This window comes from Candidatus Bathyarchaeota archaeon (genome assembly GCA_029882535.1).
Classification (GTDB): domain Archaea; phylum Thermoproteota; class Bathyarchaeia; order Bathyarchaeales; family SOJC01; genus JAOUKM01.
This window is the reverse complement of the sequence record JAOUKM010000002.1, coordinates 57672-115342: the sequence shown is the minus strand read 5'-3', so window position 1 is coordinate 115342 and position 57671 is coordinate 57672. Positions and strand designations below refer to the sequence as shown.

Here is a 57671-nt window from a genome sequence, read left to right as displayed (position 1 = left end):
TATCGAAGCTGAGAGTCTTTTCATTGATGTGGGTGCTGGCAGTAAGAAAGATGCTCAGAAGATTGGTGTAAAAGTTGGTGACGTTGTAAGCTTCGACACAAAATTCGCACAGATAAACAGAGACCTTGTTATCGGGAAAGCCTTTGACGATCGTATAGGATGCTGTCTCATGGCTGAGGTTTTGAAGCAGCTCAAGAACGTTGATTGTACTGCTTTTGCTGTTGGTACGGTGCAGGAAGAGGTAGGTTTTCGAGGCGCAACTGTGTCTGCTTTTGGGATTTATCCTGATTTGGCTTTGGCTTTCGATGTTACGGTAGCAGGTGATGTTCCTGGCGTGAAGGAGGTTGAGTCTTCGATAAAGATGAAGAAAGGTCCTGTAATTGGTGTGATGGATGCTGGTTTGATTACGCACCCGAAGGTGTTGTCGCTGCTGGTCAGTGCTGCAGAGAAGATTAAGGTTCCATACCAGCTGGAAACGGGGTTGGCGGGATCTACGGATGCTGCGCGGATAGCTCTCACTCGGGAAGGGGTGCCTTGTGGAGTTTTGTCGATTCCCACTCGCTACATTCACAGTCCAACTTCTATGCTTTCACTAGGCGACGTAAAAAACGCAACAAAACTGGCGGTTGCTGCAATCAAAGAAGCCCACAAAAACTTCTAACTACTCCCCATCTTCTTTTTTAGCCGGTCACCCGCCACTTAATGAGATTTCCACAAGTAATAGATGGACATGGCACTCGTAATTGCCAGAACTAACATTAGCTCCAGAGAAGTTGGGAACAATCTGATTAGAAGATTACTTGAGATGTAAACAAGTAAAAGTCCAGATACCAGTAGACCAAGTCTACAAGCTGATCCACGATGAGTCAAGAGTGCTAACGCAGTCGCAAAAAGAATGTGTACCCGCTAAGTTAATCCATTCGAACATGATAAGAAGCCCGACACGCCTCCGTGGATATATATACCTGTGCCTGTACCCCGTTTCATGTATCCAAAGCGCGTAAATGGCTTGGATAAAAAAGCCTTGCAAAGCGCAGTTAATTGCAACCATTTCCTCTATCCTTTCCGCGTCTTTGCTGTCTCTAGGAAAACGTGCCACTAAAAGTAGCCCAGTTCCAAAGCTGCATAGATACACGATGTTACGAACTCCGTCGTAGACATTAAAAGAGCCATAAGCATCAAAAGGAAGTAGCGTTTGCTTGTAGAGGGACATGTAGAACGTTGGAAAGGTTAGAAAAAAGATAGTCTGAACGAAGAAAACTGCTGTAATACATCGAAAGACCGTCTTTGTCGTCAGAACACCCATTAAACGAGAATTTTCTTTCAATACTGATTCACGATTTTAGTGCTTGAGATAACAGTTATTAATATTTCTCGAATGTGTGTATAATTTGAAGCTAAACAAAATTATGCAATCTTTAATCAAGTTATTTTTCAATAGCACGTATATAGCAATGAGAAAACGCGCAAAAACAAATTAACCGCACAACCATTCATAACCTTAGAGGGAAAACTTGTTGTCAGAAAGGAAAAAATTCAGGTTTCTCGAACACCGAGCAGACGCATACATCGCGGCGTACGGCAAAACCTTAGAAGAAGCCTTTGAAAATGCCGCCCTAGCAACCTTCGAAACAATGACCCAAACAAACAAAATAACACCAAAACATGAAGAAACAGTAGAAGTTGAAGGCTACGACCAAAAAGCACTACTCTACAACTGGCTAGAAACACTCCTAGTAAAATTCGACACAGCACAAACCCTCTACTCCAAATTCACGATAGACAAAATCCAAAAAACAGGCAAAGGCTACAAACTAAAAGCTGCAATGCAAGGCGAAAAATACAATCCCAAAAAACACCCACAAAAAATCGGAGTCAAAGCTGTAACATACCATCGAATGGAAATCAAGAAAACGCCCAACAAGACCACGGTAAAGTTCATCCTCGACATCTAATCACCGAACCAAAAATGTTATCTCCTCAACCAAAGTTTCTGGCACAACATTACGCTTTCCCCTTCGCTTCAGCACTAGAAGCTCCAACCGCTGCAAAGCAACAAGATCCTCATACACGTTTTTGACATCACGCTTCACTTTATGCGCCAACTCGTTTATAGACTCTACACGCGTATTGGCAAGATGATTAAGCAATTCTATGCGTTTCGGGGTCAGCAATGCCAGTTGCCCAGAGTCAAATTCTCTTATCTCTTCCACGATGTAGTCAAGTTCACCCTCCTCCTCATAACCCCTATAAGCATCAACCAAGCCTGCCCACTCAAGATAAGCACTCAACAGATGCCTCGGTTTCTTTCGTTTAAGAAATCGGTCTTCAAACTCGTCAAAAACCAAGCTATACTGTTCCTCGAACCTGCAAATTCGCCTAAAGACCTCTTCAGGCGTTAAACTGCGCACTACTCTTACAAGCAACGCTGCTCAGAACAAAGCTGACATACGCAAATAAAACTTCTTTGGCTTAGACACCATAAGAAACCACATGCGCTTTGACCCCAGCAATTCAGTTTCAATTTTGGGCTAAAAAGAGTTAAGATGCCGGACACGTAGTTTTTGGAAACTTAAATATGCAAAGCAAGACAACATGAAAGTTTATGGCTTCAATTACCGAAACGGTGATTCTCGGCATAATCCAAGGCTTGACAGAATGGCTGCCCGTGTCCAGCTCAGGACACTTAGCCGTAGCAAAAGAATTTTTCGGTTGGAAGCCGCCTATAATTTTTTATGTTCTCCTTCACGTGGGCACTCTCTTTGTAATTGTAGCTTTTTTTCGAAAAGACATTATGGAAATCTTGAAGGCACTGGCTAGACGGGATTTCAAGTCGGAAGAGGGAAAACTCGGCGCTTTTGTCGTTGTCGGCAGTATACCTACAGCGGTCATTAGCTACGTTTTTCAAGACCTTTTCGAATCTTTTTTTGACAACTTATTTGTCGTGGGTGTAGCTCTTTTGACAACTGGATTTTTGCTTTTCGTTTCAGAAAGAAGAGGAGACGATAGAACCCTAAGTTATCTGGACTCGCTGCTTATGGGCATAGCGCAAGGCGTCGCCATAATTCCCGGCGTTTCAAGAAGCGGATCCACAATTTCTACTGGGCTACTACGTAGAGTGGAGAGAGAAACAGTTTTCAAATTCTCTTTTTTGTTGTCAATCCCAGCAGTCTTAGGCGCCACTATCGCGAAGTCGGGGGATTTGGATTTGCTAATTAGCGGCGTGGACGTAATTGCAGTGGCTGTAGGTATTATAGCATCAATGGTTGTAGGCTATTTGTCACTTAAAGTTTTGCTGAAAATAGTTATAAAACAGAAGTTTCACTGGTTTGCATTTTACTGCTGGACAGCAGGCGCTCTAGTCCTAGTTTCACAGATACTTTAGAACATTATATTTAAGAGCAGTTATATTTCCGTAAAAGCATGTAGTAGACGGGAGAACAGGTAAGATGTCAAAAGGTGAAATGATAGAATTCTTCAAAGACCAGATAAAATTGGAACACCGCATCGTTGAGGCAGTCACGAACAGCCTTAAAAACGTGAGAAACCCTATAGTGAAACAAGTTTTACGTGCAATAGCTTTCGATTCTCAAAAACACGCAGGAATCTACAACGCAGCCATATCCATCACCACAGTCACCCCGGCACTAACGGACAAAGAATATATGGAACTCGAAGAAATAACTGCTAGACACATTGCGGACGAAGAAAAAGCCATCGCCGCCTTAGACAAAATTATGTCAAAAATAAAAGACAAGAAAGTCAAGTTCCTATTAGAATCTGTAGCCTCCGACGAAAGAAAACATCACGAACTTCTCCACAAAATCATGGATCTAGTCATCAAAAAAGAAGCCATAACTGAAGAAGACTGGTGGGACATCCTTTGGAAAAACGTTCCATTCCACGGTGCCCCAGGTGGGTAAGCTGCAGAAACTAAAACTTTAATAAAACGCTGCGCAACTGATTTCAACTGGATGCCCTTTGAAGGTTTACATAGACTATAATAGATGTAAAGGTGACGGTTTATGCGTCGACCTTTGCCCCGTTGATGTTTTCGAAATCAAAATCATATCGCAACAACCTAGAAAAACCAAAACAATTGTAATTAACGATGAAATATGCATCCTCTGCAGAATCTGCGAAATCAACTGTCCTAACCAAGCAATAAAAATCACGCAGTAAGGGACTACAAAACCTTCAAAAGCTCACCGCAACTGTCCCTAACTTCAACCCGCAGCCAACTGCCACTCTCAACAGTTCTGGAGGCACATTTTATACAAGGATCATAAGCCCTAATAACCATCTCAATCTTGTTAAGAAGCCCTGGCTTTATCTCAGCCCTTTTGATAAACTTCTCTGCGGCGCTCTTTACACTCACGTTAATAGCTGCGTTATTGACTTGTGTGGGAATAATGAGGCGTATGTCCTTCAATCTTCCATCTTTGTCTAAGGAGTAACGATGCAAAAGTGTACCTCTTGGGGCTTCGACTAAACCAACTCCAGCTGCTTCTCTGGTTGAAAGCGTCACCCTCAACTTAGGCTTCGTAATAGTCTTGTCCTCAAGTAGCTCTTGCGCTTTTTCACAGGCGTGAAGTAGCTCAATTAGTCTAGCATAGTCGAACAGCAAGGTTTCATGCGCTGGCGTTCCGTATGTTTTCTTGAATTCAAGAAATTCTTGTCTTGCAAGAGGAGTGTTAACGTTGTCGATAATGTTCATTCTCGCGGTGGAGCTGACTTTTACTATGCCTTGCGGCCATCCTTGCTTCTTTAGATAGGCAAACTTTGCATACGTCCACTCTAATGCTTTTTCATCCACATAATCTATGTAATCCTTCGGCAGAAACTCAGCGACAGTTTTTCCCTCAGCATCCTTCACGCGGACTTTTCCTTCGTAAAAGTTAAGATTTCCGTTCTTGGTGAGACCCATGTAATTGGTTTTTGTGACTGCAACTCGTCTAAACTCGTCCCATTTCTCTTGAAACAAGTTTTTTCCCAAGGCTAAGGCTTCTTGCGCCAATGCCACGTTGTTTTTAGCTTCTTTGAGCAGTTGGATTCTTTGACTTTCAGTGAGGGGTCGGATGACACCTCCGGGGATAACTGAGACTATGTGAATGTGTCTGCCGCCTACAGTTGTGAGAAGGCGAGTGCCGAACATCTTGAGATCTAACGCTTTCTTGCCGATTTCCGGGTCTTCCCGCATGATTTGAAAAATGTTTCTCTTCTGTGGGTTTTCTTCCTCTTTGAACCAGAAGTCGGGGAGTGTTAGGAAAAAAAAGACGAGGGAATGGTTTGTTATCACTTGAGCCATTAACAGCAGTTCTCGAATTTTTTGGGCGGTTTCAGGAATTTCGGCTTGATAGGCGTCTTCTATGGCTTTGACAGATGCCATGATGTGGGCTGTGGAGCAAACCCCGCAAATTCGCGAGATTATAAAGGGTAAACGGTCGGATTCCATCCCTCGTAGAAATTGTTCAAAACCTCTAATCTCGGTGGCGTGAAAATGGGCGTCAGACACGTTGCCAAACTTGTCAAGCAAGATAGTGACCTTGCCATGGCCTTCAATACGCGTCGTAGGTGTAATCGTTATCTGCCGCGGTGTTTCGGTCATATAACTCTCTCCTTAGCCTTGAACCGTTCTAAGGTCTTTGAGAAGATGAATGCGTGAAAAACGAAGGGATTAGCATACAACTCCGTCCTAACATCCTCAGCCGGAATTCCCGTCCTCTTTGAAGTGACGTTTACTAAGAGTTCAAACAAATCTCTAGACCGGTAGAGCAGTGGGTCTGGAGGACCACGACAGCCAAAACAGGTAAACCCGGCTCTGGGACATGGGGCACCACAGCCTCGACGCGTTAAAGAGCCTAAACAGATGAAACCTTGACTTAGGAGACAAATGTTCAGGTCTGCCTCCTTTTCGTAAGTCCCGTAAAGCCTTCCCGGCTTTACTGGGAGTATCTTTCTGGGACATTCTAAGCAGACCACTTCTTTGACTCGTTCGGGTTTTTCACCTTTAACGACACTTCTCAAAGTTTTTATGATACGATCAGGCATCGGAGGACAGCCTGGCACATAGTAGTCGACATCAACAAAAGTGCAAATGGGATACATCATGTCTTTCAAAGCTGGAAGAAACTTGGATTGAGTTTTTGGAAATTTTTGCTCGAGAAACTTCTTTAAGGACATGCGGTTGCCGAGGCTTGTTACGCCGCCGTGGGTGGCACATATGCCCAAGGCAACGAGTGTGGTGGATTTCGCTCTTATCTCTCGCAACAGCTCCTCGTCTGCCTCTGTTTTAACTCCTCCTTCAACAATTGCCAAATCAACCCTTGGAATTTCCTTCGTGTCTACGAAGGTTGGTGAATATATAACTTCAATATCTTTTGTTAAAAAGTTGTAGAGATCTTCGCCGCCGCTTAGAAAAGACAAGAAACAGCCAGCGCAACATGTGAGAGAAAGCATGCAGACTTTCAAGCAGAACAGTCTCCCTTTTCCGTCGTTAGATCTATGTAGAAGTGTAGCTGCTTTGAACCCAAGCCAAAGTCGTGTTGCACATAGCCGCATGGCTCAAAACCGCAGGCAAGGTAAAACTTGATGGCGTAGTCCATGAAAGTTCCGGTGTCCGTACGGAGTACATGAAAACCTTGTGACTTTGCATACTCTTTTGCTTTCTCAATAAGCTTTTTGCCCACGCCTTTTCTTTGATAGTTTCGGTCGACAATAATAGAATCTACCATCAACGCAAAAATTCTTCTGCCTAGTGAAATGTAGCCGATGACTTGGTCTTTCAACATTGCAACGAAGACTTTGCCTAAGCCTAGTGAAGTGTTTTTCTTGATGTTCAGTAGCTCAGTTTCTAGGAAGGGTTCGCCGAAGTTTTCTGCTTTCAGTATCAGTTCTCTAACTCGGGAAAAGTCGTTAGACAAGTATTCTCTAATTACTACTCCCACTTTTCTCAAGTCAGCCATTTCGGTTTTCCCTTAAGATACTCGGTTAAGAATTTCGCGAACTTTTGATTGTGTGAATACAATGAAAGAATTTCTTCATTAACCAGAATCTTCAGGTCCTTTGCAACTGCTTGGGAAACGAGTTCTGCAATGCCAGCATTTCTTCCTCCATCCTTCAACTTATCCCCCAACAATTCAACTACATTCGTATATTCCCGCGTTATTTCCACTACCCATCGTTTTTCTTCTATTCGAGGTCCAGATAACGTTCGTAGTGAACCAGTGTGCTTTTGAAGAAACCGTTCACATTCATTCTTCTTCTCTAAAGGTGGCCCAAGATGCTTTTTCAAAGGTGGCAGACAACGATGCTCCACTTCCAAAAGAAATACATTCAGGCTTTTTTCATCACTCCACACAGCATCACGAATAACTCTAAAGTCATACCGTTTGACAAGTTTTCGAAGCGACCTTTGAGATTTGTAAAGCTGTCCCCAAAGAATGTCAGGAACCGTCTTCACCCGCCCCAACCGTATAAACACGAGACTTGAGCCACGGTTTCTCACCGCCTGCAACAGCTCTTCGGAGTTAAAGGGCTTTGTTTCTGAAGGATAAAAAAACTCTGTGCTTGGCTTGTCTAGAAGGGCTCTTGACGCAGCAACAAATTCGTCTAGTCGTTCTTGCCTTACCGCTGAAGCGACGTTTCTTCCTTTGTCAACGGGGTCAACTATAACTAAAGGCTCCTCAAAGATTAGTTTCAATTCGCGTTCTCGCTCTTCATAATAACCTTCGAGATCAATGAGTGGTCGAGGCTTCCAGTTGCTTGCAGCCTTCAAGACTTGAAGAAAGGAGTCGTAAAAGAGTACGAGGAGTTCGCAGAGGTATCCGCTGAAGCCGCCTACCTTAATTTCAGCCCCATAAACACCAATGCCCGTCATGAACCGTTTCAACAAGCGAATTTCGCCGCAAAGTTTCTCATTCAATAAGGGTTTCATGTAGTCTGTGTGAAAGGGAGTGCGGTCGGCGGCACTTTTCCATTTACCTTTTTCTACTCGATAACATGGAACGATGTTGATTCGAGTCTCGTCTAATATCGCTTCTAGATAGGGATGTTCTGCGAAGCGCTCAATTTGCTCAGCACCTGCTGTCGCTTCTTTTGCAATGTCTAAATACAGGGTGCCAAAAGCTTTCCGTGGCACGGTTGGTGGAACCCGCATGAAAATGTCAATGTCTGGCGATTCCCTTAACCAAGTGTTTTTTGCAATTGAGCCTTCAACATGCACTTCCACGTCTACCCTAGCTTTCTGGGCAGCCGCTTCGACTTTCTGCTTAAGCTCCTTTGCCAATGCAAGAATGTGTTTTTTCTCTTCAAGACTAGGTGTAGTCTTCTTCAAAACCTTTGACAGCAGTCTTTCAAGTTTTGAGACCATTAGAGACGCCTTTTACTTCTCTCGGCAAACCTCTTTCAAGGTAGAGTATATAGGACCTTTAGGCGTTAAGACGCTTTTCTTAAGTTTCAAACAGTTAACTTTCAAAATTCCAAACTCATAGCTTGTTAACTCGTTTACACAACGAATAAGCTCCGCCTTGTTACGGCCCGTTCTTATTCTTGCAATTGTAATGTGAAGACTGAAACCCTTCTTATCAGGCCTAAACCCCAACTCTTGAAGACGGGGCTCCAACTGGTTAAAGATGTCTTCAAGCTTCTCGGCGCCTTTTTGGATGCCTGCCCAAACAACACGGGTATATTTAAGATTTGGAAAAGCACCTATTCCTCGAATCTCCACGTCGAAGGGCGTAAAAGCCACTTTTTCCATTTCGCTGTGGATTCTGTCAACCATGTTTGGCTGTATATTTCCTAGAAATCGCATCGTAATGTGGATGTTTTCCGGTTTGACCAATTTGAAGTCTGCGCCAGTTTTTACAAGCTTTTCTTGGGCTTCAGATAAGCGCTTCAAAATTTCTTCGCTGGTAATGTCAAAAGCAATAAAGCTTCGAATGGGTTCTGGCATCTTAAGTCCTTCCTCTCATAGTTTCAGTATAAACCATTTATAAGAACTTTTAACCTAAAAGATGAAGCTAGGACAGTGGGCGTATAAATTATGAAGAACAAAGTTGTTGTTGGAGTTGCAGGAATGCCGGGCTCTGGAAAAGCAACAGTAGTTGAAGTTGCTAAGAAGATGGGCTGCGGTATTGTTGTCATGGGTGATGAGGTGAGGAAAGAAACTAAACGTCGAAATTTAGAGCCGACGCCCGAAAATGTGGGTAAAGTGATGCTGAAACTGCGTCAAGAAGGCGGACCTGCAGTAGTGGCGAAACGCTGCGTCCCTAAGATTGAAAAAATGAAGAACAAAGTTGTCATTATTGATGGCATTCGCAGCATATACGAAGCAGACGAATTCAAAAAGCGTTTTTCAAGGTTCAAACTCCTAGCCATTCACTCCTCGCCTGAAACAAGGTTCAAAAGGCTCTTTAGACGTAAACGGAGCGATGATCCCGCCTGTTGGGAAACTTTTTTGGAGCGGGATTGGCGAGAGCTTCATATTGGGCTTGGCAGCGTTATTGCTTCTGCGGATGTGATGATAGTGAATGAAGGAAAAAGAGCGGAGCTTAAAAGAGAAGTGGTAAAGTTTTTGGAGAACGTGACTAAAAGTGGACGAAGTAAGCGTGCAAGTAAAAGTGGAAGTTAATCCTACTGAAGATGTGGCAAAAGTTCGACAGGCTGTAGAAAACATTTTTGGCGGTTTACCACTTGAAGAGAAGCCTCAGCGTAGAGGCTGCTTGCTCTTAGCCCGAGCTAAAGATGTGGAAGGTTTGTCCAAGTTTGGCTATCTTCTACGCAGAGAACGCATTCGAGATGCCGCACGAGGCGTCTTGTTTCAGGGCTTAAAGGAGAACACTATTTCGTTCTGTTTGAACAAACAAGTTGCCTACGCGGGGCATGTGTCCTTCTGTGACCCAGTTGCAGAAAGCCCTCTTGGACCGATAAAAGTTAAGATCAAATGCAATAACCCAGTGAAACTTATTGATTGGCTTGCACCCAGAACCGTATAAAACGGAAAGGTGTGACACTTATCTAGTAGTGAGACACCCATTATGGCTAAAGCTGACATCGGCTTGTCTATGCTGCATTGTTTAGGCGAACCGTTTTCCAGCCTTTGCCAGAGACTGCAAGAGGTTACAGTAAACTATGTGGAATTGATTGACGATGGCTGGCACAGACTCGACCAAGAGCGGGTGAAGAAGCTTAAAGAAATCGGTGAATCACAAGGCTTAGCATATACGTTGCATGCACCCTTCGCAAACATCAACATTGCCGCACCAGCAGAAGACATGCGTAATTTCTTTCTTAAACGACTCGAAAAGTCTATGACTTTTACACGACAACTTGAATGTTGCCTCATGGTGTTCCATCCAGGTTTGCGGACAGGTATAAGTGGTTTTTATCCCGGCGTGGACTGGAAAACAAACATTGAATCGGTGCAGAAACTACTTAAACTGTCTAGAAAACATGGGGTGAAGATTGCAATTGAAAACGTTCCTGAGCAGTTTGGGTTCTTGGTGGCAAATGTTGAGCAGTTTTCCCTTTTTTTTAACAAGCTTGGCGAAGACATAGGCTTAGTATTAGATGTGGGGCACTCGAACATAAACGGTCAAACCCACGCTTTTATAGAAGCTTTCGGCGAGAAGATTGTTCATGTCCACGCACACGACAACGATGGAAAACGAGACTTGCACCTAGGAGTTGACAGTGGCGCTGTGAATTGGCAACAATTCGCAGCAGACATCAAAAAGATGAGGTTTGAAGGAATTGTAATGGTGGAATCCTACTACAACATAAAAGAAAGCATAGCAACGCTGCAAAAACTTTTCACTTGACATCAAGTAGTGGCAAATCAATCTTCATAAAGTCTTCAGCCACATCAACATTTGAAAAGCCTTTCCTAGCTTGGTTTAACAACAGATCGGGCTTTTTATAACGTGCGCTGATATGCGTTAAAATTAGCCGTTTTGCCTTTGCTTTTTTTGCTGTTTTCGCTGCTTGGCTCGGTGTAGAATGCCCATCTTCCTCGGCTCTTTCTGCAAGTTCATCATCAAATGTGCAGTCGTGGATAAGCAGATCGGCATTTTTAGCCAACTCCACAAGAGACTTTGAAGACCTACTGTCTCCAGTATAGACGATTTTCCTTCCCGGTCTTTTTGGATCAACCACTTTCTCAGGTTCGACAACTTTTCCGTTTGGCAACTTTACGGCTGACCCATGCTGAAGCTTCGACCACAGTACTCCTTCAGGAATGCCTAATGCTTTGGCTTTTTCTGGATAGAACTTGCCTAGACGCGGCTTTTCAACAAGGTTGTAAGCAAATGCGGGAGTCACATGGCTTGCACATGCTGCATATACCTCATACTCTTTCTCTTCAGAGATAAGCCCTTCACCTTCAATCTCAGCTATCTCAAGAGGAAACGTAAGAGCAAACTGCACAGTCTTTTCAATAACTTTAACGAAGTCTTCCAAGCCCACTGGTCCGTAAATTTCCAACTTCCTTGTACGGCCTAGCAACGACATTGTCTGGATCATGCCAGGTAAGCCAAGCATGTGGTCGCCGTGCATGTGAGTTATTAACACCTTCATTTTCCTGTTAAAGCCCAAACCCGCCTTTACCATTTGCCGTTGAACCCCCTCGCCACAGTCGAAGAGAATTAACTCGCCCTTTCTCCGGATTGCGACAGCTGGCAACGATCGCTTAGATGTGGGTATGCTGCCAGCCGTTCCGAGAAAAATCACTTGCAGACTCATCTACGCTTTCTCCAACACTACAATTTCTCTAGTGAGACTTCGGTGTACATAAACGAAGTGGGACTGAACATGTTTAAAACCTAAGGTTTCAGCTATCTCACTTATGTGAACCGTTTTTGGAGCTGCTGTGCAAATACGTTGTCCTTTCGCCACCCTATCACCGGACATTACTAGGAAATCCTGAATAATCTGCCTAGTCGTATATCCCAATGTAGACGCTGAACGACCATACGGCGGATCTGTAACTATACAGTCAAATTTCATTAACGGCAAATGCTTAGCGTCAGCAACCCCTAAACCCTCAAATTCTACATTAAAGAACCTCAGATTCCGCGAGCTCCCCCTAACCATACGCCTCTTAGCATCAAAACCCAACACCCGACAACCCAACAAACCAGCTTCTATAAGAAAACTGCCCGTGCCGCAGAAAGGGTCTAGAACTAAATCACCCCTTTTAGGCATGGCTAAATTGACCATGCACCTCGCCAACTTCGCTGGCATTGCTGAAGGGTGGAAAAAGGGACGTTTCCTGGGGCGCCTCTGCATGAAAGGAGTGGGTGCAATTTCTGCAAGTTTCAACCCGAAAAGAAAGCTGCTATCGGTTAATGTTCCGAAGAAAGTTTTCTTTGGCTGTTTAATGTTAACCTTTGCCCCCTTGACCTTGTTTAAGACGAGCTCGCCGAGTTTCCGTTCTAAATCCATACTGATCAAATTTCGCGCCGCCTCGCCCACCCGTCGAACACGCACAACAAAGCTTTCACTTTGCTGAAGAAAATTATCTAGCGAGACAGACTGCATAGCTCTCACGATTTCTGCAAAAGAAGCTTGACAATAGAATAGTTCTTGACAACAAATTCGCGTCAATGCAGCTCTTCCTCTAACAGGTTCAACTGCATCAACAGTTGTGTTCAGCCGCAGAACCTGTGATAACGTTTGCAACTCTTTATAAGGTATATCTTCAGTTTCCAGAATTGCTTTAAGTTCTGCGAATGGCAGGGTTTTATGCTCGCCTGAGAGAAGAAAGAAAAGCTTGGGCACCAATGTTTAGGCTCCTTACTAGATCAGAGCCTCAGCAATTATGGGCGCCACGGAAACGCCGCTTACAGGGCTTGGAACGCTGTCGGTGCCCACAACTTCGTCAGCTCCGCTTTGTATTATTTTTTCCTTAGCGTTGGCTATTAAGATAGGATGCACACAAGCAGCATACACTTTTGTTGCTCCTTGATTCTTTGCGTGGGCAACTGCTTTCATCATTGTTCCGCCGCTGCTTATTATGTCATCGAAGAAAATCGCAACTTTGCCTTTCACTTCAAGAGGTTTCTCTTCGATGCTGACTTTTCCCGTGTGGCGGTCTCTTCGAGTTAGAACGTAATCATATCCGCCCTTGAGCACGTCGGCAGCTTCTTTCGCTGTGGCTAAGCCTTTCTTGCCCATTGATAGCGAGACCGCACCCTTAAAGCCTTGGTCTCTGAAATATTCCGCCAACAGGGGAATGGCTGAAAGGTCTTTCACGGGAACGGTGAAGCCTTCTAAAGCCGCGGAGTTATGAGCGTTAACAGTGATTATTTGAGTGACTCCGCATGTTTTGAGTACGCCAACGACAGTCTTAGCGCTGAAAGCTTCGCCAGGGAGGAACACTTTGTCTTGGCGACTGTACGCAAAGTAGGGCACCACCGCCCTGATTCTTTTGGCGTCTTGATTTTTGGCTGCGGATGCCAACAAAAAGAGCTGCATCATTCGTGCATCTTGAGGTGGACTCGTGGTTTGAACGATTACAACGTCTTCTTCTTGTACGTCGCCGTCAATGCGTATGTAGCTTTCACCATCTGGAAATTTCTTGAAAAAAACAGGAACTAGTCTAGCTTTCAACTCCGTGGCAAGACTGTTCGCTAAGTCTTTGCTTGCCGGACCAGGCAGGATTATCATAGGTTGGTCTTCCGGTACTGTTCAAGGATTTCTTTGGCTCTGTCCATGCGTATTTTGCGTTCCTTTACCATTTGTTCGCTTACGATGTCAACGAGTTTATCGGTGGCGCCTGCTGCGATTGCTATGTTTCGGGCGTGCAGTCGCATGTGGCCTCGTTGGATGCCTTCATGTGTCAGAGCGCGGAGGGCGCCTAGGTTTTGAGCCAAGCCCACTGCGGTTATGACTTCAGCGAGTTCGTTAGCTGATTTTACGCCTAGAATTTTGAGTGCGATTTTGGCGATTGGGTGGGTGCGCACGGCGCCTCCGATTGTGCCAATTGCCATAGGCATTTCAAGCGAACCCACTAAGTCTCCATCTTTGCCTTTTTCCCATGACGATAGCGCTGTGTAATGGCCTGTACGGGCGGCATAAGCGTGGGCACCTGCTTCTATGGCGCGGTGGTCGTTGCATGTGGCGATGACAACAGCAATTGCGCCGTTGAGAATGCCTTTGTTGTGCGTCGCTGCGCGGTAGGGGTCTGCGGCTGCGAATTGGTAAGCCTGAACTATGCCGTCTACAATCTCTTCTCCGCCCACCGCTTCTTTGGGAAAAGTTGCGTGCGCTCGAGCCAAGCGTTTAGTGGCGAGGTTGCTGATGATGCGTAGGTAGACACGGCCGCCGGTTACCCTTTCTATCATTGGAGCAACCGCTTCTGCCATGGTGTTAACCGCGTTGGCGCCCATAGCGTCTCGGCAGTCAACGTGAAGCTCAGTTATGAGCATAGGACCAGTTGGAGTGTGGATTATTTTTGCGTCTAAATCTTTAGCCCCGCCGCCTACAGAGACGAGAACCGGGTCTTGTTCGTTGGCTTTTTCGAGAATCTCTTCTTTGTAAGTGTAGACTGCCATGCGAGCGCGGTGTGGGTCTTTAATGCCTACCGCTTGGATTTGACCTATCATAATAGGTGATGTGCTGCTAGTGTGGAATCCTCCGCTTTCGCGTGCCATTTTTGCGGCGTAGCTTGCCGCCGCTACGACGGAGGGTTCCTCTATTGCCATGGGGATAAGGTAGTCTCGTTTGTTGATGAGAAAGTTGACAGCTATGCCTAGGGGAACAGGGAAGGCGCCGACGACGTTTTCTATCATGCGGTCGGCAAACTCTAGAGGCAGTGCACCAGTGTTCTTGAGCAAATTTATTTCGTCGTCTGTTAAGTTGGCAAATTCTTTAACTACTCGAAGGCGTTCTTCTATCGGTAGCTTGTAGAAGCCTGTGAACGTGGAAGTTTTACTCATTGTTTGACACTTCAAAAGCTACCTAACGGTTGAAAAGGCATAAGAACTTAACTCAAACAAAGAAAACTCAAATTGAAGGGGAAAAAGTGTCTTTGTGGTTCGGACAGAAATTAAAGGGATAATGGAAGAAAATAAGGAGAAACAAAGCCCCAAGTACTAGATGCATTAACTAAAGATGCAGCTCAACATATCTTAATAATTGTTTCTTTGACTACCCTAGCTGACGCATCTGTTTTGAGTCCGTGGGTTTTAAAATGAGTTAAAACTACTTTGTGCCCTGCCTTCTCTAGCTCTGCAACTACTCTTTTTATTGATGGGACAGGTAAACCAAGTTTGTCACAAATCTTGTCCACCATATAATATGTGATAGGCGCATTTGTCTCTTCTCTCGTTAGAGCCAAAAGTCTACGAATCTTCTTTTTCTGCCTAAAATCTTTAATCTTTGCTTCTCTTTCCATATAAGCAACAAAATCTTCGTTGACGATTTTGCCTATCCAGAGGGGGCCTGCGATGCTCATCTTGTTGCCACATTCTAGGCACATCTCTTTCTTGCAATGGAACATTCCAGCTGATGCTTCTCTGTGAAAGCAGGCAAAGCAATGAGTGATATAACCCATGTTCTTGAGGCTGTCATCTGCTTTTTTGGCTCCATAGTCAGCCGCAGCGTAAAGCCTAATGTAATGCTCCGAGCTGTGACTAAACATAACTTTAACGCCAACATCATATTTAGCCGCAGTCTTTGCCAAAGCCCCAGCCAACAGACGCACAGCCAACTCGTGACAATACTCAGTTCGCAACGGTCTTCCACCATACTTTCGCACGCAGGCTTTAGGATGTACGCCGCACAAAGGAGCTAAGTCGGTAGCGGTTAACGCTAACAACCCACCTCTTCGCATGGCTCTCAACGCGGAGTCTACAAAGGGCATCGGCGAGCCAAAAGGATCAATGTCAACGTAGTCAAATCGTTTTCTAGGTGCTGCAAAACGACTAAGCAAAAAATTGGCGTCCTCATTCTCCACATCAACCTTGCCCACCAACCTGTTCTTCTCAACGTTAAACTTCGCCAATCGACTGGCTTCACCATTAATGTCGTTAACAACTACCTTTCCCACGCTATCAACTTCACTTGCCAACCTTATCCCCCGAATCCCGCAGCCAGCCAATGGCTCACAAACAGTCAACTCGCGTCCAATAAGTCGTTGAAAAGCCTGCAATGCTAAAACCGCCAAATCACGATTCAGCTCCATTACAGGATTGTAAAACACAGGCGCTTTCGAAGGCGCATAATCTGAGGGCTTCTCCACAAATGCCGCAAGCCTTGGCACAACAACCTCAACCATGCCCTCAACAACAGCCTCTGTAGGAAAAGAAAAACTCAACCTCGTCACTCGACCAGAAAACACGTTAGTCTCCAACACTTAAAAACAATTCACAAACATATGATGAAAACAAGATGAAACGACTCACATTCATAACTGGTCCTCCAAGAACAGGAAAAACAACTGTATTGCTTAGAGCCGTAGAGAAACTAAGAGCAAAAGGCTACAAACTAGGCGGCATGACCAGTCAAGAAATTCTAGAAAGAGGCATTCGAGTAGGCTTCGAAATCCGCGACTACGCATCGGGCAGAAAAGGATGGCTCGCACACACTCGTCAACCCGTAGGTCCTCGAATCGGCAAATATCGAGTCAACCTTGACAGCCTTAACTCGATAGGTGCCACATCCATACTGAACGCCCTAAAAGACGCAGACATAGTGCTGATTGACGAAATTGGCCCCATGGAGTTATTCTCCCAAGCTTTCAAGGAGGCAGGGCAAAAAGCAATTAACAGCTCTAAACCAGTGCTTGGTACAATTCATTACCACGCCCAACATCATCTTGTTAAACAAATCAAGTCAAGAAATGACGCGGACATAATTGAAGTTACTCAAGAAAATAGAGACCAGCTTCCAACTTTGATTGTTGATAAAATTATTAAGTTTAGTAGATAAAGACTGTGTGAAGACGGTCTATATGCAAATATTAGGCGTAGATGAAGCAGGCCGCGGCTGTGTTATCGGTCCCCTAGTTATTGCAGGAGTTTTAATAGATGAAAGAAGCGAGCCTAAACTTTTTGAGCTTGGAGTGAAAGACAGCAAACTTTTGTCACGTCACCGACGGGAACAACTAGCCAAAGAAATTGAACAGGTTGCCATAGACACATACGTCATCAAGCTTTCTCCATCTGAAATCGACAGAGCAGTCAACAGTCGAAGAAAGCTACACAAGCTTAACCGTCTAGAAGCCAAAACCATGGCAAAAGTAATCGAGGCGCTTAGACCTGACATTGCAATCGTCGACGCTTCTGACGTCTTACCCGACCGCTACAAACAGCACATCACAGAGTGCCTCTCTTTTCAAGTGCAAGTGGTATCAGAACATAAAGCAGACAAAAACTACCCAGTGGTCTCTGCTGCTTCCATAATCGCCAAAGTTGAAAGAGACCGCAGCATAGACGAACTAAAAGCTCAACATGGTGACTTTGGAAGCGGCTACATGGCAAACCCTAAAACCATGGCTTTCCTTGAAACTTTAGTGAAAAAATATGGTGCATACCCAGATTTTGTACGTCGCTCTTGGAAGCCCGCAAAAACTGCTAAAACAGACGCAAAAATGAAACAAACCCAGCTACATAAAACATGATTAAAGCTTAGCCATCAAATCTTCAGGGGTCTTAATTTTTTCAAAATCTTCACGGTGAATGAGAGGAACATTGTCAGCGGAAACTTTTTTACTGCCCGTAATAAATATAGGCTGTGCCTCTACCATTTTGCTAATACTCGCAATCTCTTCAGTTCTAACCTCGAAATTCTGCTCTTTCTCGTAGACAATTGACCCTAAAAGACTAATGTCGTTTTCCGGAGTTTTTGCAACAAAATCAAAAGGAGCCCGCCCTATTTGAAAAACTGTAAAGTTAAACCGAAGCAGCTTCCTAATGACAAACTGAAGAAAGCGGCTTTCACTAATTATGCGTTTTGCAGCGGCAAAAAAGCCTTCAGTTTTTTCTGGATATTGAAAAATGTCAATGGACTTCACAACAGGCATGCCCAAGACCCACTCAAGCTTATAAGCCGTTGAAACAGAAGCTTTTGTCATTTCTCGTTCATAACCATAAAGCGTTCTCCGTGAAACGCCCATAATCTCCGCCATTTTACCTATAGACAGCCCCTTCTTCAGCCTCTTCTTTCTAATTGCTGTCCCATCCAGTCTTGCATAGTATCCTCCCGGACCCGCTTCAATCAGCGGTCCTACTCCTTTGAGAAGAGCATCTTCGAGAGTTTTAATAGTAACTGCACCCACATTATATCTTGAATATACTGTATCGTTTTCTAACGGTTTGCTTCGAGTTTTTTTGCAAACGAAAAGTGACGCTCCAGAGAAAAACCTAGCCATAGTCATGAGTCCATCTGCGTCTTTTGCATACACATTCCCAATATTAGGGTGGACTTTGACGAAGGCAAGTTGTTTTTCTTTTCGCGCTACAAAGTCAAAACAGCTCGGTCGTACACAACATCTTTGCGAGAGGTAGAAGCCTGCTCTTTCGAAAAGGGATTCAGCGTTGTCCAGAATTTCCACCCTGTCCATCTCCTCCCCCGACGTCACAAATCAATACGTAAAGGTTGAATATAAACATACTTGTAAATTCAAATGTTAGAATCAGATACGGATGGGGTTTGCAGTTTAGATTTTTGATACAATCATCGCATGTGCTTTTTCGTATGGTTCAAGTTGTACAAATTCCTTTATAGCGAAACCACGGCTTTTCAGTATATTTACTTCTTGCCTGTACACTTCGACTGGTTTTTTGGTGACGTCGATGCTTTGTGACTTAACCGCCAGCATGGTCCATCCGTTCTCCTTTAAGAAAAGCTCTGCGTTGTCAGCCAAAACTTTTGCTTGTTCGGGCTGCGCTATGTCGCAATAAATGTCGTCCACTTTCTCTACAAACATCGCATATTTCTCCGGCATTCTTGCGTCTTCCAGTATCGGTGTCATGTTGGAGCGAAAAGCGCATACGTTGTTTATTAATTCGCGCATGGCACGTGCCGCAAATTCCACACAGTAGACATGCCCTTTTTCTCCCACCATGTCTGAAACGTGGCTGGCTGTCGTTCCTGAGGCTGCTCCTAGATACAAAACCTTATTATCTTGTTGTATGGGCACTGTTGTTAATCCTTTCAAGATAGCTGCTGCAAGTTTACTACGGAAAGGATCCCAGAGCCTATATTCGATGCCTTTGAAGGAGATTAAACGTTCGCCATAGACGTTCCTTCTTGGAATCAAATTTTCAGTAGCCAATCTCCGTGTGCCGTCTTCTAATGTGATCCAGTAGATTCCAGAGAATTTTGAGTGTGGTTTAACGTCTGCGGCCACGTTTCTTTCTCCTTTTATGGAGGGGTTGAAACTTATTTTTCTTTTTACGTTCTTTGGGTGATGGTGGTTTTTGGTATTTCTCTTTGATCTCAACAACTCGTTTTTCCAAGGCTGCTTTCAGGGAGTCGCCGATGTATCTGTTGCTGAAGGCGTCGGTTCTGGCTGCTATGGCTAGTTTTCCCGCTAATGCTCTTGACATTTTTCCTCTTTGCCATTTTTTTGCGTCATGGATTAGGGCGTCTTGAAATATGATCCCGTGTTTTGGCGGTCGCGTTCCCGTTTTCAAGGCTCTGAAGAGGGCTTTTTCTGCACCTAGAACTTGGATTGTGCTTGCAGGCATTTTTGCAAGGTTAGTTATTCCTCCAGCTAATGCTATAAGACGAGCCGCTAGCAGAGAGCCTACTAGGGCTTGGACATTGGGCGCCACCTCTTCCACTGTTGAATCTGCATAGCTTTGCAGAGCTTGTCGCAAGCTGTAGAGTTCTAATGTTTGTTTGCAGAGACTTTGTATCCGTTCAATATCTATGTCGGCTAGTTCTGCTCCCATGGAGTTTTCTACAGCTTCTGCAATTTGCACAGCCTTGTTTGCAGGTAAGCCTTCTCTATTCAGATTTTCTACAATGAAGTTCAGTCGTTTTCCAAGGCTTAAGACGAGTCTTGCATAGGTTTCATGTTTTTCTATCATGCGGTCGAGTTCAGGGAAATGCAGGCCATACCATTCCCGTATTCGACCCATGAACAAATTAGTAGTTTTATCCAAGTCGTCAATGCTTAGTATGGCTTGAGCAACCATCAAGTCTCTTTTTTCTCCTGCCTTTTTCACTCTTAATCGAGTAAGTTCTACAGAAACTTCACGAGTCAGCTTTCGCAGTTTTTGTGGTTGCTTAACAAATCCAACTTCTATGGCGAATTTCTCCATGTTTTTGCGTAAAATTTCACCTTGTAAAGAGGGGTGAGCAACACTAACTTCCACTTTCAGTTTTTCCTCTACAGTTCTTGCAATTATAGCATTCTCAAAAACAAAAGCAGTAAAGCCTTTTTTCTTAAGTCGCTGAACTAAGGAAGTTACTTCGTCAATTGCTTTTCCAGCATCAATCAAGTTTAGTTTTTCGGCTATGAGCTTGGAGTCTTTCCTAAACAAGATTTTATCAACCAGTTGAACGTCTTCGCCGAAACCTAAAACGCCTATTAAAGATACTATAATAGTTGCCTTCATGCTTTTATCCTCACCATAGATGCCATCAATCAAAGCCTTTCCTAAACTTTATCTCTGCTAGTGAATAACCTTTACTGAAAATGGAGTATTCCACATGACTAATCGTTTACTGGTAGAAATTGCGCGTTTGAAGCTAGCTAACCCAACGATGCTTGCAGCTGGAATATTAGGCATGTCAAGGTTGACGCTGAAACGGGTAGCAGAGGCAGGCGCCGGCGCAGTCGTCACAAAATCTCTAGGCTTGAAGCCTCGCAGCGGCTACACAAACCCTACAGTAGCTCAAGTTGAAGGAGGACTAGTTAATGCCATGGGTCTCCCCAACCCCGGCATTGAGCATTTTGCTCAAGAGATGCAACATATAAAAGGAATTAAAGTTCCGATGATTGTGAGCATCTACGCCTATTCGCCACAGGAATTCACAATGACAGCGAAAAAAGCCTTGAAAACGGGCGCAGAGGGGCTGGAGCTAAATGTCTCATGTCCTCACGCTGAGAGGACTGGAGCTGAAATTGGACAAGACCCGAAACTAGTTGAAGAAGTTGTGAGAGAGGTTAAGAGAAGCGTTGAAAAACCAGTTTTCGTCAAATTGACACCAAACGTTGCTAACATTGCAGAATTAGCTAAAGCCGCAGAAAAAGCGGGAGCCGACGCCATAACCGCCATAAACACAGTAAAAGCCATGGTCATAGACATAGAGACAGCTAAACCAATCCTCGGAAACAAGATGGGCGGCTTGTCTGGCTCTGCAATAAAGCCTATAGCAGTAAGATGTGTATATGAAATTTACGATGTCGTGAAAATTCCGATTATCGGGTGTGGGGGGATAGATACGTGGAAAGACGCCGTAGAATTCATGCAAGCAGGTGCCTCTGCAGTTCAAATAGGAACTGCAATAGCCACAAAGGGATTAAGCGTGTTTAAGCAAGTAACTTATGGAATTGAAGCCTTCTTGAAAAAGAAAAAGTTTGGAAGCGTGAAAGAAATTGTCGGCCTGTCTCACCGAAACTAATTTTCTAAGAACAGTTAGAATCAAGAAAATAGTTAAAGAAAGCCCAATGGTTAAAACGTTCTTCTTCAATGACAAACTCTGCTCTCAAGGCAAGCCAGGCCAGTTTATTATGGTTTGGCTTCCAAGCTTTGACGAAATCCCCATGAGTATTTCTTCAACCCATCCCAACGGTTTGGCATCGATGACAGTGGCCGACATTGGTGAAGCTACAATGCTTTTACACCGAAAAGAGAAAGGGGATATTGTTGGCGTTCGAGGTCCTTTCGGTAACAGTTTCAAACTTGTTAAGGGTAATGTTCTCCTTGTGGGTGGCGGGACTGGAATTGCACCGTTGATTTTTCTTGCAGAGAAATTAGTTAAATCGAAGACTGGAATGACTTTTCTATTAGGAGCAAAAACAAAAGAAGAGTTGATTTTCTTGTCTAAGATAGACAGCATGCTTTCAAAAACAGAAGCCAGAATAATTGCCTCAACCGAGGATGGAAGTCACGGCTATAAAGGTGTTGTAACCGAGTTGGCTGAAAAGACCTTGGCTGAGAAGAAGTTTGATATGATTTATGCCTGTGGAAAGGAGCTGATGCTTTTCAAGATTTTCATGTTAGCCGAGAAACATGAAACACCGTTACAGGAAAGTATGGAGAGGCTTATGCGTTGTGCTATAGGCTTGTGCGGCAGCTGCACCATTGGCAAATATCGAGTATGCGTTGACGGCCCCGTCTTTACGAACAAACAACTTCAGGAAGTTAAAGACGAGTTTGGGCGCTTCAAAAGAGATTTTAACGGCAGGAAAATACCAGTTTAAGGCTTATAGCAAAGGTTTGGCTTATGAGAGCAACAGCAATCGCCCACCCCATTCAAGGACTGGTTAAATATCATGGCTTAAAGAATCCTAAGCAACGAATTCCCTTTCACGACAGCATTTCAGTGTGCATCGACGCTTTATACACCATAACAACAGTAGAAGTCAACAGCTCTCTTAAGGGAAACATCATTGTGATTAATGAAAAATGGGTGACTGGCCAAGATAAGAAAAGAGTTGGAATCGTTTTAGACAAGTTGAAAAAGTTGGCAGAATATCTAGGGTTTTTTAAGATAGTTTCCCGAAACAGTATCAAGACTGGGAAAGGTTTAGGCTTTTCAGCGTCTGGGTTTGCAGCTCTTGGAGCAGCAGCAAGTAAAGCATTAAGTCTGGACCTCGATTACGTCTCACTTTCAGAAATTGTAAGATTGGGTGCCGGTTCAGCCACAAGAAGTCTTGCAGGAGGCTTCGCGTTATGGTACGCAGACAAGAATGGGCACTCTTACGCTGAACAACTATCCTCGCCAGACAACCCAAGCTTCTCGATGATCATCGTACCCATTCATTCCAAGATGAAGACAGACGAAGCCCACGCTGAGGTAGTTAGCTCCCCACTCTTCCAGGCAAGGCTCGTAAACATAGACCGTTTGATAGAGACGATGAAATCAGCCATAATGAAGGGTGACACTGCCACAATTGGTCGGATTGCCGAGGAAGACACGCTTAATCTTCATGCGATTACTATGACTGGTAAATCACACTTGGTTTTATGGGAGCCAGATACAATTCGATTAATACGTGAAGTGAACAAGCTGCGAAACAGTGGCGTAGAATGCTGGTATTCCATCGATACTGGGCCATCAGTCTTTGTTAACACGTTTCAAAGGCACATCTCTGCTGTTGCTGACAGGCTTGTTGAACTGGGGTTTTCAGATGTGATTATCAGCGGGGTCGGAGGCAAGCCGAAGCTGACTGATAGGCATCTTTTCTGAAAGAGTGATTCAAAAAAGTTATATGCTGGTATGGTGTTTTCTGTGTTTGGCGGGATGTGTTAATGAAAGGTGACCGTCAAATTCGAAGCTGATTCTAAACGCTGGCTCACCATGGGCTATCGCCCGCTTGAACTTGAACAAAAAATCCGCGAATTCTGGGAAAAAAGCCATACAGCAGAGAAACTAGAACAGCTGAGACTGAAAAAGAATAAAGGCTTTTTGGGTTATGTGGAAGGCCCTCCGACACTAAACGGATACCCTCATGTAGGTCACGTTCGCGGGCGAGTGATGAAGGATTTACGTTATCGCTGGAAGTCAATGCAAGGTTTTTACGTTCCTTTCTGGACGGGTTGGGACTGCCAAGGGTTGCCAGTTGAGTTGGAAGTAGAACGCCAATTAGGTGTAAAGAACAAAAAAGATTTGCTGGAGCGGGTGGGAGAAGAACGATTCGTAGCCGAGTGTAAGAAGGCTATAATGAAGTATTATGATGCTTGGCACGGCGCTGATGTTAAAGCAGGTGTGTTCATAAACGACACAAAAGCCTACTGGACGTACTTAGACGAGTATATAGAGCGCGAATGGAATTACCTCAAACGTGCTTGGGAGCAAGGATTACTTGGCGAAGGCTACTACGTTGTGGCTTACTGTCCCCATTGTCAAACCTCGCTAAGCAACGCTGAAGTAGGCATGGGCTACGAAGAGGTTGAAGACCCCTCGCTTTACTTTAAGTTCAGAGTCGCAAAGACAAAAAACGAGTATTTCCTCGTCTGGACCACAATGCCCTTTACGTTAGTTACAGATTTGATGTTAGCAGTACATCCAGATGCAGAATACGTCAAAGTCAAGGTGAAAGACGAAACTTGGATAATGGTGAGTCAGCGTGTAGAACCTACGATGCAAGAACTTGAAATCCAAGATTATACAGTTATAGACGCTGTTTTGGGTAAAGAGTTGGAGGGAATGAAGTACGAGTATCCATTTTTGGACGTTGTTCCGAAACAGCGAGAACTTGATAAACACCCCTTTGTGCACATGGTTGTTTGTGAAGACTTTGTGGATGTAACGGCTGCTACAGGCGTCGTTCATCTGGCGCCCGGAAACGGTGAGGAGGACTTCGTTGTTGCGCAGAAACGCAAAGTTCCCGTCTTCGCTCCCTTTGACGACGAAGTTAACTTTACTAAGGATGCAGGTGTGTTCGCTGGTTTGTTTGCAAGAGACGCAGATGATGTGGTTGTAGAGAAGCTGCAAAAAAAGAACTTACTGGTGTCGGTAAAGCGAATACGCCATGAATATCCAACTTGCTGGCGTTCGCATCACAAACTCGTGTGGTTTGCCAGAAGAGAGTACTACCTTTGGACAAACAAAATAAATGACAGAATAGTTAGAGCTGCAGAGAAAGCCAGATATTATTATGGACCCCCGAAAAACCGCTTCTTGGCGTTTCTCCGAGAAAGTAAACCATGGTGCTTCTCAAGGGAAAGAGTTTGGGGAACTCCCCTACCAGTTTGGAAGTGTACACAATGCGAGCACAAAGTCCTAGTGTCGAGCAAAAAAGAGCTGTTCGAGAAAGCTCTAGGGCGTCCTAAAGGTCATTTTGAGCTTCACAAGCCATGGATAGACCGTATCGTGTTTAAATGCGAAAAGTGCGGAGGCAAAATGCACCGTGAACCTTTCGTGCTGGACACTTGGCATAATAGTGGCGCTGCGCCCTATGCAAGGTTTACTGACGAAGAGTTTGAACGTTACGTGCCGACTGACTTTCTTGTGGAAGCCATAGATCAGACACGTGGATGGGCAAACACGTTGTTGCTTGAGCATGTTATATTGGCTGAAAAGGCAGAATCGCCCTATAAGGCATTTCTGTTTTATGGTCACGCTTTAGACGAGAAAGGACGCAAAATGAGTAAGAGTCTCGGCAACGTCATCGACGCCAACGATGTGCTTGGCAAATACTCAGCTGACCTCTTCCGTTTCTACATGCTTTGGAAATGTTCACCAATCGACTCGATGAATTTCGACGTGAAAGAACTTAGCAAGCGGCCTTATCAAGTTCTCAGCACCCTCTACCACCTATATCGTTTCTTCATGCAAAACGCGGAATACGACAGTTTCGACCCGCTAAAGCATACATTAGAATGGGCAAAGGTAAACAATACCTTAAAACTACCAGACAGTTGGTTGCTTTCAAAACTGCAAAGCACCGTAAAGCGTGTAACTGAGAAGTTTGAAAGTTGTGAATTCAACTTTGCTCTCTCGGATTTGGAAGAGTTTGTTGTTAATTTTCTAAGCCGCCAATATGTTCCTATGGTAAGACATGAACTTTGGAGCGACGATCAAGAAACCAGAAACCGCAGGCTCACAGTATACGCTACTCTCTGGCAGACACTTAAAACCTTGAATTTACTCTTTAACCCAATCACGCCGTTCCTATGCGAAGCCATGTACCAGCAGGTTCACAAAAAGCTAGACAAAACATTGCTGGAATCGGTAAACTTCGAGGAATGGCCAACGCTAAATGAAAAACTGGCAGACTTGGAGCTGGAACGTAACTTTGACGTACTTCTCAAATACGTCTCCCTAACATACTCTGCACGGCAGAAAGTTAAACTGAAGCGCCGATGGCCGCTGAAGAAAGTGGTGTTGGCAGGATCGAAGAACGCACAAAATGCTGTGAAAGAGCTTGAAGACTTGTTTCTTGAACTTGCAAACGTAAAAGCTGTCGATTATGTCGACACGCTGGCAGAAATGAGCCTTGAAATGCGTAAGAACGGAAGTTTAGCCTCAGAAAACAACATGCATACATTAGTCGATACACGCCGAGACGAAGCGTTACTGGGAGAAGGTTTGATGCGTGACCTGGCTCGACGTGTTCAAGCACTGCGTAGAGAATTAGGGTTTATGCCCACAGAAGTCTTAGAAGCGGTTTACCTAGCAGAACTAGATGCTGAAAGCACAAAACTGTTAAGACCCCACTTGAAAACCATGGCAGAGCTGGTTCGCACGAAAAGGGTGCATCTACAGAGAGCCAGAAGTAAACTTGAAGCAGAATGGAATGAATACAGGCTAGACAACAAGAAAGTGTTTGTAGCCATACCCTAAGAATCACTTTTATTCTAGAAAATGAACAGGCAGAGCGCAAATATCGCAATCAACGAGACAGCAACCAGTTTTCTTGAAGTCGAAAGCTTTGAAACATCATCCAAAGGTCCTGGATGCTTATACATGGAAAGGAAGAGAACAAAAGCCAACATCAGCAACTGCCCTGTGAATAGAAGTATTAAAATTGAAACTAAGGTAAAAATGGTGCGGGCAAAGTCGTTGTTAATGATGCTTCTTAAGGTGTGACCTCCATCAAGCATCCCAGTAGGCAGCAAATTGAGCAAAGTGATGAACATTCCTATCCAACCTGCAAAAGCCACAGGGTGCAAATAAACAACATAGTTGCCTGGACCCGGAGATTTTACTATAACATTCATAAGAAGCAAAAAGAGCGGTGATATAGGAAGCCCTCCTGGCAGAGGCTCAGTCAGAAGCTCTATAGGGGACATTGCAAGGCCAATAGCAGAAACAAAAACTGTCACGATAAATCCAGCGATTGGTCCGCTAGCACCTATGTCAAACAAAGCATCTTTATTTGGCGCCGTCTCTTTCTGTACAATAACCGCACCGAACGTCCCGATCCCTAATAAAAACCCAGGTATTGGAGGCGGCCCTGGAATGAAGTATGGCATTGTTGCCTCCATGTCATGGTGGTTTGCGGCGAATTTGTGACTCATCTCATGAACTCCCAATATTCCCAACAATGCTAACGTGAAACTAGCAGCTCCCATCCACGGATCTAATCCATATTCGACAAGATCAAGAGAGAGAACATAACCAGTTGTGAAAACTGTAACAATGGTTAGTAAAAGGAGTACCACATTGATTATTGGGCGGCTTGGCTTTGTCTTCGGTTTTGGCGCGACCTTCAACACGTTTCTTCCATTTTTCTCTCTTAGCACAAGTGTAAAGCCTATATTAGTCAAACTTCTAACGAGCCTAGTAAAAGCTTGTTTCGAGTCTGGTTTTAGTCTCAAGTAAAATGTTGGGACACCATGATCTATCAAAGCCTCTTCTACATCAAACTCCGCAGAAACTAAGGGTTGAACTTGGTCAAACTGATAAACAAGGGTGGAATCTGTTGGCGGTTCCGGAGAGGGAGAGGGTGGTTTGCTCATGGATGTCGACCACTCTGTTGTTTTAGAGTATTAGACGATTACGGAATTTAAGCATTGGTTTTCCTTTGGCGGTATTCATGTTCAGAATTGGAACTACTAAAAAATGTCTAACAACGCTCTCTCAATATAACTTCTTATTCTGTGTCTTCGAGGCCTTTCTCTAGAGGTCAGTGACTTCAACTTTCTCGATCCTTTTGCATCATGGAATTGTTTGGCATTCTTCAGATAACTCTTCCAAGATGTCTCTCTTGATTTTCTCTGGTTTTTCACTAATAGATTCATGAACAAGCAAAGCTTTAATAACTATCTTTTTAGCCATTCTATCTTACCTCACTTGTAAAGACTGAGTTTTTCATATTAATCATTTATCGATGACTCGGAATCCGAATCTGGTTACCTTCTCCCTTTTTCACAGAGGTAAATTCTTAAAAGCTAAACTACGTTTTGGTTGTTGGAAGGTTTCAGATGAATTTGAAGATGTTGACTGTGGGTTCGTTGTTTACGAATTGCTATGTGGCTTGGTGCAGCAAGACTAGAGAGGCGATAGTGATTGATCCGGGTTTTAATCGTCAAAGCGAAGCTGGAAAGGTTTTAGATGTTTTAAAAGAAAATGTATTGGAGGTTAAGTTCATTGTTGATACACATGGGCATCCTGATCATACCTGTGGTAATGGTATTGTCAAGAGTGTGACTGGTGCGCCTATTTTGATTCATAAACTGGATGCGGATATGTTGGGTAAGGGGGGAAAAGAATTAACTGCATTATTTGGATTTCACGTTTCGTCGCCTGCTGCTGATGGCTTTTTAGATGATGGTGATGTGGTTAGGTTTGGGGAGGTTGTTTTGCGGGTTTTGCATACGCCGGGGCATAGTTTCGGAAGCATTTCGCTTGTTGGTGAGGATTGTGTTTTTACTGGTGATACATTGTTTGCGGGTTCGATTGGCCGTGTGGATTTGCCTGGCGGTTCTGGTAAGGAGATTATGCGGTCTTTGCGGGAGAAGTTGGCTGTTTTGCCAGATAGGCTTGTTGTTTATCCAGGTCATGGTTTTGAGTCTACGATTGGTGAGGAAAAGAGGAGTAACCCGTTTTTGCAGAAGGGTTTTGATGTTTCGCTTTTGGGGTGAGTGTGTATTGCTCTCTAGACTAGGCTCTGTATTATATATTTCTAATAGGTGGCTGTTAGAATTCTGAATGTGAGAGAAGTGGGGTAGGTGGGAAGGGGAAGTTATTTTTTGCGAACAATTTTTGGTTGACTGAACTACAAGTTCATGAGGCCTGTGAGGCATTAAATGGAAAATACGAGCGGAAATGGCGAGTATGGACGTAAAGCTTGGGGCAAATAAGTTTACAGTATCCCTTCGTGGTAAGGTTTATTAGCGACAACTATGACTTTATGGCTTTAGCTCCAAAAACCACCACAAAAAATATAAGGAGACCCGCCTTTTCGGGTTGGATGATACCCAGCCCCGTTGGAGGAAATTCCCAGTTTGGAAAAAAAGCTCCCTAAAAGACCTCCCCTTCAATCTAAGTTAAACGACAGTTTTTTGGAGGCAAACTAAAAATGTCAGAAATCACCCAAGACGAATTCTTACTTCTCCAAAAATCCTTCTTCAAAGAAAAAGGACTAGTCAGACAGCACTTAGACTCCTACAACGAATTCATCGACCATGGACTACAACAAATGATAGACGAAGCCGGCGAAATAAAAATTGAACTCCCAGAAACTCCCTACAAAATAAAACTGGGCCAAGCATGGATAATTGACCCACAAACCCGCATAAGCGGCCCCTACGTAACCGAAGTTGACGGCACAAAACACGAAATCTTCCCCATGGAGGCAAGATTCCGCAACCTCTCCTACGTTGCGCCTATAGCTATCGAAATGACCCCAATAATTGACGGAAGAGAACAGGACACAGAACTCGTCTTAATAGGCAACATCCCCGTAATGCTCAAATCAAAACTATGCGTCCTCTCACAACTACAGCCAGATGAACTAATACTTTACGGCGAAGACCCAAACGACCCAGGTGGATACTTCCTTATAAACGGTTCAGAACGTGTAACCGTTGCCCTTGAAGACTTGGCGCCAAATCGAATACTCGTAGACATCGACACTAGAGGCGCACACCCAGTTTACCAAGCGAAAATCTTTTCCACAACCGTAGGCTTCAGAGCAAGAATAGAATTACGCCTAAAATCAGATGGCGCTATTTATGTCACGATCCCCGGCGTCCCATCAGAAATTCCCTTCATAGTAGTGATGAGAGCCCTCGGATTAGAATCCGACAAAGAAATAGCTGAAGCAGTCTCACCCGAGCATTCCATGCAAAACATGCTTGAACTTTCCTTCGAAAAAGCCATAGGAATAGAAACCATTAAAGAAGCCCTTGAATACATAGGCAACCGCGTAGCATACGGACAAGTATTGGAATACCGCATTCAAAGAGCCCAGAACATTTTAGACAGAAACTTTCTCCCCCATCTAGAACGCACCCCCGAAAAACGCAAAGACAAAGCCATCTTTCTCGGCGAAATGGCTTGCCGCGTAATAGAACTAAAACTTCGAAAACGCACAACCGACGACAAAGACCACTTTAAAAACAAAAGACTAAAACTCGCCGGGCCACTCCTTGCAGATCTTTTCCGCATCGCCTTCAGAAACTTATGTAGAGACATAAAATACCAACTGGAAAGAATGGGATTCAAACGACAAATGATTACCGTTTCCGCTGCTGTACGCCCTGGCATAGTTTCAGACAGGCTTCGGCATGCATTGGCAACGGGCAATTGGGGTAGAGGAAGAGTAGGCATAACACAACTCCTCGACAGAACAAATGTCATTTCAACTCTTAGCCATCTACGTAGACTACAGTCACCCCTGAGCCGTAGCCAACCAAACTTTGAAGCCCGCGACTTGCACCCAACACACTGGGGACGCCTATGCCCAAACGAAACACCCGAGGGCTCAAATTGCGGCCTAGTGAAAAACCTCGCCCTTTCCGGATGCATATCCGTAGCTGTAAGCCCTGAAAAAGTAAGGCGCGTTATTTACAATATGGGCGTCATTCCAGCCCAAGACGCAAACAGAGAACTCCGCCTTTCAGGCGCGAAAATCTTCATAAACGGATCTATAATAGGATACCACCCCTACCCCGCAGAACTCGTCTACGAGTTAAGAAACAAACGCAGAAGAGGAGAAACTCCTTCGGAAATAAACGTCGCCCACTTCAAAACTGTAGACAGAAGAGAAGAAGTTTACATTAATTGTGGCGAAGGCCGAGTTCGACGACCACTTATAATAGTCGAAAACGGCGTCTCCAAACTTCAGCCAGAACAAATTGATAAAATCCGCTCCGGCGAATGGTCATGGGAAGACCTTGTCAAAAACGCAATCATAGAGTATATCGACGCAGAAGAAGAAGAAAACATCTATGTAGCTCTAAGCTTCGACGAAATATCGCCTAAACACACCCACGTAGAGCTGTCATCCTATACGATCCTCGGCATATGCGCCTCCCTAATACCTTATCCGGAACACAATCAGTCACCTCGAAACTCGTACGAAGCAGCCATGGCAAAACAAGCCCTTGGCGTCTACGCAACTAACTTTGGTCATCGTGCAGACTCTCGCTCCCACATCTTGCATTACCCTCAAGTTCCCCTCGTCAAGACGAAACCTATGGAAATTTTAGGCTACAACCAAAGACCTTCAGGACAAAACTGCTTAGTTGCAGTAATATCTTATGAAGGATACAACATGGAAGACGCCCTCATCTTCAACAAAGCGTCAATAGAACGCGGCTTGTGCCGTTCTACCTTTTATCGAATTTACGAAGCTGAATGCCGCCAATACTTAGGAGGATTAAAAGACCGATTTATTACTCCTGAAGCAGGTATAAGAGGCTTCAGAGGCGAACAATACTATCGCTTACTTGAGCCTGACGGCATTGTAAGCCTTGAAGCAGACGCGGTTGGCGGCGATGTCCTCATAGGAAGAACAAGCCCACCTAGATTCCTCGAGGAATACAAGGAATTTGAAGTGAAAGGCCCCTCAATGCGCGACACCTCTGTGGACGTAAGACAATCAGAAACCGGCGCCGTTGACGCCGTTTTTATCACAGAATCTAAGGAAGGAAGTAAACTCGTCAAAGTCAAAGTACGTGACCAACGTATTCCAGAGTTAGGCGACAAATTTGCCTCACGCCATGGACAAAAAGGCGTCGTCGGAATGATCATACCTCAAGAAGACCTTCCCTTCACCGAATCGGGCATCGTTCCCGACATAGTCATAAACCCCCATGCTATTCCTTCGCGAATGACCATCGGCCAATTTCTGGAATCTATGGCTGGAAAAATGGCTGCAGCCCGTGGAAAACTTGCTGATGGAACACCATTCATTAACGAAAAATCCAGTGACATAAAACAGACATTAATCAAATGCGGCTTCAGCCACACTGGAAGAGAGGTTCTCTATAGCGGTGTAACGGGTGAAAAATTTGTCGCAGATATTTTCGTAGGGGTAGTTTACTATCAGAAACTTCACCACATGGTCTCTGACAAGATTCATGCTAGAGCACGTGGACAAGTGCAGATGTTAACGCGGCAGCCTACTGAAGGTAGGGCAAGAGGCGGCGGATTAAGGTTTGGCGAGATGGAGCGAGACTGTTTGATCGGTCATGGTGCGGCGATGCTTTTGCAAGACCGACTTCTCGAAGAATCAGACAAATACCTTCTATATGTTTGCGAAAACTGTGGCTACATAGCTTATTATGACATAAAACAACGCTCATATGTTTGCCGCATATGCGAAGAAAACGCACAGATTTCTCCAGTAGTTATCTCTTACGCTTTCAAGCTTTTGTTGCAGGAACTGATGAGCCTTTGTGTTGCGCCTCCTCTAAAACTGAAGGAGCGGGCTTAGAATGGCACTTGAAGAAATTTCTCACAAAGTAATTGATAAGCTTCAATTTGGATTATTCTCGCCTCAGGAGTTGAGAAGACTTTCTGTCGCCGAGATACAAACAGCAGACACCTACGACGAAGACGGTGCTCCAATAACTTCAGGTTTGATGGATGGCAGATTAGGCACACTTGAGCCTAGGCAAAGATGTAAAACATGTGGTAACACAGCCATCCGTTGTCCTGGTCATTTTGGTCATATTGAACTGGCAGTTCCCATAGTCCATATTATATTCTCAAAAATCATCCATAACCTCTTAAGCGCTACATGCAGAAAATGTGGACGCGTAACATTATCAGATGAACAAGTCGACAAAACCAAAAAGCGAATTCAACATACCTTTGAGCTTCTTGGAGAAGTGCCAGATAATATCTATAAAAAAATCTTAAAGGATGCAAAATCAAAGGAATGCCAGCACTGTGGTACACCCCAATATAAGATAGTTTTTGAGAAACCAACTCGCTTCCGCGAAGAGGTGTCTGGTGAAGGTTCGTATCAACTAACTGCAAGTATGATTCGCGAGAGACTTGAACGAATCCCTGACGAAGATTTGGAACTTTTTGGTTTCAATCCTAAAACCGCAAGACCCGAGTGGATGGTTCTGCAGGGTCTTCCAGTTCCACCAGTTTACGTTAGACCATCAATTACCTTGGAGTCTGGAATCCGCTCCGAAGACGATCTGACCCACAAGCTTGTAGACATTATACGGATTAACCAGCGTCTAAAGGAAAACATGGAAGCAGGAGCACCGACACTTATTATCCAAGACTTATCAGAACTGCTGCAATATCACGTAACAACATACTTTAACAATGAAGCCTCGGGGATTCCCCCGGCTAGGCATCGTTCTGGAAGGGCATTGAAAACGTTGTCTCAGCGTCTTAAAGGAAAAGAAGGACGCTTTAGAAGCAATCTTTCTGGGAAACGAGTAGACTTTTCTGCTAGATCCGTCATTTCTCCCGATCCTAACATAGATATTAGCGAAGTAGGAGTCCCTCTAAGTATTGCTATGAAGCTTTCTGTTCCTGAAAGAGTCACCGAGTGGAATCTTGCAGAAACACAAGCCTTTGTTAAGAATGGCCCGAGCAATTATCCAGGCGCCTTGTACGTGGTTAGACCTGATGGTAAACGAATTCGTTTAGAATTCGTGGTTGACCGAGAAAAGGTTGCTGAGGCGATAGAACCTGGTATCATCGTGGAGCGTCATCTTAAAGACGGTGACATTGCGATTTTCAACCGTCAACCATCTCTCCACCGCATGTCAATTATGGCACATTACGTTAAGGTCCTGCCATACAAAACATTCCGTTTGCATCTCTGTGTTTGCCCACCTTACAACGCTGACTTTGACGGAGATGAAATGAACCTCCACGTGCCCCAAAGCGAAGAAGCACAAACAGAAGCATTACTGCTGATGCAAGTCCAAGATCAAATACTTTCCCCTAGATTCGGAGGACCCATAATAGGTGCGATTCGAGACTTCATAACCTCCGCCTACCTTCTCACCAAAAAATCCACTTTCCTTACCAAAGAAGAAGTTTGTAGATTACTGTCTGAAGCTGGCTATGAAGACTCCTTACCAAAACCTGAGGTGAAAAGACCAAAACCCATGTGGACAGGAAAACAAATATTCAGCCTCTTCTTACCAAAAGATTTTAACTACTCGTTGAAAGCTACCATCTGTCAAAGTTGCACGAAATGCCTCAAAGAGAATTGTCCCTACGACGCTTTTGTTGTCATTAAGAACGGTGTCTTGAAATCAGGCGTCATCGACAGACGCTCCATAGGTGCAGAACAGTCAGAAAGTATCCTTCACCGCATAATCAAAGACTACGGCAGTAAAAGAGGCCGAGAATTTTTGAACAAAATCTGTCAATTGCTAAAGCTCTTCATGTCTATTCGTGGTTTTACATACTCTTTTGATGAACTAGAACTATCCCCAAAAGCACAAAACAAGATTGCCAAGGCTTTGGGAAAATATGAGAAAAACGTTCAAAAGCTAATTGCAGCTTACAGGGAAGGAACGCTTCAAAGACTCCCAGGGCAGTCCCTTCAAGATTCATTCGAAATCTACGTCATGAATGAGCTTGCGAACGCAAGGGACGACGCTGGAAAAATCGCTGATAAGGATTTCACTCTTGAAAACGCAGGCATAATTATGACAAGAACTGGAGCACGAGGCTCTAACCTAAACATAGGTCAAATGACAGCCAGCGTCGGCCAGCAAGCTGTCCGAGGAAAACGCATCATGCGAGGTTATGTACAACGAGCGCTGCCCCACTTTGAACCAGGTGATCCCTCCCCAAAAGCAAGAGGCTTCGTTCAATCCTCCTATCAATCAGGTCTTGACCCCGTAGAATACTTTTTCCATGCCATGGGAGGCCGCGAAGGCTTGGTGGATACAGCAGTGCGAACGCAACAAAGCGGTTATATGCAAAGGAGGTTGGTCAATGCACTTGAACATTTACGTGTGGAATATGACGGAACAGTTCGTAATTCTGTAGGTGATATCGTACAGTTTCGCTATGGAGAGGATGGAGTGGACCCTGCAAAAAGCGATCATGGAAAAGCAGTGAACGTCAGCAGACTTGTTAATCAGATTAGTATTGTGAAGGGGGGTGGCAAACCTGCATCTGCAGAATACATTGAAAAGGAAATAAAAGATGTGGAATATGAGCTTACACCAATATTGATAGACAAATTGAAGCTAGAATTGAAGAAGGCAAAACTGAACAAGAAAGGTGTTGATCAAACTATTGAATTGACACTAAAACATTACAAAAACGCTCTAGTCGAGCCAGGAGAAGCTGTGGGGATCGTGGCAGCACAATCAATTGGCGAACCAGGCACACAGATGACTTTGCGTACTTTTCACTATGCAGGTGTAAGAGAGCAGAACGTTACTCTGGGTTTGCCACGTCTCATTGAAATTGTAGATGCTAGACGAATCCCGTCTACGCCGATTATGTCCATTTATCTTAATAGAAAGAATCAAAAGAAAAAGGAAAAAGCCACCGAAGTCGCCCGCAACATCATTTACACAACTGTCGAAGACATTGCAAAGTCGGTTTATGACAATCCTAAACATGAAGAGATCGTTATTGACTTCGACAGCACTTTGATGAAGAATAGAGACGTATCGGTGAAGGGATTGACGGATGCATTGCAACTTCCAAGATGGGCTATAAAAGCACGAGGCAACAAGATTTATGTAAAGCCAAAGAAGCCCGAGGATCGTAAGAAATTGTTGAACAAAGTTATCTCTCAGCGTGTCAAAGGGGCTTCAGGCGTTAAACGTGTTTTAGTTACTGAAGAGAAGGGAGAATGGGTTATTAGAACTGATGGGTCGAACTTGCCAACGGTTCTTGAAACTATTAACATCGACCCAACTAGAACTACAACAAACCACGTCCACGAAATTGCGAAAACCTTAGGTATCGAAGCAGCCCGCAACTCACTTGTTAAAGAAGCACTCGGCGTATTGGAAGAGCAAGGCTTAGATGTAGACATCCGACATATAATGCTGGTTGCAGACATCATGACAGCCACAGGTGAAGTGAGACAAATTGGTCGCCATGGTATCAGTGGAGCCAAATCTAGCGTCTTGGCTCGTTCAGCCTTTGAAATCACAGTTCCTAACATTGTTGACGCAGCAATTAAAGGTAAAGTTGATCCATTGAAAGGCGTAACCGAAAACGTTATAGTAGGGCAATCCATACCCATTGGCACTGGACTCGTGAACCTATACATGTCTACGTTGACCGACAAGCAGAGGAAAAGTTAATGATTGATGTGGACAAGGCTATTGCAGCTGCTGTCAGGACGGGCAAAGTAGTTTTTGGAGCAAACGAAGCCGTAAGAAGTGCAAAAACTGGTAAGGCTAGAATTATCGTTGTGGCTTCCAACAATCCACCCCAGATTCACGAAGACCTTGAGTATTACGGAAAACTATCTCAAATCCCAGTTGTAACTTATAAGGGCAACAGAATTGATTTAGGCATGGTTTGTGGGAAACGATTTGCTGTTGCAACCCTAACTGTGAAGGAACCTGGTGATTCTGACATCTTGAAGTGGGCTGAGAAGCCTGAAACAGAGCAAGATATTACTGGAGAGAATGTTGAGGAGTCCTAGAATGGCCAGCGGAATAAAGTTGACCAGTAAAGAAATGCGTTTCATCGCTCTTTTCGAAAGCATCACCGGTGCTGCAGTTAAAGACTGCATTATTGATGAGGATGCAAGTCGTGCAATCTTCATCGTGAAAGAAGGACATATAGGCATGGCCATAGGTAAAGGCGGCAAAAACATTCATCTTCTAGAACGCATGACAGGCAAAAAACACGAAATTATCGAATATTCAGATGTACCCTCTCAATTTATTAAAAACGCGTTAAGGCCGGCTCATGTGACGGAGATTAGGATAACAGAGAAACCTGATGGAAAATCTATCGCGGTTGTGGCAGTTGACCCGAGGGATAAAGGTGTTGCTATTGGAAAAAATGGAAGGAACGCCGAGCGAATACGTTTCTTGGCAAAACGATATTTTCAAATTCAAAATGTGTCAATAACCTAATTTTTGAAGGAGAAAGAAACAGGAAAAATCTTGTTGTCCTTGAGCGTTTTTGAAAAATAAAGAGAGGGGATATTACGGTATTTTTGCTGCGTCTCTTAAGAGCAGCAACATTTTTGTGTCTTCACCGATTCTGAGAGCGCCTTTGATCCTAGCTACGTAGAGAAGTGCACCCCAATACATTAGGCTTCTTTCATGAATATCTGAAACAGAAGAAGGATTTACAGAAAGATCATTGTTGTTTTGCTTTTTGCTGTTTCTTAGCTAGCATTCTATCCAAGATTGGCTTCAGCTTCGCATTTTCTGCCTTAATCTTTTCTGGTCCCAACTCTTTCATCTGTGCAGCCATTTCCTTCATTAGCTCTGCAAACTTGAGTCCTTCAGCAGCCGAAACATACTCCACCCGGAAACGTTGAGGGCTTAAGCCAAGCTTTTGCAACATAGGGGCCAAAGCATCCATACGGGCTTTCATTCTCTCATTACCGCTAATATAATGACAGTCATAGGGCAAGTGACACGCACCGATTAAAACCATACCAGCCCCCTGTCTAAAGGCTTCTAACACGAAATCTCTGTCCACGCGACCCGAACACATCACGCGAATAGGCCTAAGAAGAGGTGGATATTCGAAGCGGCTTGTACCCGCCAAGTCTGCGCCTGCGTAACAGCACCAGTTACACAAGAAACCAAGAATCTTGCCTTCCGGCTCCTCCTCCAACGCCGATCTTATTTGAGCAAAAATCTGATCATCTGTGAAATGTCTCTGCGTAATAGCGTCTGCAGGACACTCAGCCACGCAAGTGCCGCAGCCGTGACACATAGCTGTTATTACTTTTGCAGGTTGGTTTTCGGGAGCTTCTATGGCTCCGTAAGGACATCGTTCGGCGCAAATACCACATTTTATCTTTGTATTTCTGCATTTTTCAGGGTCTACCACTGCAACGATGGGTTCTATCTTCCATTTTTCCTTCGAAAGGATGGTTGCGGCTCGCGCTGCAGCTCCGCTCCCTTGCGAGACACTATATGGGACGTCTTTGGGACCTTGACAAGCACCCGCTAAGAAAGTGCCATCCACTGGCGTGTCTAAAGGCTTCAATTTAGGATGGCTTTCCATGAAGAAGCCGTCAGCTCCTCGAGAAATGTTGAAGATTCTCGCTGTGTCTTCTGAACCTTTACTCGGAATCGCCGCTGTCGCCAACACCACCATGTCGGTCTTTATCTCTGCTGGACTATTGTCTTCTGTTTCTGCATACACGGTTAAGCTTTCTGTTTCGGAGTTTTCAACGACCTTTCTATTGGTAAGCTTTGCTCGTATGAAGTTGATTCCCATATCTTGGGCTCTTCTGAAAAGCTCTTCGTAGCCTTTCTTATTAGCACGCATATCCGTGTGGAGCACGTTAATCTGAAAGCCGTTGCCATATTTTTCTTTGAGCAACACAGCACTTTTCAATGTTAGCATGCAGCAGAAGCCTGAACAATACTCATACTTGCCAACGTCCCGCGAACCAACACACTGAACGAAAGTTAGGCTGTTGGGTCTTTTGCCGTCTGAGGGTTTTACAAGCTCGCCGGTAATTTGAGTACCAGTATGCAACATTCGTTCGAGCTGAAGCCCAGTTACCACATTCCTAAATTTCCCATATCCATACTCTTCTAAGTCGTAAGGCTCGTAAACGTCGAATCCTGTCGCAACTATGATGGTGCCTACTTCAAACGTGATCTCTTCTGGCTCTTGATTAAAATCTACCGCGTCTACTTCGCACACGTTTTTGCATTCGGTGCAGCTACCGTCTTTGAAGTAGAGACAGTTTTCTTTATCAATCGTGTGAACCAGAGGTACAGCTTGATCGAATGGCATGTAAATCGCCTTTCGCATGCGCATCCCTGCGTCAAATTCACTAGGCACTTCAACAGGGCACTTTTCTACGCAAATGTTACAGTATCCCACACACTTTGACTCGTCAACAAATCGGGGTTTCTTAACAACCCTGACCTTGTAGCTTCCGATGACGCCTTCAACCTCTTTAACCTCAGAATAGGTCAGTAACTGGATGCTTGGGTGATTGGCAACGTCTCCTATTCTCGTGGCAACACAAGAGAACCTTGGACAACGATTCTGTTGTGGACAATTTGAACACTCAAACAGAGGAAACGTTTTACCCAGCTGCGCCATGTGACCACCAATGCTTTCAGCTCTGTCAACCAAGTACACTTTGTATCCCATGTTTGCAAGTGACAACGCTGCACTTGCACCTGCAACCCCACCTCCCACCACCAACGCCTTATTAGTGACTGGAACTTCGATGACGTCAAGCGGTTTTAGCAGTCTAACTTTAGCAACAGCCATCTTTACAATTTCTTTAGCTTTTTCCGTGGCTTCTTTTGGTGTGCTGGGATGACACCATGAAGAGAATTCGCGGATGTTCGCCATCTCAAAAAGAAAAGAGTTCAAGTCAGCTTCTGAAACGGTTCGGCGAAACGTGGGCTCATGCATCCGTGGAGAACAGGCAGCTACAACCACTCGGTTGAGGTTGTATTCTTTTATTCCTTTTCTAATCTCTTCTTGTCCAGGGTCAGCACAAGTGTAGCGGTTGGTTTTCACGTAAACCACATTCGGCAGAGAGCGTGCATAATCTGCAACGTCCTCTACGTCTACTACGGCACCGATGTTGAGTCCGCAATAGCAGATGAATACGCCGATTCGCGGCTCTTCAGTGGTTTGAAGAGACCCTTTTGTCAATTCACTTCACCTTTTCTAAAACCGCTCTAACTTGCGCGATAACTTGTGCTTCCGTGTAAAGGGGCATAGTTATTGCTCCCGCAGGACATGTTGCGCCACAAATGCCACATCCCCTGCATAAACCTTCTGTAACTTTTGCTAACTCTTTTCCATCGGTTTTCTCAATTCTTACAGCATCGTAACCGCAAACAGATTCGCAGACTCCGCATCCGCTACAGAGATCTTCATTCACCCTTGCCACCACAGGCTCAATGATCCACGTAGGCTTGCTAAGAACTGCTGCCGCCTGTGCTGCCGCGCCACTTCCTTGTGAGACACTATATGGTATGTCTTTCAATCCTTGGCAGGCTCCTGCCAAAAATATTCCCGGCGTATCTGTCTCGGTAGGCCTAATTTTTGGCTGGCATTCTACGAAAAAGCCGTTTGCTCCGATTGGAATGTTTAGAATTTCTGCCAGTTCTGCTGCGTCATGGACTGAAACAGCCGCGTTTGCTAGAACTACCATTTCTGCTTCTATTTCCACTGGTTGCCCTCCTTCTGTTTCGGCGTGCACAAGGAGATTTTTGGTTTTAGGGTCTTCGGTTATCGATCTGTTTTCCAATGTTGTTCTTATGAAGTGAACTCCAGCTTTTTTAGCTCTATTGTAGAATTCCTCATATCCTTTGAAATCGCTACGCAGGTCGGTGTAGATGACGTAAATTTGAATATCGTCTTTGTACTTCTCCTTAAGCATAACTGTGTGCTTTAACGTGTACATGCAGCAGAAGCCTGAACAATACTCATACTTGCCAACGTCCCGCGAACCAACACACTGAACGAAAACTACAGAATGAGGTTTCTCGCCGTCTGAAGCTCGAATAACCCTTCCTCCAGTCGGACCTGCCGCCAAAATTAGTCTCTCAAATTCCATTGCGGTGATAACGTTATCATATTTTCCGTAGCCGTACAGCCGATCGGCGTATGGTAGATAGCTTTCAAAGCCTACCGCAACAATGATCGCGCCGACGGTTAATTCTATTTCTTCTGGTTTTTGGTCAAAGTTTATGGCTTGTCTTGCATCGCAAGCGTCTACACATTTGTAGCATTCGATACAGTGGTCCATGTTAATAGTGTACAAGAGGGGGACAGATTGTTCGAAGGGGACAGATATGGCTTTTCTTACACCCATGTTAATGTCCCACTCATTAGGATACTCAATGGGGCAGACCTCTTTACATTCGCCACAGCCAGTGCAGTTTTCGGAAATGACATATCGCGGATTTTTCCTAATCTTGACTTTGAAGTTGCCCACAAAACCCGAAACGCTGACCAAGTCGGCGTAGGATATTATCCCAATGTTAGGATGGCGCCCCACATCTACCATTTTTGGTCCTTCGATGCATATGCTGCAGTCTAACGTGGGGAAAGTTTTGTCCAGCTGTGCCATGTGGCCGCCGATGCTTTCGGTTTTTTCAAGCAGATAAACCTTGAAGCCCATATCAGCCAAATCTAGAGCCGAGTTGATTCCAGCTATCCCGCCCCCTATGACTAGGGCTTTGTTAGTGACAGGCACTTCAATTTCTTTAAGGGGTTGAAGCAGTCTCGCCTTTGCAACAGCTATCTTTACGATTTCTTTAGCTTTCTCTGTGGCTTCCTTTGGCGTATTAGTGTGGCACCAAGATGAAAACTCACGGATGTTCGCCATCTCAAAAAAATAGGGATTCAATCCAGCCTCAGCGCAGGTTTTGCGGAACGTTGACTCATACAAACGTGGCGAACACGCAGCGACTACTACTCGGTTGAGGTTATGCTCTTTTATACTTTTTCCGATTTTGTCTTGACCTAGAGTGGCGCATGCGTATCGAACTTCTTTTGCGTAAACCACGTCGGGCAGCGTTTTTACGTATTCTGTTAACTCCTTTACGTCGACAACTTCAGCTATGTTGACGCCGCAGTGGCATACGAATACACCGATTCGAGGTTTTTCTCCTACCTTCTTAGACGACGTTGCCAGTGTCTCGGTTTTTGGTTTTCGTTCCGGCATGGGTTCAGTCATTTCACTTTTTCCTCGGTTCAAGGAGTTTCTGCACGGCATCCATAGTTCTCTTTCTTCCCTTTCCACGCAACTCCTTCGTCATTTCGGCAGTAGAAGTTAACTTCTCAAGAGCTTTGTTCCATGCCCCTGAACGAACTGGAGTATGACGCACTGTTGAACGTGAAAGCTCTAACGCCCCCTCCTCAGGACAGACAATCTTGCACACGCCGCAGTAAGTGCAAAAAAGTTCGTTAGCATGCACCTTACCGTCTTCTTCAGAAAAATACAGGGCACCAGTTATTGGACAAACATCTAAGCAATCCCGACAGCCTGAAGGGCACTTTTCTTGATTGATCTCAAGTTTTCCGGTGAAAATTCTTCTGACATTAATAGCACCTTCTGGACATTTGATTTCGCAAACACCACAGCAAGGACATTGCTCTTCTTTAATGTCTACTGCGACTTCTTTAGTGGTAGGGTTTAACGTGACTTTGATAAGATCTAAGGGGCACGCTTCTTCGCATTCGGTGCAGTCTGTTGGGCATTTTGTTGTATCTGCTGTAATCTCGCGGATAAGTTGCGGAAAACTTTCCTTCTCAACTACCGAGGCAATGTTCTCGCCGTCTATAGTAACTTGGACTGCCCCGTGGGGACATATGGTAGCGCATATACCACAGTATTGACATTTCTCTTCATCAACATCGATCACAGGACGCTGTATCTTTTGTCCCTCTTTTTTCTGTTGTTTATTAACTGTGATAGATTCTCTAGGGCAGATGAGACTGCAAAGTTCACATCCCGCACACAATGCGCGGTCAACAGTCAATCTGTAACTTTTTGCATGGTGAATCCTTTCCACTACAAGTTGATTGTCGGATTCGGTTTTTTGAATTTTCATGGGCATGTTAAACATTCCACGTTGAATGTTGACTACTTAGGAGGACTTTGTTTGATGCTGCTTGTTTGAGAGTATTTGACATAGTAGACGTATATTTTATAGTTTCTGTGTTTCAAGCAATGATTGGTTTCTTTGCGATTTCAAGGAGATTTTTGCCAATAAGTCGGAGAGAAAACATAACAGGTTCTTAAGAAAAGATAATAGCCTCCAAACTATATTATATTTGGGAGAAATGGTTAACAAAATATTTTCAGCAATAATGCTGAGTTTACTTCAAATTAGCATGTTTACATTGGCAGTTAGTATTAAACCAGTTACAGCGAGTAGAACTATCTACATCCAAGCTGATGGGAGCATCGACCCGCCAACAGCGCCCATTTCAACCGTGGATAATATCACCTACACCTTTGTAGGCGACATAATTAACGAAACGATTGTTGTGAAGCGACACAGCGTAGTAGTTAATGGAGAAGACCACATTCTAAGAGGGGCAGGGACAGGTTACGGATTTCACTTATTTAGTAACAATGTTACCGTTAGAAACACAAGAATCGTAGGATTCGACTGCGGGATACTCTGCGACGTGGATTTCGGTGGTGAAAGTCGAATCATTGGCAATACAATTTCAGGCAATGGTATAGCCATTTGGATGAATAGTATGGACTCAACTGTTGACATAATTAACAACACTATAAGAAAAAATGACCATGTAGGGATTTACTTAGAAAGTTGGTGTGGCTGTTGGGGAGGAAGAATAGTCGGCAACTTAGTGGCAGACAATAGGGAAGGCATTTGGCTTCAGGAAGTCACATGTGTTCTCAGAAATAACATTTTGAGAAACAATGGACTGGATGTCGCTGGAAGCTACATCGACCACTTTCTTCAGGATATAGACGCTTCAAACACCATTGATGGAAAACCCATCTGCTACTGGAGAAATAAAGAAAACAAGACGGTTCCTCTGAATGCGGCATATGTTGCCCTAGTAAATTGCAAGAAAATCATAGTGGAAAATCTGACACTGACGGGGAATGGTCAAGGCATAGTTCTGGCAGGCACAACTGACTCAACTGTCAGAAACCTAAACATAGCCCACAACAGCCAAGGCATTGTTTTGATTGAATCATCGCACAACAGGATCTATGCAAACAACATAACAAATTGTTCAAGACCACTCGTAGATTTTTTCGGTGCAAACAACATGATCTACCACAACAACTTCATACATAACTACTATTCTCCTTGGATTAGCTTCTCACAGGACTTATTGGATGGAGGATATCCATTTGGCGGCAATTATTGGAGCGACTATAATGGCACGGACTTGTACTGTGGTGCACATCAAAACCTCAACGGTAGTGACGGAATAGGCGAAACACCTTACATCATTGAAGAATTAGGCGGCGAGACCTACTACATGGATCGATATCCGTTAATGGAAACTTGGACACCATCATGGGAACCTATACCCCCATTATTAACAGGAGACATTAACTATGATGGAAAAGTAGACATTTACGACATTGTCTACATGGCTTCAATCTACGGATGCAAAGAAGGAGACCTAGATTGGAACCCTTTTGCAGATTTAGCACCTCAGTGGGGAGTCATCAACATCTATGACCTAGTAACATGCACTTATCACTACGGAGAAACCTATCCATAATCCAAAACCCACATTTTGTGCCAAAAAAACAGTTTATATTTAAAACATATAACCAGACAATCTAGTCTAAGCGTTGAACATTCTCACAACAGCGGTTAAATATCTGTTCTTGCATAAAAGAAAATGAAGAACCTTAAAAAAAAGAGGCTGGACGTAACGCATCATGGAAATCGACGAAGACCAGCTCAAAAGAACATTCCCAAACCTAGCAAAAGAAATGAAAATGAGTAAACAAAAGATCACAGTTAACTCCATACGTTCCGATACGAAAGCCGCCCAAAAAGCAGCAAAAACCCAAAAAAATCTTTCTAATTACAATCCTGACGTAATTGATTTTCTCCGCCGATGCGACAAAGAACAACAAGCAGAAGAAATAATCACCTACATGGAAAACCGCGGCGAAATAACTCGCAGCTACGCTCAAAAACTACGGCAACAACTCAAAAAGAAGGGCGTGCGAAGCTTCGGATCCAAAAAGGAAGAAGGATACTACTTTAATCTTTCTGGTCAGAAGTAGTGCCACTCAGAAGCCTCCCACAGCTATCCAGATCGCTAGAAGAAAAATTAGCGCTATAGCCACAGAGCTTAAGGCTTCCGTGTCGATTTGGTGTTCTATCTTCTTAGACTTTATTGCTTGTTCTGGAAGACTTGGAGTGCGGAGTACATTTTCTAGCTTCTTAGGAACAGCTTTCGGTTTAAACTCCCTTGTGCTTATCTTCTTGGTTTCGCTCCCTTTATCGTAAATGAACTCTCCAAGCTTGAGATTTTCAAGTTCCTTAGCTCTCTCGCTTCCGATGTACGCCGCAGCTTTGCGAAGATCATTTTCCCCATCCATCCTAGCGAAGTATTTCTGAAAGCATAATTCAAAAACGCTAGTGTCGGTTAGTGCGGTTCTCTGAGTGATCGCTATTGCTGAAAACTGATAATTCCTTCCACTTGTCAACAATCTAAGAATTTGTTGAGCTTCGTTGCTTCTAAGCCTTCCTTGAGGTATAAGTATCTGCACTTCCTCGAAAATGTAGACAATCCATTTACGTTTATACTCTGGAATATTGATTTGCCGATTCCAATCGTAAGCTAGTGTTTGGCTAACAAATCGCTTTACATCATTAGGAACGAGTGAACTCAGATCGTAAACTACACTTTGATATAGATCAACATTCAGCTTATGACAGTTTCTAACTTCGACATAAAACGGCACTGAACTTTTTAGCCAAACCTTAGAAATATCGAAGACTTTGACAACGTAGCCAAGCTTCCTTAATTTGTCAGCAATGATCTTAGCCATGTTGCTTTTGGTCGTGCCTTTTCCACCAACAATGAAACATCCAGATCGTAGTAGTTCCTCTATGTCTACGAGAAAATGATCATCTAAAGTCAATTCTTCCTTTTCCGACTTTGCATTTTTCTCAATAACTACAACATTTGGATTTGAAGACATTAACATTGTTCTAGCTGAATGAACATAGCCGTTTTCTAACAATTCCGAATACTCTGGATTTATTTGAGCTAACTCTGAGCAACCGTTTCTATGCTGATCTTGATACCACAATTCTCTCGCTTTCTCGTAAATTTGCTGTTTGTTAGGTGTTCCCATTTCAGAGACCAAGCTTAATTTAAGCTTGTTTTGATTTATAAACGTATCTATTCAGCTTCTTTTCAAAAAATCGCTTCAAAAAACGCTTATTCTTATCCCAAAGCGATTTTTCGAAGTTTGTCAATTTTCTTTTTTCGAGTACGCAAAGTACTCTTGGTAACTTTTGATTTGGCTCTCTTACGACCTCTTAAAGCTTCACGATAAATTTTACTTGCCTTCAAAATCTCATACTCAGGTTGATGATACCAGCGATTTACAATTGCACTCCAAAGAATTTCCCTTTTCCCATTTCTCTCTCTATGTAAACCATCATTCAAACGGTACAAGTTAATTTCCTTCAAAATAACTTCGATTCTTTCAAGCTTTCTCAGATACTTTGATAATGTCCCCTTAGCAAATCGGCTCTTCTTCTGCAAAACAGAAAAAGTAGCTGGAAGATTGGACACGATATACCAAACAGCTCTCAATTTTTGTTTTTCTCTTTTTGGAAATCTATATTTAAGCGGAACTTCTTTCGGTTGCAAGAAAAGTTCTCTAATCAAATCATCTACAGTACAACCCGATTTTATTGCGAACTCTTCTAAATATGAAATACCATCATGGCTTTCTTCAGACAGACTCTTGAAGTATTTAGAAGAAATTTGAACCACCTAGTTCAAATATGCTTTATCTAATATTTTAACGTTTGTATGACTGGAGAAAAACAAGATGGGAAAAAGACACATTGGAACAATGATAAACGAAGAGAAATGGCGGAAATTTACGTTGGCGTGCGTCCACCAAAACACGACAAAGACTAAAGTCATCCGAAATGCCATCAACGAATTCATTGAAGAAAATCTAAAGGTGAACATTCATGATTAGGAGTCACATAAAACTATTGCAAGAAGACAAAAGATTCATGCCGAAGAAAGGTTACATCTGCTCAATAGCTTGCGAATTTGCGTTCGCTTGTATAAATCATAAGGAAGGTGAAATTTGCCAAGGATTTCAGATGTTGAACGGAGAATCAGCTCGCATCATTAGACACAATCTCGGCGAAGACAACTTAAAATATATGAAAAATTCATACAATTTTATCCAACGTTCAATGGATAACGGAGACATTGAAGCCGCTCAGACTATTCACAAAGATATAGCTAGATTTAGAGATCAGTCTCTTGAAAAACCAACACCAATGAAACATGACACAAGTCAGTTCCAAACTTTCCTCAAAATTTCAGATCAATCATCCACGCAGAGTCCATCGAATAATTCAAGAAAGGTTACACAAGACTTTGGCTCTGGTTTCAGAGCGATGCTGAACGCAGCAACTTCAAAAAAACATGAATCAGACACACTGGAGAAGCGCCATATTTCTATTTCCCCATTAAAGCCCTCTAGACCAAAACCTTTGCATGTGAAAACGGGATTTCGACAGATGTTAGAAGAGGCAACTCGTGGCTCCGATGTAGTTGAAAATGAAAGATCGATCCGAAAGGCAACGGTTTATCGAAGTTTTAGGAGTTGGGGCTTCAGGGACATGCTCGATTTTGTATCACCTTCAGACTCACACGCTACTCTTGTCGTTCGGGGTTCAGCAGAGAAGAATGTAGAACGATTGGAAAAACTCCTTGAAAACGTAGGAAAACCCAAACCAAACATTGAGCGCAGCATGAGTCGTCATGAAGGATTTCGAAGAATGTTAGATGCTATTTCCCCCGATTCTTAGGAGACCTCAGTAATGGCTTATACCGTAGAAAAAGATTATGGCAACCACATTACCATAGCCAGCAAATTGCAAGATCTCTTAAACAACGCAACCGTAAGCACACTTCACACTGCTCAAATCATCAAAATCGGAAGCGACTTTTTCCTTGCTTACATCGTCTACGAGTGAGTGGTTCATGGTAACACACACCAAGAGGGATACTAGGAGCGCACCCCACCACACTCTCTAGTTATCCCTTCCTCCAACCAAAAAGGTGAAAAAATTGAAAAAACTTCCCAAACACACCCACATCACAAAAGAAACACCACTTCGCACAACTCAAGTAAGAGCAGAAACAACATCTCAATTCATCGACTTAGATCAACTTCTCGACGGATTATTTCAAGGAACAACTGGATTAACAAAATTCGTAAACAACTTCTTTCAAGGAAGCGAAGGACTCGCTAAGTTCGTAGACAACTTCTTAACGGGCGCAAAAATCGCACTCCTAGCAATCACAACGGGACACATCCAAGATTTAGCCATAACCAACGCTAAAATCGGCAACCTAGCAGTTGACACGGCGAAAATCGCAAACTTGGCAGTTGAAACCGCAAAAATCGCAGACGCAGCTATCAACAACGCAAAAATACAAAACGCAGCAATAACCAACCTCAAAATTCTAAGCGGCACAATCGACTTCAACAGATGCGACACCGAATTCGGAAAATACAGCTTCTTCCAACACGACAGATGGATCGTTTCTGCCGAATCACTAACGGGCTACACGGTAGACAAAGAGGGTGATGGCAATGTTTTATGTCGAAAAAATTACCTTAAGGCTCTTACATCAACCACCACAGCTTCAATGGCAAGAATAAAAACGTACCCAACGCTTGACCTCTCACGCAACCCCGAATTCAAATGCAGAGCAAAATTCGAGGTAAGCGGCGACGGGTCAATGGAATGGTACGTCGGCATAGGACAAGAAGGAACGGCAAAATTCTTCGGCTTCAGAGTGGTCTATAGCGGAAGCGGCTCAGTATACAATCTGAAAGGCGTGTGGTGCAACGGCGGCTCAGAACACTCAACTTCTCTAATGACCATTTCAAGCGGAGACATGAAAGTTCTTAAAGCAGTCCATGACGGATCAACCATAAAATTCTACGTGGATGGAGAACTCAAAGGAACAGCAAGCTCAGACATTCCAACATCGGGAATGCTAGAAGACTTCTGCGCATACGTCTACAACACCACGACGTACAACAACATCATAATAGAAGTTTGGCACTTTTCAGCGTCGGAGGACTGGATGTAAAATGGCTGAAAAAACAAGATTTCGGAACACATTCAAGAAAGCACCTTTCAACCCACACAACATAAACAAACACTTGAAAATGAACGCAAAAGTCATAAAAACAACAGAAACGTCAAACGAAATCATAATCGAAACCGACAAAGAACTGACAGACTTAGAAAAAGCGCAGCTTGAAAATTTTCTCCAAGTCGGAATAAACAGCATTTGGAAATTCGTCAAATCAGAAAAGGTGAAAAAAGAAGATGGTAAACATTAGCCTGAGCATCCACAAATCCCTCCTTTCTAAAGTTCAGCAAAACGTTTCTGGAAAAAACAGAAGCCAAAAAATCTGCAAATGTGTAAAAGTTGGCTACCGCATTATAACAAACACCCATCCAGATTTTACAACAAATCGACAAGAAGCTTGAACGCCATGACAGAAAAACTCGAAAATGACACAATGGAAGAACTGCGCAGACGCATACACGCAGAAGTCGGAGTTTTAGAACGCCCTGAAGACCTACCCTTAACCAAACTCGAAGAAGGCATTTTAACAGGAATGGTTGACCTTTCAGAAATGAGCATCACGACCCTAAAAACAAAGACGAAAATAAGCCTCAAAATAAGCGCACACACTAATAAATTAGGTTATTTAGCGAGCCGTTTCGGTCACGAAGGGAAAGCCTTACTTTCATACAAACCTCCACGCCGAGTTAGGGTTCACGGAAAAAAATACAAAAGAACGAAGGCGACTTATTTTTGGAGTTGGAACGAAAAAATGATGCAAACCTATTTACCGAAAATCATCCCACACCTTACATTACAGCGAGAACAAGCAGAACTCATTCTTAAAGCGCTAGTTCAAAAAGAAAACACAGAAGAAATCAAAAAACTAAGCAAAAAACTAGAACAACTAAATAGAGGCACAGAAGAAGAGCCAGACTTAGATCAATACTTCAGAAACCTTAACCACAACACCTTCTTATAAAACCACCCATTTCAGCAAAACCACCACCGTTTATCAAAAGAACCTTAAAAACGGCTTAAACCATGTACTGTTTATTCCTTTAACTATGGATCATATATGTTTTATATAATAAAATAGAGTAGTCATCAAAGAGTACCCTATCACTCCAACCTAGCGAACTGTACACGAAACAGCATCTTTTCAAGCCTATTTTGGTAAAAGAAGGAAGAGATTTACAGAGATAGCTTTCAGACTTTATTTCAGAGTAGAGGTACGGCTCACGTCAGAGAAAAATAAACATATAATAATATCAATGCATACGTGTTTTGGGGATAATAAAGGAATGGTTGATACGATTCAGATTCCCGTAGAATATTTTATCATCACAACCTCCGACTGGACAGGATTTCAAATTATAGAAGGTGGTTGGTGGAGCGACATCGAAGTGAAGTGTTTAGAAGGATGTGACAGTCTAACAAAAAAGATTTCTTTTGATGAAAGAACAGTCTCTTTTTCCAAAAAAGCGTTTGACGATACGAAAGTGATAGTTTACGTAAAGTGCATCTTGAATATAATTAGAGCTTATCTTCATTCGGAGATAATGTACTTGATAACGAAAGGCATTATCGAAAAAACAGATGTTCAAGTGGTTGTTGCAGAAAGCGAAGAACAAACTCTATCAAACTTCAAACAAGATCCCAATGATTGGAGAAACCCATATTATTTCAGTATTCCAGTTCAGCGATATGTAAAAGCGTTGCAAAAAAAGAAGATGGTTGAAAAAGCGAAAGGAAAAGTAAAAATGAAGGTGAAGGCAAAACAAGAAGAACCGCATGTTATTATCACGAATTTCAATCAGATGTTCAAGGAAATTCTCCGAAAGGAAGAACCAACAAAGAAAGATGTTGAAGCTGTCTTTAAATGGTTAAGATCAAACGGTGAAAATGCAACTAAATTCATAGAAGCAGAGATTTGTAGAAACTTAACCTTGCAAGCCCAAACCCATTTCTGGAGATTTCCAAATTTAAAGAAAAAGGTTGGTTCTGAAGCAAACAAGACTTTGAAGAAGATCAAAAAGCGTTTCGACGAACTACGCAAAGTTGAAGGTAAAATCGCTATTCAAACACCTTATGGGGGAATTGAAAAGGAGCAGAAAAAGGTTGCTCCCAACAAGTAGACTTGTACTCTACACACTCTTACACCCACACCCCTTTTCACCTACATTTCTACACTTGGTACATTTCATTCTGGGATGTTCTTGCGTTACGGCTTTACAGCATCGAAGATATTAACGTACCATCCATGCCTTCAATATACAGAAGGAAATCTATATTTTCTTTCAAGATCTCTATGTTCTCAACAAAAGAAGAGGTATCTGAAGCCATCGAACGATTTTTCTTTGGAAGCCATTTATCAAGTTTTGTCTTCTGTGGTCTTGGACGTTTAAAAGCTAGCTTAACTCCTTTTTTGCTTATTTTCGCTAGCTCAATTTTGATTTCTTCTTCAATCATCTCTTGTATTTTTTTAAGCTTTCTCTTAATCTTATCCAAAGAAGGTCTTTTTGCTAACATTAGTTCCCCTGTTGCTGAGTTAAGTTGTCCAATTTCAGGAACAAGCTTCAGCAAATACCGTAAACACTTTTTCAGTTCGGCATCTGTCATAATTGCATCAGCATCAGGATATCTTTCTTTAAAATTATCAATGGTTATCAGCCGATCTTTCTCAGTTAAGTAGGCTGAAGCCAAGAATGACAAGATCCTTCTACCTATTATGAAAACTCTCTCGCCATATGCTAAAGTAGGATCAATCAAAAGGTGAATTCTTGGTAATGAGCAAATAAGTCCTTCACCTTCCATTTGAGCATTCAGTTTTTTGTCTAGGTGGCTTCCGCAAACCTTATGGATGTGAGCTTCTTCCCTTGTCTTTCCCAACTCAATCTCACAAACAACTATGTTAGCAAGGTCTTTTGTCTTCTGTTGCTGTTTCACAAAACTTGCTATTTTCTTTCCAAGATTCCTATAGCAAACTGTCCATATTTCAAGATCATCTAGTTCTGGGAACATTTCTTTCCATATTTTCTTAAATTCATCTGATGAGAAAAATTCGATTTGCTTCAAAAGTTTTTCTTCTATTTTAAAAGTGAAATCGCTCTTGCATTCTACACATATAAGTAATTTCATTGCTTCATTAACCAGAAGTAGATCAGGGACTTTTGCTCCCCTATTTTTCATAAGTTCTCTGACAGTTTCTCCAAATGTTGGGAGTCTAATTTCATAGCCATATTCTTTCACTAAAACTCCCGAAGGAGCTATTGGAGCAGAAGGGAAAGGGACTATATTCAAAACAGTAGATCCTACTATATTTATTAAGAATTCATGAGGGGTCATCTTACCCATTGAGTCTAGCCCTCACTATACAGAAATTGATGGATCTACTTTTGTTTGAAGTAAATTTATAATCTTGGCTATTGTTCCTTCTTTTGTCGATGATTCCGCAGGAACTATCTGCAGTTCTTCGCTTGTTGCAGATAGATAGACAGATGAACTATTTTCCACATCAACGATGTGCACAAGGAAGTAAGGATTACCTGACAATAGTGTAAAATTAATGAGCTTCTCTTCTCGAATATCCGAACTGAATAACTTTATGATATTATCGTACCATTTTTCCGTTTCTTTAGATCTCCTGAATACTAACGATTCGATTATATCAAAACTTCTTATTTTCATACTTTTGCCAAGAACTGTAGATTCTCTCGTAGTAGTGTAAGAGTTTCTTCTTAGTACATCTAGTATTCTTCTAGTTTCAACAAGCAAAGGTTTCAATAATGTTACGAAAAGAGTAAAATCTCCTCTTTCAAAGGTTATCCTTGAGCGATCGGTTATTGAAAAAGTGAAATACATGCTTTTTTCTTCAGATATTACTCGATATCTCATATTTGAAAAAGTCTTAATTTCTCCCTCTTTGGTGTATTTTTCTTTAGCCCAGTTTCGAATTTCTTCTAGCGGAACAAATTCTCTAGGAGGTAAAGGGTAAGCTCTCACTTTTCTAGGCATAAATTTGTCTTTCTCTATGGCTGTTTGAAAACTTGCTAAAACCTGTGCATCTTCTCCAAGTTCTCTTATTGCAAATAAATCGAGCGTTTCTAAGAAACGTGAACCGAGCCAAGCAAACCAAAGACCTTTTGCAAATTTCACTAACGAATCAAGGCTTCTATGTATTTCAGCAGAGCTTTGTAGAGAAAATGAAAGAATTGTGGCGTATTTGTCATCTCGCAATATCTTCCAGAAAAAGAAAACTGGGTTCTCCTCAATAGTTCCCTCTTTTGGAAAAAAGCTTAAGAGATAAAAATCCTCTTCTGCACACTGAGATATATTGACTGTCCAACGGCTTCTTTTACGATCGCTATAATAACCAAGAATCACTGGCAACGAATCAAAGACGTTGGGATACGAAATCAGAATATCGCAATAAACTCTATGTTTCTTCTTCCTTACTTGTTCAGTTGCATTTTCCAGAAACTGATCAAGAGTATATTTCTGAAAATTCTCAATTGAAGTCAATATTATCGCCAAGCGTAACTTTGCTTTTCTTCACAGTAAGATAAGAAGTTTGTGCTTCTTAAATCAATCTCTAACTCTACAATCTAGAAGACAGATTCGACGACACTCACGTGCATAAACTTCTCTTTTTTCTAAGAAATCCTCCAAGTAAACTCCAATTCTTTATATATCTAAGAAGTCTTTTGTGATTGTTTCTTACTATAATTATAGTATTTTTAGCCACATTTCTCACAGAAAATAGCTTCACTCAAGAACTACACTTCTTTCTCTTCCGTAGGAGTCTCCTTCTAATGGTTGTGTTTGTAGATAAATACTCTAAACCTCAGGTATATACTGGGTTTTGCATACATTGGTTTTCGGTAAAATTCGCACCCTAGGAGGTCAAAGCTAGTTTGTTGCTCAATCATAAGACGTGGTATCTTGCATTATCTCTCTTCGTTATGCTGATTTCCTTCTCTTCACTATTTTAGACATCTTCGTTATCTGTATAACAACTAGGCAACACTTGATAGTTTTGAATTGCAGATCTGAATCACAGGAATTCTTCGATAAGTTTTTGTGTTGAAATACTCCTAACTCTATTGATTCAAATGTCTTACTATCATATACGATTATTCTACTATGCTTCAAAGGAACCACGAGAAATCAAACATATAGACCAATTGAATCTTCACAAAGCTTACGTAGTCAAAGGGATAACAGAGCCATATTTATCAGGAGAATCTTTTAAACTCCAAAATAAGATATTTAGACCTTCGGATGTATCTTATTTTCTGATTAAAAGAACTCCCTTCAAAATCTCATCTTCAGCGGATACTTGTTTGGTCGATTTTGTAGACGGAATTGATGTTACAGAAATCTTGTTGAAAAGACCAAAGAAAGAAAGAGAGAAATTTTCAACAATTACTTCTAAAAAAAGTGTTTTTATTGTTCATGGTAGAGATCACAAACCAATGAAAGAACTTAAGGCAATGCTTTCTGAATTTGGACTTAATCCCATTGTTCTTCATGAACAACCAAGTGCAAGCAGAACAGTTGTTGAGAAGCTTGAGAAATACTCTGATGTTGGCTACGCCTTTGTTATTTTAACTTCTGACGATATAGGGGCTTTAGCAGAGGACGTTTTAGGAACATCTATGAATAAGGTGACTGAATCAACGAGACCATTGACACAAGTGATAGAAGAACTTTTCATGACTGCCCGTAATAAGCAGATGAGGTTCAAACTATTAGAATTGTTTTCGAAGTTTTTCACGAATAGAGCACGTCAGAATGTCGTTCTGGAGTTTGGGTATTTTATAGGATTATTAGGTCGTGATCGAGTTTGTTGTTTGTACAAAGGCGATATTGAACTACCTTCAGACATGCATGGAATAGTCTATGTACCTTTCAAAGAATCGGTAAACGAAGTAAAGGACAAGATAATCAAGGAACTTAGAGAAGCTGGCTACGACATCAAAGAGACCAGTGAAGAGACAAAGAAGTGGTCAATCGAATGGAAAGACGCTTAAAACTGAAATGTTCCTCTTGTGGTCATTGGAATCGAATTCCAGTAAACAAGATATTCGTAGAACAACCTTCTCCAGAAGCTAAAGTCAAAGTCATGATACCAATGTATGAGCCTCTGCAAGTTTCTAAATGTGAAAAATGTGGAGAAGTTTTAGCTGAACCAAAAGAACTAATACAAATACAGAAATGAGCATTGTCTTGAATAGAATTAAGACGCATCCGTCCATCATCTTCCATTTCTTCTCCGAAAGAATTAAACCACAAAATATAATAATTGTATGAGTTAATTTATGCATTCAAAAGATGTCTTCCCCTATAAAAGTTAACTGTGTGCATTGTAACTATGAGAACTCTGTTGAGTTTGAAGCATTTAAAAACTTGAATTTCGCTCTATGCAAAGGGTGTGGCAAGTATTTTAATCTCTTTGGTGTTTACCATTCATTGTACAGTACGATTCCATTGTGCGAAAGAATGGTCAACGTCACTGTTGATCATGCCTACGCAAATTACCACATAGAGGCTTTCCAAGCACAAGAACAAGAAAAAATAGAGAGCACTCTTAAAGAAAGTAATTTCCGAGATTTACTAAGACTAATATTGCATGATATGATTTTATATGGTAGCTCTTTCATGCAAATGATTCCTAAAGATCAGATCTTAACGTTGAAGAGATTGAAACCTCAGGTATTAATATTTAGAATTGATTGGGTTCAAGAACCACCAAGAAGATCTTATTTTCAAAAGATTGTTGAGATCAAAAGATTTGACGATCCTTCTATAAAGTACGACATCGATGACTGTTTGCATTTCAAAGTAGGTTTGACCGTATGTGAACCGATAGGTGAATCAATCTTAGGATTTTGGTTTACTACTTGGTATTTCTTGCGGGATTTACCCGAAATGGTTCCTTTATTGGATATGCGAGGAGCAAAATATTCCAGTCTAAAAGAGTTTAGAGATTTTAAGGAATCGGGCGTATTAGGTGCTGCTGGAATACCTCATAGTCTAATATTTCCTTGGATGCAAACACCACCAAGCATTATGAAGATAGAACAACAGAGATTTCAACATGATATTGAGAGAAGAAGAAATACGATAAGCAGAGTTGTGGAACGTCAATTATTTCCTAGAATACTAGGTCGGAATTATGATTACGATAATTTCCCACGACTCGTTTTTTCATAAGAACTAATTAGAATTCAAAGATAGATATTTTCGATAATTTCAATAATTTCTTATAAACCAGAAACAAGATTAGAAGAATAGGAGCAAAGACTTTGGAAAAAGAACGAGTGGAGAAGAAAGCTTTAGGGATAAGAGAGCTTGTTGCAATTGTTGGCTTAATGGTTGCAATTATAGTAGCTGGAACTAGTTTATTGAGTAGTGTTGAAAATGTTCCTTGGTGGTGGTTCCATTTCTCCTTTATTGTTTTAATTGCACTTTCCTTTTCCATACCAATTGCGATTTTTATCAGACCTATTTCCAGAAGGATTAAGAAATTTAGATTGAAGAGTCAACGGAACAAGGTCTCGAGAAAGCATTTCTCACAGTTCAAAGATCTTGTGGATACTGCTTTTAGATTTAGTTCCGACGTAAGAAGCATCGAGGAAAGTTTGAGAACACATTATAAAAATGAAATTAAAAGCTCTCTAGTTAGGCACGTTTTACAAAATCACGCTGAGTCAGAACTTAGAAATGCCTTTTTCGAGATAAAAGCAAGATTAGACGAATTTAACAAGTCTTTTCGTGACCTCTATCTTATAATGGGAAATTTTGAGTTTTGCTTAAACATCTATACGAGACATCTAAAAATCATTGAAGAATTTGTGCACGAGATTATGTATACGACTAATAAACCGATTGTCAAAGGCATTGAGGCAAATTTTGAGGCTTTTAGGGAAAAGTTCAACTATTTTGTGAAGGACTTCAGGGATTATTGTCAAAAAGTAAATCAAGAACTTGGAGAAAGAATGTTTCCAGAATGGGCTATTGATTATGTGAAGAAGTGGTAGATTAAATCATGAACGTTTTTAGATTTATTTGCTATAATATTCTGGAAATCTTTGTTTATCCTCTTCGGTGGCTTCAGTCCATTTGTTCTTAATGTCGGGATGCATTTTTCTCAGTTTTGGGACAAACTCTTTCTCAACAAGCAGAAGTTATTAAACAGCAATCAAGTTTCATGAAATGGATAAAGTATGCAACAATTCTATTGCCTATTGCAGTAATATCTGTTCCAGTAATAGAGATAATTAGTGTCTTGATTCGTCACTATCTTGGTATTCCCTAAATTTGTTGGAAATACAGAAAAGTTATAGCATAAACAAAGGAACTAATCAGAATCCAGAAAGTGAGAGAATGAATAGCTAGTTTTCCATCATACTACACACTCTTACACCCATACCCCTTTTTACCTACATTTCAGTACTTGCTACATTTTTTTCCACTAGTAAAGATGAAGGTATATTCCATAGTTTTTGACTCAAGCGTTCGCTCATCATGTTAGGACAACATTTATTCTAGAATAGTTGAGTAATGTAAAGCTATGAAAGAAGATGGGGAGAGATAGGTTGAGTACTACTACTGAGCGATATTTCTCGATTCTGAAAGATTAC

57 protein-coding genes (2 of these 57 cut by a window edge) are annotated in these 57671 nt (G+C 42.7%); 34 read left to right on the top strand and 23 right to left on the bottom strand.

Features of this window, described 5'->3' with window-relative positions; genetic code table 11:
* A protein-coding gene (locus tag OEX01_01475) for a M42 family metallopeptidase (GenBank protein ID MDH5447664.1) crosses the window boundary here: on the top strand, positions 1-661 show its 3' portion. 386 nt of this gene lie to the left of the window's left edge; 661 of the gene's 1047 nt are visible here — the last part of the coding sequence; the start codon falls outside the window, past its left edge; its stop codon occupies positions 659-661.
* Positions 662-844: 183 nt separating this feature from the next.
* On the opposite strand, the gene OEX01_01470 is transcribed toward OEX01_01475, so the two are convergent.
* Entirely contained in the window at positions 845-1327 is a 483-nt protein-coding gene (locus OEX01_01470) for a hypothetical protein (protein ID MDH5447663.1), read from the bottom strand.
* Positions 1328-1517: 190 nt separating this feature from the next.
* On the opposite strand from OEX01_01470, the gene OEX01_01465 reads away from it, so the two are divergent.
* Positions 1518-1955, top strand: a complete 438-nt coding sequence (locus OEX01_01465) for an archease (GenBank protein ID MDH5447662.1) — start codon at positions 1518-1520, stop codon at positions 1953-1955.
* Here the strand turns inward: OEX01_01465 and OEX01_01460 are convergent, their stop codons facing one another.
* Positions 1956-2348 (bottom strand): hypothetical protein, encoded by a 393-nt coding sequence (locus tag OEX01_01460; GenBank protein ID MDH5447661.1) that lies wholly within the window; start codon positions 2346-2348, stop codon positions 1956-1958. It abuts the gene before it with no gap.
* Between the two features lie 257 nt (positions 2349-2605).
* Between OEX01_01460 and OEX01_01455 the strand changes: the two genes are divergently transcribed.
* From OEX01_01455 to OEX01_01445, 3 genes are all read left to right on the top strand, one after another.
* On the top strand, positions 2606-3385 hold the full coding sequence (locus tag OEX01_01455) for an undecaprenyl-diphosphate phosphatase (GenBank protein ID MDH5447660.1): 780 nt from the start codon (positions 2606-2608) through the stop codon (positions 3383-3385).
* Between the two features lie 64 nt (positions 3386-3449).
* Complete coding sequence (locus OEX01_01450) at positions 3450-3923, top strand: ferritin-like domain-containing protein (GenBank protein MDH5447659.1); 474 nt, start codon at positions 3450-3452, stop codon at positions 3921-3923.
* 58 nt (positions 3924-3981) lie between these two features.
* Positions 3982-4182, top strand: coding sequence for a ferredoxin family protein (locus OEX01_01445; protein ID MDH5447658.1), 201 nt, complete (start codon positions 3982-3984; stop codon positions 4180-4182).
* A gap of 4 nt (positions 4183-4186) precedes the next feature.
* On the opposite strand, the gene OEX01_01440 is transcribed toward OEX01_01445, so the two are convergent.
* From OEX01_01440 to thpR, 5 genes are read right to left on the bottom strand one after another with little or no spacing between them, the layout of a single operon-like run.
* Positions 4187-5608 (bottom strand): Ni/Fe hydrogenase subunit alpha, encoded by a 1422-nt coding sequence (locus OEX01_01440; GenBank protein MDH5447657.1) that lies wholly within the window; start codon positions 5606-5608, stop codon positions 4187-4189.
* The gene (locus OEX01_01435) at positions 5605-6459 is read right to left on the bottom strand and encodes a F420-nonreducing hydrogenase (protein ID MDH5447656.1); all 855 of its coding nucleotides are present in this window, start codon (positions 6457-6459) and stop codon (positions 5605-5607) included. Before OEX01_01435 ends, OEX01_01440 begins: the two co-directional genes overlap by 4 nt.
* Positions 6460-6467: 8 nt before the next feature.
* Entirely contained in the window at positions 6468-6965 is a 498-nt protein-coding gene (locus tag OEX01_01430; GenBank protein ID MDH5447655.1) for a GNAT family N-acetyltransferase, read from the bottom strand.
* A complete protein-coding gene (cca, locus tag OEX01_01425; GenBank protein MDH5447654.1) occupies positions 6953-8371 on the bottom strand; it encodes a CCA tRNA nucleotidyltransferase in 1419 nt (472 codons plus the stop codon). The genes OEX01_01430 and cca overlap by 13 nt, the downstream gene beginning before the upstream one ends.
* Positions 8372-8383: 12 nt before the next feature.
* Positions 8384-8953, bottom strand: coding sequence for an RNA 2',3'-cyclic phosphodiesterase (gene thpR, locus OEX01_01420; GenBank protein MDH5447653.1), 570 nt, complete (start codon positions 8951-8953; stop codon positions 8384-8386).
* Between the two features lie 90 nt (positions 8954-9043).
* Here thpR and OEX01_01415 point away from each other — a divergent pair, with 90 nt between their 5' ends.
* Genes OEX01_01415 through OEX01_01405 form a run of 3 tightly spaced genes read left to right on the top strand, consistent with a single transcriptional unit; the run spans position 9044 to position 10820 of the window.
* Positions 9044-9631: an AAA family ATPase gene (locus OEX01_01415; protein MDH5447652.1), complete on the top strand. Its 588-nt coding sequence runs from the start codon at positions 9044-9046 to the stop codon at positions 9629-9631.
* Positions 9609-9995 carry a hypothetical protein gene (locus tag OEX01_01410; protein MDH5447651.1) on the top strand — a complete coding sequence of 129 codons (387 nt, stop codon included), beginning with the start codon at positions 9609-9611 and terminating at the stop codon, positions 9993-9995. The genes OEX01_01415 and OEX01_01410 overlap by 23 nt, the downstream gene beginning before the upstream one ends.
* 42 nt (positions 9996-10037) lie before the next feature.
* Entirely contained in the window at positions 10038-10820 is a 783-nt protein-coding gene (locus tag OEX01_01405) for a sugar phosphate isomerase/epimerase (GenBank protein ID MDH5447650.1), read from the top strand.
* Here OEX01_01405 and rnz read toward each other — a convergent pair.
* From rnz to OEX01_01380, 5 genes are all read right to left on the bottom strand, one after another.
* The gene (gene rnz, locus OEX01_01400) at positions 10813-11739 is read right to left on the bottom strand and encodes a ribonuclease Z (GenBank protein ID MDH5447649.1); all 927 of its coding nucleotides are present in this window, start codon (positions 11737-11739) and stop codon (positions 10813-10815) included. The two genes, OEX01_01405 and rnz, sit on opposite strands and share 8 nt — an antisense overlap.
* Positions 11740-12777: a DNA methyltransferase gene (locus tag OEX01_01395; GenBank protein MDH5447648.1), complete on the bottom strand. Its 1038-nt coding sequence runs from the start codon at positions 12775-12777 to the stop codon at positions 11740-11742. It abuts the gene before it with no gap.
* Between the two features lie 18 nt (positions 12778-12795).
* The gene (gene prs / locus OEX01_01390) at positions 12796-13665 is read right to left on the bottom strand and encodes a ribose-phosphate diphosphokinase (GenBank protein ID MDH5447647.1); all 870 of its coding nucleotides are present in this window, start codon (positions 13663-13665) and stop codon (positions 12796-12798) included.
* Positions 13662-14936, bottom strand: a complete 1275-nt coding sequence (locus OEX01_01385; GenBank protein ID MDH5447646.1) for a hydroxymethylglutaryl-CoA reductase, degradative — start codon at positions 14934-14936, stop codon at positions 13662-13664. Before OEX01_01385 ends, prs begins: the two co-directional genes overlap by 4 nt.
* Positions 14937-15118: 182 nt before the next feature.
* On the bottom strand, positions 15119-16339 hold the full coding sequence (locus OEX01_01380) for a tRNA (guanine(10)-N(2))-dimethyltransferase (protein MDH5447645.1): 1221 nt from the start codon (positions 16337-16339) through the stop codon (positions 15119-15121).
* A gap of 50 nt (positions 16340-16389) precedes the next feature.
* Here OEX01_01380 and OEX01_01375 point away from each other — a divergent pair, with 50 nt between their 5' ends.
* A complete protein-coding gene (locus tag OEX01_01375) occupies positions 16390-16929 on the top strand; it encodes an NTPase (protein ID MDH5447644.1) in 540 nt (179 codons plus the stop codon).
* Positions 16930-16936: 7 nt separating this feature from the next.
* Positions 16937-17620, top strand: coding sequence for a ribonuclease HII (rnhB, locus tag OEX01_01370; GenBank protein MDH5447643.1), 684 nt, complete (start codon positions 16937-16939; stop codon positions 17618-17620).
* Here the strand turns inward: rnhB and OEX01_01365 are convergent, their stop codons facing one another.
* From OEX01_01365 to OEX01_01355, 3 genes are all read right to left on the bottom strand, one after another.
* Complete coding sequence (locus OEX01_01365; protein ID MDH5447642.1) at positions 17621-18553, bottom strand: helix-turn-helix domain-containing protein; 933 nt, start codon at positions 18551-18553, stop codon at positions 17621-17623. It abuts the gene before it with no gap.
* 105 nt (positions 18554-18658) lie between these two features.
* On the bottom strand, positions 18659-19351 hold the full coding sequence (locus OEX01_01360; GenBank protein ID MDH5447641.1) for a fibrillarin-like rRNA/tRNA 2'-O-methyltransferase: 693 nt from the start codon (positions 19349-19351) through the stop codon (positions 18659-18661).
* Positions 19335-20600 carry a C/D box methylation guide ribonucleoprotein complex aNOP56 subunit gene (locus OEX01_01355; protein ID MDH5447640.1) on the bottom strand — a complete coding sequence of 422 codons (1266 nt, stop codon included), beginning with the start codon at positions 20598-20600 and terminating at the stop codon, positions 19335-19337. The genes OEX01_01360 and OEX01_01355 overlap by 17 nt, the downstream gene beginning before the upstream one ends.
* Positions 20601-20661: 61 nt before the next feature.
* Between OEX01_01355 and OEX01_01350 the strand changes: the two genes are divergently transcribed.
* The 4 genes from OEX01_01350 (at position 20662) to ileS (ending at position 26466) form a co-directional block, all read left to right on the top strand.
* Positions 20662-21576: a dihydroorotate dehydrogenase gene (locus tag OEX01_01350; protein ID MDH5447639.1), complete on the top strand. Its 915-nt coding sequence runs from the start codon at positions 20662-20664 to the stop codon at positions 21574-21576.
* On the top strand, positions 21551-22378 hold the full coding sequence (locus OEX01_01345) for a dihydroorotate dehydrogenase electron transfer subunit (protein MDH5447638.1): 828 nt from the start codon (positions 21551-21553) through the stop codon (positions 22376-22378). Before OEX01_01350 ends, OEX01_01345 begins: the two co-directional genes overlap by 26 nt.
* A gap of 23 nt (positions 22379-22401) precedes the next feature.
* Positions 22402-23367 carry a diphosphomevalonate decarboxylase gene (mvaD, locus tag OEX01_01340; protein ID MDH5447637.1) on the top strand — a complete coding sequence of 322 codons (966 nt, stop codon included), beginning with the start codon at positions 22402-22404 and terminating at the stop codon, positions 23365-23367.
* A 69-nt stretch (positions 23368-23436) separates the two neighbouring features.
* Positions 23437-26466 carry an isoleucine--tRNA ligase gene (gene ileS / locus OEX01_01335; GenBank protein ID MDH5447636.1) on the top strand — a complete coding sequence of 1010 codons (3030 nt, stop codon included), beginning with the start codon at positions 23437-23439 and terminating at the stop codon, positions 26464-26466.
* Positions 26467-26480: 14 nt separating this feature from the next.
* Here ileS and OEX01_01330 read toward each other — a convergent pair whose 3' ends face one another.
* On the bottom strand, positions 26481-27584 hold the full coding sequence (locus OEX01_01330) for a site-2 protease family protein (GenBank protein ID MDH5447635.1): 1104 nt from the start codon (positions 27582-27584) through the stop codon (positions 26481-26483).
* A 465-nt stretch (positions 27585-28049) separates the two neighbouring features.
* Here OEX01_01330 and OEX01_01325 point away from each other — a divergent pair, with 465 nt between their 5' ends.
* The 5 genes from OEX01_01325 to OEX01_01305 all read left to right on the top strand — a co-directional run bounded on the left by OEX01_01325 (position 28050) and on the right by OEX01_01305 (position 37118).
* Positions 28050-28709 (top strand): MBL fold metallo-hydrolase, encoded by a 660-nt coding sequence (locus tag OEX01_01325; GenBank protein MDH5447634.1) that lies wholly within the window; start codon positions 28050-28052, stop codon positions 28707-28709.
* A gap of 437 nt (positions 28710-29146) precedes the next feature.
* On the top strand, positions 29147-32509 hold the full coding sequence (locus tag OEX01_01320; GenBank protein MDH5447633.1) for a DNA-directed RNA polymerase subunit B: 3363 nt from the start codon (positions 29147-29149) through the stop codon (positions 32507-32509).
* 1 nt (position 32510) lies between these two features.
* Positions 32511-36332, top strand: a complete 3822-nt coding sequence (locus OEX01_01315) for a DNA-directed RNA polymerase subunit A' (protein MDH5447632.1) — start codon at positions 32511-32513, stop codon at positions 36330-36332.
* Entirely contained in the window at positions 36332-36679 is a 348-nt protein-coding gene (locus tag OEX01_01310) for a 50S ribosomal protein L30e (protein ID MDH5447631.1), read from the top strand. Before OEX01_01315 ends, OEX01_01310 begins: the two co-directional genes overlap by 1 nt.
* Before the next feature lies 1 nt (position 36680).
* Positions 36681-37118, top strand: a complete 438-nt coding sequence (locus OEX01_01305) for a NusA-like transcription termination signal-binding factor (protein ID MDH5447630.1) — start codon at positions 36681-36683, stop codon at positions 37116-37118.
* A gap of 229 nt (positions 37119-37347) precedes the next feature.
* Here the strand turns inward: OEX01_01305 and OEX01_01300 are convergent, their stop codons facing one another.
* Genes OEX01_01300 through OEX01_01290 form a run of 3 tightly spaced genes read right to left on the bottom strand, consistent with a single transcriptional unit; the run spans position 37348 to position 42773 of the window.
* Positions 37348-39855: a hydrogenase iron-sulfur subunit gene (locus tag OEX01_01300; protein ID MDH5447629.1), complete on the bottom strand. Its 2508-nt coding sequence runs from the start codon at positions 39853-39855 to the stop codon at positions 37348-37350.
* A gap of 1 nt (position 39856) precedes the next feature.
* The gene (locus OEX01_01295) at positions 39857-41848 is read right to left on the bottom strand and encodes a CoB--CoM heterodisulfide reductase iron-sulfur subunit A family protein (protein ID MDH5447628.1); all 1992 of its coding nucleotides are present in this window, start codon (positions 41846-41848) and stop codon (positions 39857-39859) included.
* 43 nt (positions 41849-41891) lie between these two features.
* Positions 41892-42773, bottom strand: coding sequence for a 4Fe-4S dicluster domain-containing protein (locus tag OEX01_01290; protein MDH5447627.1), 882 nt, complete (start codon positions 42771-42773; stop codon positions 41892-41894).
* 226 nt (positions 42774-42999) lie between these two features.
* Here OEX01_01290 and OEX01_01285 point away from each other — a divergent pair, with 226 nt between their 5' ends.
* A complete protein-coding gene (locus OEX01_01285) occupies positions 43000-44433 on the top strand; it encodes a right-handed parallel beta-helix repeat-containing protein (protein MDH5447626.1) in 1434 nt (477 codons plus the stop codon).
* Between the two features lie 163 nt (positions 44434-44596).
* Entirely contained in the window at positions 44597-44950 is a 354-nt protein-coding gene (locus tag OEX01_01280; GenBank protein MDH5447625.1) for a DUF2095 domain-containing protein, read from the top strand.
* Between the two features lie 6 nt (positions 44951-44956).
* On the opposite strand, the gene OEX01_01275 is transcribed toward OEX01_01280, so the two are convergent.
* A complete protein-coding gene (locus OEX01_01275; GenBank protein ID MDH5447624.1) occupies positions 44957-46030 on the bottom strand; it encodes a hypothetical protein in 1074 nt (357 codons plus the stop codon).
* Positions 46031-46122: 92 nt separating this feature from the next.
* The gene (locus tag OEX01_01270; protein ID MDH5447623.1) at positions 46123-46680 is read right to left on the bottom strand and encodes a hypothetical protein; all 558 of its coding nucleotides are present in this window, start codon (positions 46678-46680) and stop codon (positions 46123-46125) included.
* 58 nt (positions 46681-46738) lie between these two features.
* Here OEX01_01270 and OEX01_01265 point away from each other — a divergent pair, with 58 nt between their 5' ends.
* The 8 genes from OEX01_01265 to OEX01_01230 all read left to right on the top strand — a co-directional run bounded on the left by OEX01_01265 (position 46739) and on the right by OEX01_01230 (position 51161).
* Entirely contained in the window at positions 46739-46894 is a 156-nt protein-coding gene (locus OEX01_01265; GenBank protein MDH5447622.1) for a plasmid partition protein ParG, read from the top strand.
* Entirely contained in the window at positions 46887-47741 is an 855-nt protein-coding gene (locus tag OEX01_01260) for a hypothetical protein (protein ID MDH5447621.1), read from the top strand. The genes OEX01_01265 and OEX01_01260 overlap by 8 nt, the downstream gene beginning before the upstream one ends.
* Positions 47742-47753: 12 nt before the next feature.
* Complete coding sequence (locus OEX01_01255) at positions 47754-47909, top strand: hypothetical protein (GenBank protein ID MDH5447620.1); 156 nt, start codon at positions 47754-47756, stop codon at positions 47907-47909.
* Positions 47910-48003: 94 nt separating this feature from the next.
* The gene (locus tag OEX01_01250; protein MDH5447619.1) at positions 48004-49038 is read left to right on the top strand and encodes a hypothetical protein; all 1035 of its coding nucleotides are present in this window, start codon (positions 48004-48006) and stop codon (positions 49036-49038) included.
* Between the two features lies 1 nt (position 49039).
* Positions 49040-49294 (top strand): hypothetical protein, encoded by a 255-nt coding sequence (locus OEX01_01245; GenBank protein MDH5447618.1) that lies wholly within the window; start codon positions 49040-49042, stop codon positions 49292-49294.
* A complete protein-coding gene (locus OEX01_01240; GenBank protein ID MDH5447617.1) occupies positions 49281-49445 on the top strand; it encodes a hypothetical protein in 165 nt (54 codons plus the stop codon). Before OEX01_01245 ends, OEX01_01240 begins: the two co-directional genes overlap by 14 nt.
* A 5-nt stretch (positions 49446-49450) precedes the next feature.
* Positions 49451-50005 (top strand): hypothetical protein, encoded by a 555-nt coding sequence (locus OEX01_01235; GenBank protein MDH5447616.1) that lies wholly within the window; start codon positions 49451-49453, stop codon positions 50003-50005.
* Between the two features lie 322 nt (positions 50006-50327).
* Positions 50328-51161, top strand: a complete 834-nt coding sequence (locus tag OEX01_01230; GenBank protein ID MDH5447615.1) for a hypothetical protein — start codon at positions 50328-50330, stop codon at positions 51159-51161.
* A gap of 94 nt (positions 51162-51255) precedes the next feature.
* Here OEX01_01230 and OEX01_01225 read toward each other — a convergent pair whose 3' ends face one another.
* Both OEX01_01225 and OEX01_01220 read right to left on the bottom strand, forming a co-directional pair.
* Entirely contained in the window at positions 51256-52380 is a 1125-nt protein-coding gene (locus tag OEX01_01225) for a hypothetical protein (GenBank protein ID MDH5447614.1), read from the bottom strand.
* Between the two features lie 15 nt (positions 52381-52395).
* Complete coding sequence (locus OEX01_01220; protein MDH5447613.1) at positions 52396-53409, bottom strand: hypothetical protein; 1014 nt, start codon at positions 53407-53409, stop codon at positions 52396-52398.
* 728 nt (positions 53410-54137) lie between these two features.
* Between OEX01_01220 and OEX01_01215 the strand changes: the two genes are divergently transcribed.
* The 5 genes from OEX01_01215 to OEX01_01195 form a co-directional block, all read left to right on the top strand.
* On the top strand, positions 54138-55058 hold the full coding sequence (locus OEX01_01215; protein ID MDH5447612.1) for a nucleotide-binding protein: 921 nt from the start codon (positions 54138-54140) through the stop codon (positions 55056-55058).
* Entirely contained in the window at positions 55043-55246 is a 204-nt protein-coding gene (locus OEX01_01210; GenBank protein ID MDH5447611.1) for a hypothetical protein, read from the top strand. The genes OEX01_01215 and OEX01_01210 overlap by 16 nt, the downstream gene beginning before the upstream one ends.
* A 281-nt stretch (positions 55247-55527) precedes the next feature.
* Entirely contained in the window at positions 55528-56241 is a 714-nt protein-coding gene (locus tag OEX01_01205; protein MDH5447610.1) for a hypothetical protein, read from the top strand.
* Positions 56242-56333: 92 nt separating this feature from the next.
* Entirely contained in the window at positions 56334-57068 is a 735-nt protein-coding gene (locus OEX01_01200) for a hypothetical protein (GenBank protein ID MDH5447609.1), read from the top strand.
* Between the two features lie 558 nt (positions 57069-57626).
* Positions 57627-57671: the beginning of a hypothetical protein gene (locus tag OEX01_01195; protein ID MDH5447608.1), read on the top strand. The gene runs 1386 nt beyond the window's last position; the window shows 45 of its 1431 coding nt (coding positions 1-45); it begins with the start codon at positions 57627-57629; its stop codon lies beyond the right edge, outside the window.

What these genes read in the sequence shown, in the direction of transcription:
- OEX01_01455 (MDH5447660.1), top strand. Translation starts at nt 2,606, where the DNA reads ATGGCTTCAATTACCGAAACGGTGATTCTCGGCATAATCCAAGGCTTG.
- OEX01_01450 (MDH5447659.1), top strand. Translation starts at nt 3,450, where the DNA reads ATGTCAAAAGGTGAAATGATAGAATTCTTCAAAGACCAGATAAAATTG.
- OEX01_01440 (MDH5447657.1), bottom strand. Translation starts at nt 5,608, where the DNA reads ATGACCGAAACACCGCGGCAGATAACGATTACACCTACGACGCGTATT.
- OEX01_01435 (MDH5447656.1), bottom strand. Translation starts at nt 6,459, where the DNA reads ATGCTTTCTCTCACATGTTGCGCTGGCTGTTTCTTGTCTTTTCTAAGC.
- OEX01_01430 (MDH5447655.1), bottom strand. Translation starts at nt 6,965, where the DNA reads ATGGCTGACTTGAGAAAAGTGGGAGTAGTAATTAGAGAATACTTGTCT.
- cca (MDH5447654.1), bottom strand. Translation starts at nt 8,371, where the DNA reads ATGGTCTCAAAACTTGAAAGACTGCTGTCAAAGGTTTTGAAGAAGACT.
- thpR (MDH5447653.1), bottom strand. Translation starts at nt 8,953, where the DNA reads ATGCCAGAACCCATTCGAAGCTTTATTGCTTTTGACATTACCAGCGAA.
- OEX01_01415 (MDH5447652.1), top strand. Translation starts at nt 9,044, where the DNA reads ATGAAGAACAAAGTTGTTGTTGGAGTTGCAGGAATGCCGGGCTCTGGA.
- OEX01_01405 (MDH5447650.1), top strand. Translation starts at nt 10,038, where the DNA reads ATGGCTAAAGCTGACATCGGCTTGTCTATGCTGCATTGTTTAGGCGAA.
- rnz (MDH5447649.1), bottom strand. Translation starts at nt 11,739, where the DNA reads ATGAGTCTGCAAGTGATTTTTCTCGGAACGGCTGGCAGCATACCCACA.
- prs (MDH5447647.1), bottom strand. Translation starts at nt 13,665, where the DNA reads ATGATAATCCTGCCTGGTCCGGCAAGCAAAGACTTAGCGAACAGTCTT.
- OEX01_01385 (MDH5447646.1), bottom strand. Translation starts at nt 14,936, where the DNA reads ATGAGTAAAACTTCCACGTTCACAGGCTTCTACAAGCTACCGATAGAA.
- OEX01_01375 (MDH5447644.1), top strand. Translation starts at nt 16,390, where the DNA reads ATGAAACGACTCACATTCATAACTGGTCCTCCAAGAACAGGAAAAACA.
- OEX01_01350 (MDH5447639.1), top strand. Translation starts at nt 20,662, where the DNA reads ATGACTAATCGTTTACTGGTAGAAATTGCGCGTTTGAAGCTAGCTAAC.
- mvaD (MDH5447637.1), top strand. Translation starts at nt 22,402, where the DNA reads ATGAGAGCAACAGCAATCGCCCACCCCATTCAAGGACTGGTTAAATAT.
- OEX01_01330 (MDH5447635.1), bottom strand. Translation starts at nt 27,584, where the DNA reads ATGAGCAAACCACCCTCTCCCTCTCCGGAACCGCCAACAGATTCCACC.
- OEX01_01325 (MDH5447634.1), top strand. Translation starts at nt 28,050, where the DNA reads ATGAATTTGAAGATGTTGACTGTGGGTTCGTTGTTTACGAATTGCTAT.
- OEX01_01320 (MDH5447633.1), top strand. Translation starts at nt 29,147, where the DNA reads ATGTCAGAAATCACCCAAGACGAATTCTTACTTCTCCAAAAATCCTTC.
- OEX01_01315 (MDH5447632.1), top strand. Translation starts at nt 32,511, where the DNA reads ATGGCACTTGAAGAAATTTCTCACAAAGTAATTGATAAGCTTCAATTT.
- OEX01_01310 (MDH5447631.1), top strand. Translation starts at nt 36,332, where the DNA reads ATGATTGATGTGGACAAGGCTATTGCAGCTGCTGTCAGGACGGGCAAA.
- OEX01_01305 (MDH5447630.1), top strand. Translation starts at nt 36,681, where the DNA reads ATGGCCAGCGGAATAAAGTTGACCAGTAAAGAAATGCGTTTCATCGCT.
- OEX01_01290 (MDH5447627.1), bottom strand. Translation starts at nt 42,773, where the DNA reads ATGCCCATGAAAATTCAAAAAACCGAATCCGACAATCAACTTGTAGTG.
- OEX01_01285 (MDH5447626.1), top strand. Translation starts at nt 43,000, where the DNA reads ATGGTTAACAAAATATTTTCAGCAATAATGCTGAGTTTACTTCAAATT.
- OEX01_01280 (MDH5447625.1), top strand. Translation starts at nt 44,597, where the DNA reads ATGGAAATCGACGAAGACCAGCTCAAAAGAACATTCCCAAACCTAGCA.
- OEX01_01275 (MDH5447624.1), bottom strand. Translation starts at nt 46,030, where the DNA reads ATGGGAACACCTAACAAACAGCAAATTTACGAGAAAGCGAGAGAATTG.
- OEX01_01265 (MDH5447622.1), top strand. Translation starts at nt 46,739, where the DNA reads ATGGGAAAAAGACACATTGGAACAATGATAAACGAAGAGAAATGGCGG.
- OEX01_01260 (MDH5447621.1), top strand. Translation starts at nt 46,887, where the DNA reads ATGATTAGGAGTCACATAAAACTATTGCAAGAAGACAAAAGATTCATG.
- OEX01_01255 (MDH5447620.1), top strand. Translation starts at nt 47,754, where the DNA reads ATGGCTTATACCGTAGAAAAAGATTATGGCAACCACATTACCATAGCC.
- OEX01_01245 (MDH5447618.1), top strand. Translation starts at nt 49,040, where the DNA reads ATGGCTGAAAAAACAAGATTTCGGAACACATTCAAGAAAGCACCTTTC.
- OEX01_01240 (MDH5447617.1), top strand. Translation starts at nt 49,281, where the DNA reads ATGGTAAACATTAGCCTGAGCATCCACAAATCCCTCCTTTCTAAAGTT.
- OEX01_01235 (MDH5447616.1), top strand. Translation starts at nt 49,451, where the DNA reads ATGACAGAAAAACTCGAAAATGACACAATGGAAGAACTGCGCAGACGC.
- OEX01_01230 (MDH5447615.1), top strand. Translation starts at nt 50,328, where the DNA reads ATGGTTGATACGATTCAGATTCCCGTAGAATATTTTATCATCACAACC.
- OEX01_01225 (MDH5447614.1), bottom strand. Translation starts at nt 52,380, where the DNA reads ATGGGTAAGATGACCCCTCATGAATTCTTAATAAATATAGTAGGATCT.
- OEX01_01215 (MDH5447612.1), top strand. Translation starts at nt 54,138, where the DNA reads ATGTCTTACTATCATATACGATTATTCTACTATGCTTCAAAGGAACCA.
- OEX01_01210 (MDH5447611.1), top strand. Translation starts at nt 55,043, where the DNA reads ATGGAAAGACGCTTAAAACTGAAATGTTCCTCTTGTGGTCATTGGAAT.
- OEX01_01205 (MDH5447610.1), top strand. Translation starts at nt 55,528, where the DNA reads ATGGTCAACGTCACTGTTGATCATGCCTACGCAAATTACCACATAGAG.